55 protein-coding genes, 1 tRNA gene, 2 pseudogenes and 1 riboswitch (2 of these 59 only partly in view) are annotated in these 57,671 nt (G+C 47.3%); of the genes and pseudogenes, 49 read left to right on the top strand and 9 right to left on the bottom strand.

All coding sequences use genetic code 11. From position 1 onward, the window contains the following. The 5 genes from thiC to ssuD all read left to right on the top strand — a co-directional run. Positions 1-1,086, top strand: the 3' portion of a protein-coding gene (gene thiC, locus MHB78_RS18895; RefSeq protein WP_046132995.1) for a phosphomethylpyrimidine synthase ThiC. Its footprint begins 690 nt before the window's first position; the window shows 1,086 of its 1,776 coding nt (coding positions 691-1,776); its start codon lies off the left edge, out of view; its stop codon occupies positions 1,084-1,086. A gap of 203 nt (positions 1,087-1,289) precedes the next feature. After that, complete coding sequence (locus tag MHB78_RS18890) at positions 1,290-2,057, top strand: ABC transporter ATP-binding protein (RefSeq protein ID WP_046132962.1); 768 nt, start codon at positions 1,290-1,292, stop codon at positions 2,055-2,057. A 21-nt stretch (positions 2,058-2,078) separates the two neighbouring features. Next, positions 2,079-3,065 carry an aliphatic sulfonate ABC transporter substrate-binding protein gene (locus tag MHB78_RS18885; RefSeq protein ID WP_046132963.1) on the top strand — a complete coding sequence of 329 codons (987 nt, stop codon included), beginning with the start codon at positions 2,079-2,081 and terminating at the stop codon, positions 3,063-3,065. Beyond that, positions 3,062-3,898 (top strand): ABC transporter permease, encoded by an 837-nt coding sequence (locus tag MHB78_RS18880; protein WP_046132964.1) that lies wholly within the window; start codon positions 3,062-3,064, stop codon positions 3,896-3,898. The genes MHB78_RS18885 and MHB78_RS18880 overlap by 4 nt, the downstream gene beginning before the upstream one ends. A gap of 13 nt (positions 3,899-3,911) precedes the next feature. Beyond that, positions 3,912-5,042 (top strand): FMNH2-dependent alkanesulfonate monooxygenase, encoded by a 1,131-nt coding sequence (ssuD, locus tag MHB78_RS18875; RefSeq protein WP_046132965.1) that lies wholly within the window; start codon positions 3,912-3,914, stop codon positions 5,040-5,042. Positions 5,043-5,074: 32 nt separating this feature from the next. Here the strand turns inward: ssuD and MHB78_RS18870 are convergent, their stop codons facing one another. After that, the gene (locus tag MHB78_RS18870; RefSeq protein WP_046132966.1) at positions 5,075-5,533 is read right to left on the bottom strand and encodes a hypothetical protein; all 459 of its coding nucleotides are present in this window, start codon (positions 5,531-5,533) and stop codon (positions 5,075-5,077) included. Beyond that, positions 5,530-5,733, bottom strand: coding sequence for a helix-turn-helix transcriptional regulator (locus MHB78_RS18865; protein WP_046132967.1), 204 nt, complete (start codon positions 5,731-5,733; stop codon positions 5,530-5,532). Before MHB78_RS18865 ends, MHB78_RS18870 begins: the two co-directional genes overlap by 4 nt. A gap of 539 nt (positions 5,734-6,272) precedes the next feature. Between MHB78_RS18865 and MHB78_RS18860 the strand changes: the two genes are divergently transcribed. The 7 genes from MHB78_RS18860 (at position 6,273) to MHB78_RS18830 (ending at position 10,517) form a co-directional block, all read left to right on the top strand. Beyond that, a complete protein-coding gene (locus tag MHB78_RS18860) occupies positions 6,273-6,485 on the top strand; it encodes a hypothetical protein (RefSeq protein WP_046132968.1) in 213 nt (70 codons plus the stop codon). Between the two features lie 108 nt (positions 6,486-6,593). Next, a complete protein-coding gene (locus MHB78_RS18855; protein WP_046132969.1) occupies positions 6,594-7,340 on the top strand; it encodes an ABC transporter ATP-binding protein in 747 nt (248 codons plus the stop codon). Further along, on the top strand, positions 7,306-8,775 hold the full coding sequence (locus tag MHB78_RS18850; protein WP_052948588.1) for a hypothetical protein: 1,470 nt from the start codon (positions 7,306-7,308) through the stop codon (positions 8,773-8,775). The genes MHB78_RS18855 and MHB78_RS18850 overlap by 35 nt, the downstream gene beginning before the upstream one ends. After that, positions 8,765-9,655, top strand: a complete 891-nt coding sequence (locus tag MHB78_RS18845; protein ID WP_065894211.1) for a PqqD family protein — start codon at positions 8,765-8,767, stop codon at positions 9,653-9,655. Before MHB78_RS18850 ends, MHB78_RS18845 begins: the two co-directional genes overlap by 11 nt. Further along, a complete protein-coding gene (locus MHB78_RS18840; protein WP_046132970.1) occupies positions 9,652-9,930 on the top strand; it encodes a hypothetical protein in 279 nt (92 codons plus the stop codon). The genes MHB78_RS18845 and MHB78_RS18840 overlap by 4 nt, the downstream gene beginning before the upstream one ends. 106 nt (positions 9,931-10,036) lie before the next feature. Then, positions 10,037-10,306 carry a 30S ribosomal protein S14 gene (gene rpsN / locus MHB78_RS18835; RefSeq protein ID WP_046132971.1) on the top strand — a complete coding sequence of 90 codons (270 nt, stop codon included), beginning with the start codon at positions 10,037-10,039 and terminating at the stop codon, positions 10,304-10,306. Positions 10,307-10,443: 137 nt separating this feature from the next. Further along, positions 10,444-10,517: transfer RNA gene (locus tag MHB78_RS18830), tRNA-Gly, on the top strand. Positions 10,518-10,612: 95 nt separating this feature from the next. Here MHB78_RS18830 and MHB78_RS18825 read toward each other — a convergent pair. Then, positions 10,613-11,242 carry a hypothetical protein gene (locus MHB78_RS18825; protein WP_046132972.1) on the bottom strand — a complete coding sequence of 210 codons (630 nt, stop codon included), beginning with the start codon at positions 11,240-11,242 and terminating at the stop codon, positions 10,613-10,615. A gap of 85 nt (positions 11,243-11,327) precedes the next feature. On the opposite strand from MHB78_RS18825, the gene queG reads away from it, so the two are divergent. From queG to MHB78_RS18740, 17 genes are all read left to right on the top strand, one after another. Continuing rightward, positions 11,328-12,476 (top strand): tRNA epoxyqueuosine(34) reductase QueG, encoded by a 1,149-nt coding sequence (queG, locus tag MHB78_RS18820; protein ID WP_046132973.1) that lies wholly within the window; start codon positions 11,328-11,330, stop codon positions 12,474-12,476. A gap of 104 nt (positions 12,477-12,580) precedes the next feature. Beyond that, the gene (locus tag MHB78_RS18815) at positions 12,581-13,486 is read left to right on the top strand and encodes an amidase domain-containing protein (protein ID WP_046132974.1); all 906 of its coding nucleotides are present in this window, start codon (positions 12,581-12,583) and stop codon (positions 13,484-13,486) included. 38 nt (positions 13,487-13,524) lie between these two features. After that, entirely contained in the window at positions 13,525-14,007 is a 483-nt protein-coding gene (gene trmL / locus MHB78_RS18810; protein WP_099047098.1) for a tRNA (uridine(34)/cytosine(34)/5-carboxymethylaminomethyluridine(34)-2'-O)-methyltransferase TrmL, read from the top strand. A gap of 98 nt (positions 14,008-14,105) precedes the next feature. Next, complete coding sequence (locus MHB78_RS18805) at positions 14,106-14,720, top strand: YhbD family protein (RefSeq protein ID WP_046132976.1); 615 nt, start codon at positions 14,106-14,108, stop codon at positions 14,718-14,720. Positions 14,721-14,733: 13 nt separating this feature from the next. Further along, a complete protein-coding gene (locus tag MHB78_RS18800) occupies positions 14,734-15,444 on the top strand; it encodes a polymer-forming cytoskeletal protein (RefSeq protein ID WP_046132977.1) in 711 nt (236 codons plus the stop codon). Positions 15,445-15,459: 15 nt separating this feature from the next. Beyond that, positions 15,460-16,158 carry a hypothetical protein gene (locus MHB78_RS18795; RefSeq protein ID WP_046132978.1) on the top strand — a complete coding sequence of 233 codons (699 nt, stop codon included), beginning with the start codon at positions 15,460-15,462 and terminating at the stop codon, positions 16,156-16,158. 406 nt (positions 16,159-16,564) lie between these two features. After that, positions 16,565-18,460 (top strand): serine/threonine protein kinase PrkA, encoded by a 1,896-nt coding sequence (prkA, locus tag MHB78_RS18790; RefSeq protein ID WP_046132979.1) that lies wholly within the window; start codon positions 16,565-16,567, stop codon positions 18,458-18,460. 155 nt (positions 18,461-18,615) lie between these two features. Continuing rightward, entirely contained in the window at positions 18,616-19,785 is a 1,170-nt protein-coding gene (yhbH, locus tag MHB78_RS18785; RefSeq protein ID WP_046132980.1) for a sporulation protein YhbH, read from the top strand. Between the two features lie 341 nt (positions 19,786-20,126). Then, the gene (locus MHB78_RS18780) at positions 20,127-20,759 is read left to right on the top strand and encodes an efflux RND transporter periplasmic adaptor subunit (RefSeq protein WP_046132981.1); all 633 of its coding nucleotides are present in this window, start codon (positions 20,127-20,129) and stop codon (positions 20,757-20,759) included. 65 nt (positions 20,760-20,824) lie between these two features. Next, entirely contained in the window at positions 20,825-22,390 is a 1,566-nt protein-coding gene (locus tag MHB78_RS18775; RefSeq protein WP_099047099.1) for a DHA2 family efflux MFS transporter permease subunit, read from the top strand. Between the two features lie 16 nt (positions 22,391-22,406). After that, a complete protein-coding gene (locus MHB78_RS18770; RefSeq protein WP_046132983.1) occupies positions 22,407-22,937 on the top strand; it encodes an NAD(P)H-dependent oxidoreductase in 531 nt (176 codons plus the stop codon). A gap of 13 nt (positions 22,938-22,950) precedes the next feature. Then, positions 22,951-23,295: a hypothetical protein gene (locus MHB78_RS18765; protein WP_046132984.1), complete on the top strand. Its 345-nt coding sequence runs from the start codon at positions 22,951-22,953 to the stop codon at positions 23,293-23,295. Between the two features lie 104 nt (positions 23,296-23,399). Further along, a complete protein-coding gene (locus tag MHB78_RS18760; protein ID WP_052948589.1) occupies positions 23,400-24,167 on the top strand; it encodes a hypothetical protein in 768 nt (255 codons plus the stop codon). Positions 24,168-24,171: 4 nt separating this feature from the next. Continuing rightward, the gene (locus MHB78_RS18755) at positions 24,172-24,546 is read left to right on the top strand and encodes a GntR family transcriptional regulator (RefSeq protein WP_046132985.1); all 375 of its coding nucleotides are present in this window, start codon (positions 24,172-24,174) and stop codon (positions 24,544-24,546) included. Beyond that, positions 24,543-25,238: an ABC transporter ATP-binding protein gene (locus MHB78_RS18750; RefSeq protein ID WP_046132986.1), complete on the top strand. Its 696-nt coding sequence runs from the start codon at positions 24,543-24,545 to the stop codon at positions 25,236-25,238. Before MHB78_RS18755 ends, MHB78_RS18750 begins: the two co-directional genes overlap by 4 nt. 14 nt (positions 25,239-25,252) lie before the next feature. Further along, a complete protein-coding gene (locus tag MHB78_RS18745) occupies positions 25,253-26,176 on the top strand; it encodes an ABC transporter ATP-binding protein (protein ID WP_046132987.1) in 924 nt (307 codons plus the stop codon). Further along, complete coding sequence (locus tag MHB78_RS18740) at positions 26,169-27,113, top strand: ABC transporter permease (protein ID WP_046132988.1); 945 nt, start codon at positions 26,169-26,171, stop codon at positions 27,111-27,113. Before MHB78_RS18745 ends, MHB78_RS18740 begins: the two co-directional genes overlap by 8 nt. A 91-nt stretch (positions 27,114-27,204) precedes the next feature. Here MHB78_RS18740 and cspD read toward each other — a convergent pair whose 3' ends face one another. Next, a complete protein-coding gene (gene cspD, locus MHB78_RS18735) occupies positions 27,205-27,405 on the bottom strand; it encodes a cold-shock protein CspD (RefSeq protein ID WP_046132989.1) in 201 nt (66 codons plus the stop codon). 310 nt (positions 27,406-27,715) lie between these two features. After that, positions 27,716-27,830, top strand: a riboswitch (SAM riboswitch). Between the two features lie 99 nt (positions 27,831-27,929). Here cspD and MHB78_RS18730 point away from each other — a divergent pair. From MHB78_RS18730 to MHB78_RS18710, 5 genes are all read left to right on the top strand, one after another. Then, positions 27,930-28,934 carry a methionine ABC transporter ATP-binding protein gene (locus tag MHB78_RS18730; RefSeq protein ID WP_046132990.1) on the top strand — a complete coding sequence of 335 codons (1,005 nt, stop codon included), beginning with the start codon at positions 27,930-27,932 and terminating at the stop codon, positions 28,932-28,934. A 1-nt stretch (position 28,935) separates the two neighbouring features. Beyond that, positions 28,936-29,586 (top strand): methionine ABC transporter permease, encoded by a 651-nt coding sequence (locus MHB78_RS18725; RefSeq protein WP_046132991.1) that lies wholly within the window; start codon positions 28,936-28,938, stop codon positions 29,584-29,586. Positions 29,587-29,604: 18 nt separating this feature from the next. After that, positions 29,605-30,420 carry a MetQ/NlpA family ABC transporter substrate-binding protein gene (locus MHB78_RS18720; RefSeq protein WP_046132992.1) on the top strand — a complete coding sequence of 272 codons (816 nt, stop codon included), beginning with the start codon at positions 29,605-29,607 and terminating at the stop codon, positions 30,418-30,420. Between the two features lie 103 nt (positions 30,421-30,523). Next, on the top strand, positions 30,524-31,909 hold the full coding sequence (locus MHB78_RS18715) for an L-cystine transporter (protein ID WP_046132993.1): 1,386 nt from the start codon (positions 30,524-30,526) through the stop codon (positions 31,907-31,909). A gap of 87 nt (positions 31,910-31,996) precedes the next feature. Beyond that, positions 31,997-33,552 (top strand): IS3 family transposase gene (locus tag MHB78_RS18710; protein WP_231947364.1). Its coding sequence is split into 2 segments (ribosomal slippage): positions 31,997-32,654 and positions 32,654-33,552, totalling 1,557 coding nucleotides; the frame shifts between segments, so codons are not numbered across the junction. Between the two features lie 69 nt (positions 33,553-33,621). Here MHB78_RS18710 and MHB78_RS18705 read toward each other — a convergent pair. Further along, positions 33,622-33,966 (bottom strand): hypothetical protein, encoded by a 345-nt coding sequence (locus MHB78_RS18705; protein WP_231947434.1) that lies wholly within the window; start codon positions 33,964-33,966, stop codon positions 33,622-33,624. Positions 33,967-34,019: 53 nt separating this feature from the next. After that, entirely contained in the window at positions 34,020-35,810 is a 1,791-nt protein-coding gene (locus MHB78_RS18700) for a S9 family peptidase (RefSeq protein ID WP_065894724.1), read from the bottom strand. Positions 35,811-35,968: 158 nt separating this feature from the next. Between MHB78_RS18700 and MHB78_RS18695 the strand changes: the two genes are divergently transcribed. After that, complete coding sequence (locus tag MHB78_RS18695; RefSeq protein ID WP_046129685.1) at positions 35,969-36,541, top strand: YhcN/YlaJ family sporulation lipoprotein; 573 nt, start codon at positions 35,969-35,971, stop codon at positions 36,539-36,541. Positions 36,542-37,547: 1,006 nt separating this feature from the next. Here the strand turns inward: MHB78_RS18695 and MHB78_RS18690 are convergent. Next, positions 37,548-38,201: a spore coat protein gene (locus MHB78_RS18690; protein WP_082094046.1), complete on the bottom strand. Its 654-nt coding sequence runs from the start codon at positions 38,199-38,201 to the stop codon at positions 37,548-37,550. Between the two features lie 524 nt (positions 38,202-38,725). Here MHB78_RS18690 and MHB78_RS18685 point away from each other — a divergent pair. The 7 genes from MHB78_RS18685 to MHB78_RS18655 all read left to right on the top strand — a co-directional run bounded on the left by MHB78_RS18685 (position 38,726) and on the right by MHB78_RS18655 (position 48,703). Further along, a complete protein-coding gene (locus MHB78_RS18685; RefSeq protein WP_046129687.1) occupies positions 38,726-40,756 on the top strand; it encodes an ATP-binding protein in 2,031 nt (676 codons plus the stop codon). Between the two features lie 113 nt (positions 40,757-40,869). After that, complete coding sequence (locus MHB78_RS18680) at positions 40,870-44,460, top strand: 5'-nucleotidase C-terminal domain-containing protein (RefSeq protein WP_046129688.1); 3,591 nt, start codon at positions 40,870-40,872, stop codon at positions 44,458-44,460. Further along, complete coding sequence (locus MHB78_RS18675) at positions 44,457-45,029, top strand: class D sortase (protein WP_046129689.1); 573 nt, start codon at positions 44,457-44,459, stop codon at positions 45,027-45,029. The genes MHB78_RS18680 and MHB78_RS18675 overlap by 4 nt, the downstream gene beginning before the upstream one ends. 277 nt (positions 45,030-45,306) lie before the next feature. After that, positions 45,307-46,461, top strand: coding sequence for a betaine/proline/choline family ABC transporter ATP-binding protein (locus MHB78_RS18670; RefSeq protein WP_046129690.1), 1,155 nt, complete (start codon positions 45,307-45,309; stop codon positions 46,459-46,461). Beyond that, positions 46,454-47,107 (top strand): ABC transporter permease, encoded by a 654-nt coding sequence (locus MHB78_RS18665; protein ID WP_046129691.1) that lies wholly within the window; start codon positions 46,454-46,456, stop codon positions 47,105-47,107. The genes MHB78_RS18670 and MHB78_RS18665 overlap by 8 nt, the downstream gene beginning before the upstream one ends. Positions 47,108-47,121: 14 nt before the next feature. Continuing rightward, on the top strand, positions 47,122-48,033 hold the full coding sequence (locus MHB78_RS18660) for an osmoprotectant ABC transporter substrate-binding protein (RefSeq protein WP_046129692.1): 912 nt from the start codon (positions 47,122-47,124) through the stop codon (positions 48,031-48,033). 19 nt (positions 48,034-48,052) lie between these two features. Further along, entirely contained in the window at positions 48,053-48,703 is a 651-nt protein-coding gene (locus tag MHB78_RS18655; RefSeq protein ID WP_046129764.1) for an ABC transporter permease, read from the top strand. A 49-nt stretch (positions 48,704-48,752) separates the two neighbouring features. On the opposite strand, the gene MHB78_RS18650 is transcribed toward MHB78_RS18655, so the two are convergent. Next, positions 48,753-49,664, bottom strand: a complete 912-nt coding sequence (locus tag MHB78_RS18650) for an RluA family pseudouridine synthase (RefSeq protein ID WP_046129693.1) — start codon at positions 49,662-49,664, stop codon at positions 48,753-48,755. Positions 49,665-49,785: 121 nt separating this feature from the next. Here MHB78_RS18650 and MHB78_RS18645 point away from each other — a divergent pair, with 121 nt between their 5' ends. The 5 genes from MHB78_RS18645 to abc-f all read left to right on the top strand — a co-directional run bounded on the left by MHB78_RS18645 (position 49,786) and on the right by abc-f (position 55,059). Then, positions 49,786-50,148, top strand: a complete 363-nt coding sequence (locus MHB78_RS18645) for a DUF5365 family protein (protein ID WP_046129694.1) — start codon at positions 49,786-49,788, stop codon at positions 50,146-50,148. 142 nt (positions 50,149-50,290) lie between these two features. Further along, positions 50,291-50,716 (top strand): CBS domain-containing protein, encoded by a 426-nt coding sequence (locus MHB78_RS18640; RefSeq protein WP_046129695.1) that lies wholly within the window; start codon positions 50,291-50,293, stop codon positions 50,714-50,716. A 137-nt stretch (positions 50,717-50,853) separates the two neighbouring features. Then, positions 50,854-51,516, top strand: coding sequence for an HAD family hydrolase (locus MHB78_RS18635; protein ID WP_046129765.1), 663 nt, complete (start codon positions 50,854-50,856; stop codon positions 51,514-51,516). A gap of 22 nt (positions 51,517-51,538) precedes the next feature. Continuing rightward, positions 51,539-53,077, top strand: a complete 1,539-nt coding sequence (locus MHB78_RS18630; protein ID WP_046129696.1) for a carbon-nitrogen hydrolase family protein — start codon at positions 51,539-51,541, stop codon at positions 53,075-53,077. A 344-nt stretch (positions 53,078-53,421) separates the two neighbouring features. Further along, a complete protein-coding gene (gene abc-f, locus MHB78_RS18625; protein WP_046129697.1) occupies positions 53,422-55,059 on the top strand; it encodes an ABC-F type ribosomal protection protein in 1,638 nt (545 codons plus the stop codon). A gap of 54 nt (positions 55,060-55,113) precedes the next feature. On the opposite strand, the pseudogene MHB78_RS18620 reads toward abc-f, so the two are convergent. Beyond that, a pseudogene (locus tag MHB78_RS18620) lies at positions 55,114-55,659 on the bottom strand (GNAT family N-acetyltransferase). A 114-nt stretch (positions 55,660-55,773) separates the two neighbouring features. On the opposite strand from MHB78_RS18620, the pseudogene MHB78_RS18615 reads away from it, so the two are divergent. After that, a pseudogene (locus MHB78_RS18615) lies at positions 55,774-56,677 on the top strand (AEC family transporter). Between the two features lie 115 nt (positions 56,678-56,792). Continuing rightward, positions 56,793-57,671, top strand: the 5' portion of a protein-coding gene (locus MHB78_RS18610) for an aspartate aminotransferase family protein (RefSeq protein ID WP_046129698.1). The gene runs 465 nt beyond the window's last position; only the first 879 of its 1,344 coding nucleotides appear in the window; the start codon lies at positions 56,793-56,795; its stop codon lies off the right edge, out of view.

Raw genomic sequence — 57,671 nt, 5'->3', positions numbered from 1 at the left:
ACAGGAAAGGATATCCATACGACAAGGGAATGGATCATCCGCAACTGTCCCGTCCCCGTCGGCACTGTGCCGATTTACCAGGCGCTCGAAAAGGTCAACGGAGTGGCCGAAGATTTGACATGGGAGATTTACCGCGACACATTGATCGAACAGGCTGAACAAGGTGTCGATTATTTTACGATTCATGCCGGCGTCCTTCTCAGGTATGTGCCGTTAACGGCGAAGCGCGTCACCGGAATCGTATCCCGAGGCGGGGCAATCATGGCGCAGTGGTGTCTGGCGCACCATGAAGAAAGCTTTTTGTACACGCATTTTGAGGAGATTTGCGAGATTATGAAAACGTATGATATCGCATTTTCGCTGGGAGACGGCCTTCGTCCGGGCTCGATTGCGGATTCGAATGATGAAGCGCAATTTGCCGAATTGGAAACGCTTGGCGAGCTGACGGAGATCGCTTGGAAGCACGATGTTCAGGTGATGATCGAAGGGCCGGGGCATGTGCCGATGAATAAAATCAAAGAAAACGTCGACAGGCAAATGGAGATTTGCAAGGAAGCGCCGTTTTATACGCTGGGGCCGCTGACAACCGATATCGCGCCGGGCTATGACCATATTACGTCTGCGATCGGAGCGGCGATGATCGGCTGGTACGGCACGGCCATGCTTTGCTATGTGACGCCGAAAGAACATTTGGGACTGCCGAATAAAGACGATGTCCGCGAAGGCGTCATCACATACAAAATCGCGGCTCATGCGGCTGATCTCGCTAAAGGCCATCCCGGTGCGCAACTCCGCGATGATGCGCTGTCAAAGGCGCGCTTTGAATTCCGCTGGAGAGATCAGTTCAACCTGTCGCTTGATCCGGAAAGAGCGCTTGAATTCCATGATGAAACCTTGCCGGCTGAAGGCGCAAAAACGGCGCATTTTTGTTCGATGTGCGGGCCGAAGTTTTGCAGCATGAGAATTTCCCAGGATATTCGCGACTATGCCAAGGAAAACAACCTTGCTGAAGAAAAGGCTATTCAAAAAGGACTGAAAGAGAAGGCGAAGGAATTTAAAAAAGCAGGCGGTAACATTTACAATTAAAGACGGGCAATACAGATAGATGAAAGGGGAACCTTTCATCTGTTTTTTTATAATATAGGGTTGACAGGTCGGAATAATATGAATTAGTATGTTATTTAATATTTCGGAACATTCCATCAGCGCTGATCGGTCAACCGAAGGCTCTTATCTCAATTTGGGATAAGAGCTTTTTATTTTCATAATGGCAAAGAAAGGGGAACAAGATGTCTTTATCAATCCGTGTTAACGAAAAAGCGTTTGTATACGGCGGCCGTAAAACGAGCGTGCTTCGAGACGTGAAGCTAGCGGTCGAAAACGGTGAATTCCTGACTGTCATCGGACCAAGCGGGTGCGGAAAAAGCACGCTCTTAAAAATCGTTGCAGGGCTTGACGGGGATTATGAAGGGCGAATCAGCATGAACGGCAGAGAGATCAAAGGTCCGGGGATTCAGCAAGGCTTTATATTTCAAGAGCATCGGCTTTTTCCGTGGATGACGGTTGAGCAAAATATCGCCGCAGATTTAAGCCTGAAAGAACCATCGGTACGCAAAAAAGTCGATGAATTGATTGAAACGGTACGGCTGAAAGGCGCGGAGAAACTGTATCCGCGCGAGCTGTCCGGGGGAATGTCGCAAAGGGTCGCGATAGCCAGGGCACTCTTGCGGGAACCCGAGATTTTATTGCTTGATGAACCTTTCGGCGCCTTGGACGCCTTTACGAGAAAGCATCTGCAGGATGTGCTGGCAGACATTTGGAGAGAGAAGAAAATGACGATGATCCTTGTCACCCATGATCTCGACGAATCCGTTTATTTAGCCAACCGGATCGCGGTCTTCACCGCAAAGCCGGGGAGAATTCATAAACTGCTTCCGGTTGATCTGCCATTTCCGCGCAGCAGAACATCTCCTGTTTTTCAGTCAATCAGGCAAAAAGTGCTGAAAGAATTTGAGAAAACGGAAGAATTCAGCTTTCAAGAAGGCTCGGGGATTTAAAGCAGAAAGGAGCGGAAACGGATGAAAAAATGGGCGTTGTATGTACTGGGCTGCCTGCTGCTTGCAGGCTGTTCAGCAGCAGGATCAAACGGAAGCGGCAAGGATTTGGAAGTGATTAACATCGGGGTGCAGCAAAGCTTGAGCCCGCTGCTGCTTGCGAAAGAAAAAGGCTGGTTTGAAAAAGAGTTTGCCAGAGATGGAATCAAAGTGAAATGGACGGAGTTCCAAAGCGGTCCGCCGCAGTTTGAAGGAATCGCCGCGGACAAACTCGATTTTTCCCAGGTCGGCAATTCGCCGGTGATCGCAGGACAGGCGGCAGGCATCGATTTTAAGGAAATCGGCCTCTCACAAGACGGCTTAAAAGCGAACGGCATCCTTGTCAAAAAAGGGAGTGGCATCACTGACATCAAGGATTTGAAAGGAAAGAAGGTGGCTGTCGCAAAAGGAAGCAGCGGATTCGATTTTCTTTATAAAGTGATCGATAAGGCCGGTTTGAAGCCTTCCGACGTGAACATCATCCAGCTTCAGCCTGACGAGGCTATGCCTGCATTTGACAGCGGGGCGATTGACGCGTGGTCGATTTGGGAGCCGTTTTTGTCCCTTAAAACAATCAAAAGCGATGCTGAGATATTGGTAGACGGTGAACAAATTGACCGGTATTCCCCGGGTTTTACGCTTGTTCGGAGCGAATTTGCCGAACAGCATCCAGAAGAGGTCGTCCGTTTTCTGAAGGTGTACGACAAAGCCGTGAAGTGGCAGAAAGCCCATAAAAAAGAAGCGGTTGAAACCTATTCGAAAATCAAAGGCATCGACAAAGAGGTCGTAGAAAACGTGCTGAATAACACGGAACCGTTAAACGAACCGATCACAGACCGCATCATTCAAACGCAGCAGGAAACTGCCGATTTTCAATACGAGTTAAAAGCGATCAACAAACAGATTGATGTAAAAGAAGTGGTTGACAACTCGTTTATGAAAAAAATGCTCAAAGGAGGAGACGACGAATGAGGGCAGTTTCACCAAACACCGCCGCAGTCGGGCCGAAAACAGGCGCCAAACATAAGCCTGCCGCTTTTCGGCTTGCCTGGGGAAAAGGATTGGTATTGCCAGTCATCATCATTTTATTATGGCAGCTTGTCGGAGCATTGGAGCTCATCTCAAAGACCGTGCTTCCGGCGCCTTTTGACATATTGCTGACCTTCCGGGACCTTATCGCATCGGGAGAATTTTTTGCTCACTTAGGCATCAGCATTCAGCGCGCCGCGCTCGGTTTTTTCCTGGGGGCAGGACTCGGGCTCCTGTTCGGGCTGGTCACCGGATTCTCCAAAATAGCCGAGGATTATCTCGATCCGTCTCTGCAAATGCTGAGGACCGTTCCGCATCTCGCCGTCACGCCGCTGTTTATCTTATGGTTCGGCTTTGACGAGCTGTCAAAGGTGCTGCTGATCGCTCTTGGCGCCTTCTTCCCGGTGTATATCAATACATTTTCGGGGATCAGGGGCGTCGATTCAAAGCTGTTCGATGTGGCAAGGGTATTGGAGTTTCATTGGCTGAAGCAGGTGACAAAGCTCATTCTCCCTGCATCGCTTCCGAACATCCTTTTAGGAATCCGCCTGTCGCTCGGCGTATCGTGGCTCGGACTAGTCGTTGCCGAGCTGATGGGATCAAGCGCGGGAATCGGATATATGATCATGGATGCCAGACAGTTTTCGCAAACCGATAAGGTGTTTGTCGGGATTTTGATTTTTGCAGCCGTCGGAAAGTTGACGGATTCATTCGTCAGAGTGTTGGAAAGGAAGTGCCTGGGCTGGAGAAACAGCTATCAAGGAAATCAAAAGTAAAGGGGAGATCGGTTTGGAAATTTTATGGTTTATTCCAACTCATGGTGATGGACGTTATCTCGGCACAAACACAGGAGGCAGAGCGGCCGACCATACGTATTTCAAGCAGGTGGCTCAGGCGGCTGACAGGCTGGGATATACGGGGGTTCTTTTGCCGACGGGAAAATCGTGCGAAGACCCGTGGATTACGGCTGCCGCTTTAGCGGCGGTCACGAGAGACCTGAAATTTCTGGTCGCTGTCAGACCGGGTTTGATGCAGCCGTCGGTTGCCGCGCGAATGTCATCCACATTCGACCGTCTTGCTGACGGCAGGCTCCTTATTAATGTGGTCGCCGGCGGGGACCCGTATGAACTGGCGGGAGACGGTCTGTTTATCGGCCATGATGAACGGTATGAAGCGACAAATGAATTTCTCGACATCTGGCGTTCGCTTTTAAAAGGCGGGACTGTCAGCTACAGGGGAAAGCACTTGAAGACCGAAAACGGCAGACTCCTCTTCCCGCCGGTTCAAGAGCCGCATCCGCCGATCTATTTTGGCGGATCTTCAAAAGCGGGCCAGGAGACGGCCGCCAGACACGCGGATGTCTATTTAACGTGGGGAGAGCCGCCCTTTCTCGTCAAAGAAAAGATTGAATCCGTCAAAAGGCTGGCTGAAAAAGAAGGAAGAACCGTCCGTTTCGGTATCAGGCTGCATGTCATCGTCCGGGAAACGGAAAAAGAGGCGTGGCAGGCAGCAAATAAACTGATCAGCCATCTTGATGACGACACGATCACGGCGGCCCAAAATGCGATGAAGCGGATGGATTCATCAGGGCAAAAGAGAATGGTTGAGCTTCATCAAGGGAAGAGAAGCAAGCTGGAAATCAGCCCGAATCTTTGGGCCGGCATCGGACTTGTCAGAGGCGGAGCCGGCACGGCGCTTGTAGGCGATCCGGAAACGGTCGCCCGCCGGATAAAAGAATATGCCGATCTCGGGATCGAGTCATTTATCTTCTCGGGCTACCCCCATCTTGAAGAAGCGTATCATTTTGCCGAAAAGGTCTTTCCGCTCCTTCCGTTTCGGACGAAACTTGAAAGAGAAGCGTCAGGCGAAGTCATCGGAAATGACCACTTTCCGTCAACGCATAAGGAAAAAACGCTGTAAACGAAAAAAACTCCAGGCGTTCTGGAGTTTTTTTATTTGTGCTTATGAAAGGAAAGCATGTATGACAGATGCTGAATCGTAATTAATACAAAGATGACGATGATCGGGAAGTACGGCATTTTCGCCTGGAAAAACGGATAAAAGATCAATAAAAGCGCCGCGGCGGGCATCGCCACATACAGGACGATATAAGAGGTTCTGCAAGCTTTGGCGGTGATCATTTGTTCCCTTTCATCCTGCTCTTTAAATTCATCCGGTATGAGAAGAAGGCTATGCCTGCGGGAGTTCCCCCTTTTTTCCAAGTATGAATAAATCGCCAGTACGAAAACAAACAGCAGAATCGGAATAAGATTCAGCACAACATGCAAGTCTGCCCCGCCCGTTTTCAGAATGCCGGCAATCTGCTCCGCAGCATGAAAAAACGAAATAAACGTCCAGCAGGCAAGTCCGAACAGAAGGATGTGAAAAAAAGTTCTCGTTTTCATACTCATCTTATATCCTCCTCCAACCAAAAAACGTCTTCCATTTTTAATTGAAATACTTCGCAAATCTTTAATCCTAACAGGAGAGACGGTATGTAATTGCCTTTTTCGATAGCCGCAACGGTCTGCCTCGTCACTCCAACCGCTTTTGCGAGAGCTTCCTGTGAATACCCGTACCTCGCTCTCAGTTCCCTGACCTTGTTATTCATGGTACCACCTGCAATTCTTTGTTTATATAGTATATTTGATATATTGTTAAATCAACTTAACATAATGTTAATTTCTTTTTACAAAGCAATCAAGATCTTTTGGGCTAGAAACGACGATTTGTCCTCTACAACATTTTAATTTATACATAAAATTGACAAAAATGGAACAATCAAATTGGACTATTCCGTACTTCTAAAAAAGGGGCTTTATGGTTGTTTTAAGCTTTGCATTTCGAGGATAGATAAATCTTTTATCTTGGTTCTTTTGTCATAAAGGGCAAGTTTAACACTGTCGTTCAAAAAAAGCCGGAGAAATGGAGGGAATGGGAAAAAGTGATCAATTTCAGGGAAGGAATGAATGAAGGCGGAAGAAAAAGCCGATTCCATGCGAAAATGAGTGGGAAAATAGATAGAAGGATCTGAAAAAAAATTAAATAAATAGTTGGAATGTAATATTTGAAGAATAGTAAAATTCATAGATTTCAGTATGATTTTGGATATGTTACTCTGTGGGTACTTGATAGAAAGGAGGGGGAAAAATGACATACGCAGCACCGCAGGTTGATTATTCCGTAAGTCCTGCGATCGAAGATCAAGCATGGTTTCTAGTGTTTATTGCAGTATTGCTGGCACTGGGCGCAACGATTGTTCTCGGCGCAGCGGTATGGTGCGTGGCCAACGGAAACGGCAGCTTCACGGGAGCCGTCAAATGGGTCAACGGACTTGAGGTTAAAATTGAGTGTAAGAAATAGCTATACTTAGGGTCATCTGTATACATCGAGACATATCATAACAAGGGCTTAACCGTCTGTGGGGGGCGGTTAAGTCCTTCTACCATCTATCATTACCCTGGAGGCATTATGTTTACAATCGATCACCTGTCTAAAACATATAAAAACAATGTGACTGCCGTAAGCGGGTTTCATATAAAGATTGATAGAAATCAAATTGTCGCGATAGCAGGTCCGAACGGTTCCGGGAAAACGACTATCATCAATTCAATTTTGGGCATCATAAAGCCCAGTGAAGGAACCATTATTTTGGACGGTCTGTCGAACGAGACGGCAGAATTTAAGCAAAAGCTCGCCTATGTTCCCGATGACCTGCTGCTGCCGGAAGCCCTTTCCGCTGCCGAATATATGGATTTTGTTTCCTCAATGTATCATTGTACATCAAAGAAAAGGAGGAAACAATTAATTGAACTCTATGACATGGAGGAGGCTCTGCACGAGCCGATTGAAACGTATTCCCACGGAATGAAAAAAAAGACGCAGCTGATTTCGGCTTTTATGCTGGACAGCGAGTTTGTCATCATGGATGAACCGTTTCGGGGGCTTGATATTGAAGCGGTCATCAATACGAAAAAACTGATGAAGCGCTATACCGCAACCCGGGGATCGATTCTGCTATCGACGCACGACATGCTTTCAGCTGAAGAGCTGTGTGATAAAATCGCCATCCTTTCAAAAGGAGTCAAAATGGATGAAGGAAAGGTAGGCGAATTAAAGCTTAAATATAACAGCGATTCGCTTGAAGAAGTATTTTTAAAAGCTTCTATGCTGAGTGATAGGGGTGCGCATTTTGATCAAATCATTCGAAATTTCTAAGATGATGCTGAAAATGTGGCAAAAGGAAATAAACAAGCTGTTAAACACCGGTACGAAAAAAATGCTGGCCTTATCTTTTCTGCTTATGGCAATCGGAGTAGGGGGCTTGGTCGGATATAGCTTCACCGGGATGTTTTTAAGCTCGTTTTTAAACGGCGACGAGGGCCCGCTCGGATTGTTCGTCATTTCAATGCTGATGAACGTCTCGATTTTTACGTTTGTCTTCTTTATTTTGTTCAAGGTACGGACGCCTGAGCAGAACAGTTTCTCGATGCAGCTGAGCTGGTTTCCGCTGACGCCCTTTCAGAGAAGTCTCGGTTACTTTATTCCATTTGCCGGAGCAGTTGCGTGCCTGGTCTTATTTATCATGTTTATTTTGCTCGTGCCAAATTTTATTGCCAGCGGTGCAGGAATTCGATTTACGGCTGCGTTTTTTGCGGCGCTGTTTTTGCAAATCATTTTTTTCTTCTCGATTTTGCATCTTGTATACAACCTTGCGAACATCGTCATTTTAGCATTCGGTTTTCCGCTGCAAAAATTTTTTTCGCTGTTTGCGCTCATCGCGCTGGCCGTGTATTACGGTCTGTCCAGCTTTGATGTGGAAAGGATTCAAAACGCCTATCTGTCCTTTGATTACAACTTGGCGTATTTTGCAGTACCGTTGTTTCAGCTTATGAACGGTCAGGAAGCGGGCTTTGGTGCTGCAGCGATTTTGACTGTAATGGCAGCCGCCGTATCAGCCTCTTTTTTGTCGCTGAATCTTGTGCCGATTCTCACCGAAAAAAGATCGTCTAAGCTGTTTTCGTTTTTGAAAATGCCGTCGGCAAAACCGTTGGCGCTGGCGGTGAAAGAAATCAAATCACAAGCCAGGAACGAGGAAAACGTGCTGAACTTCATTTTTCTGCTTTTGGCGTTCTGCTTTTTAAAATACAAATTCCAGGTCGGGTTTACCGGGGAGAGCTACATCGTTCTTGGCGGCGTGACCGGAATCGCGGCGTTCAATTCCTTTGGCAATGATAAGCGGATGATGACGGTGTACAAGGCGCTTCATCTGAAAATGACAACGGTTTTATGGTCGAAATATCTCGGATTGTGTGCGCTGGGGCTTGTGCAGCTATGCATGTTTTCCCTGTTGACCTGGACCTTTCCGGACAGCTTCGCGGTCTTTTGGAAGACGATGGCCGTCCTTCTCAATTCGATTGCGGTCTTTTATCTAGCAGGCATCATGTTTCCGCTTGACCGAAATAATCCGTATATGGGAATCTTCTCGTTCGGGATGCTCCTTCTCTTTTTGATTCCGCTGTTTTTTATAGGAAATTACGTAATAGAGAAGATATTGGGGCAGGGCTTGTTGTTTTTCGTCCCGTTTCTGGAAATGTTGTTAATCCTGCTCATGCACGGCGGGTTTAAATGGAGGTACCATTATGATCATTAATATGCTGAAAACATATTTTGCGGTAAAAAAAATTCCCTATTTTCCGGAGCATGTGACGCTTAATGAAAAATACATTTCAGATCATGACCTTGGCGCCGATTTTCCGATCAATCCGACAGCCTACCGCATGCTGAAAGAAATCGACGGAAAAAAGGATGAAGCGGAGATTGCAGCCGGCCTTGCGGGTGTTTTTCGCATCAGCGAATCGGTACTGCAAAAAGATTTGCACGAATTGTTGACAGGACTTAACCGCCGGTATCTGATCAATTGGAAATATGGCGGGTTTTTTCAACAGTTTTTGAGTCAGTACCGCCCCGGCTACAGGGAAAGGTTTTCAGGCCGTTCTGATTCATTTTTGTTTCTTTACATAACATGTCTTCATATTATTTCAAGGAAAATTATTTTATTCTGGTTTCTCTTTTTGGTACTGTCGATTGCAGCTTATATTGCGGTTCCCGATCAGTCGATTGTCAACATCGCCGTTTATTTTTCTATCATCTATGCCGGATTAATTTCGGGAACGGTATTGCATGAGACGGTGCATGGAACCGTGCACAGGAGGTTCGTCGGAAAACAGGGGCCGGGGGGATTTTTGGCGGCTGACATGATGTCCGTAAAATTTGTCAGGCCGGCGGTTTCTCCGTACAGGAAAAAAATGATTTGGATAACGGTGCTCGGTCCGCTCGTTCCGGGGATTTTGGGAGTGGCCGGCGTGCTGTTTACGATCCTTTGCCTGCGGGAAAACATGGTGTCAGCGGGCATACTCCTGTTCTTTGCGACCTATGCTCTGCATATGATCTATCTGCTTCCGTTTATGGGGGATGGCAAATCGATAATGAAACAGCTGATGATCAGGGGAATTGGAGGGAAATCATCATGAATGCAAATTCTTTAAAGCAGGGACTCATATTTGCCAGTTTCTCAAGCTTCCTGGCATTTCCGATGGTTGCTGCTGCTCTTTTGTTCTACCACCTTTTTTCTAGTCAAACGAATACCGGTATTTTGTTTAACAGTCTGTCTATTGTGATGGAGAGCGAGTCGGCTTTTTCGCTGAAGGTGAAGCCGAATTTTTTCTTCATTATGATCGGACTATTTATCGGCATCTTTATCATAACGGCTGTCATATCCTCTTTTTATGGAAAAAAAAAGAAATAATATCTCATCAGGCTTGCTTTATGCAGGCTTTTTTATTTGCGGGCATCAGGAAATGTATGATATATTCAAAACGTAATAATTACGATTTATGACTGGAGGGTAAAGAGTGGCGAAAAAATCGAAAATCGCCAAGGAAAAGAAACGGCAACAACTTGTAGAGCGATACTCGGCCATCAGAAAAGAACTGAAAGAAAAAGGCGACTACAGAGCGCTCAGCCGGCTTCCGCGCGATTCAGCGCCGTCAAGGCTGCATAACCGCTGCGGGCTGACCGGAAGGCCGAGAGGATATATGAGAACATTCAACATGTCGCGGATTGCGTTTCGGGAATTGGCTCACAAAGGACAAATTCCGGGAGTGAAAAAATCGAGCTGGTAAAAAGCCCGATACTAAAAAAAAGGCGCCGATTTTTTCGGCGCTTTTTTTCGACAAATTTTTAATATCCCCTTGACGAAAATTTAATAAACGTGTAACATTATAAAAGTCAAAACGATGAACGGTTTTGAATAGATTGCGCGGGTGTAGTTTAGTGGTAAAACCTCAGCCTTCCAAGCTGATGTCGTGGGTTCGATTCCCATCACCCGCTCCATACATACTGTTTATAACGCAGTGTTTCGTTTCTCAGATTAAACGAAGCATTGCGTTTTTTCATGTATGAAAAAACCTGCTTCCGGAAAGCAGGTGTTAAGGAATGACAGCGGATATATGTTCTCCGCCGTGAATCTGTTCAAACATTTTTGTCAAAGCTTCTAGCAGCCGGATGGCTTCGTCTTTTGAGGTGGAAGGCCTGAAAAAAACGAGCTGAAGGGCATCCTTCGTCCCCGGCTTGACGGGGCAGCGGTTGATCTGATCTGAAAGGGATCCGAACGTACCGGATTCGCCGGAGACAAGAAGGATATCTTCTTTTCCGCCGATCCCGATACGGATCGGACCTTTTAGCATCCGGGCGTCATAAATATGAACCGGAACAGAATATTTAAGCGAGAAAAAACGGCTTAAATCCGATGCCGAATCGGCGGAGGGTATGTATTGCTGGTGCTTGATGTCCGTCAGCAGCCGTTCAAGGCTTGTTTGCCGGCCGGTATAAGACGGGTCAATTAAGGCAACGGTCTCCTGCCATTCTTTGATTGCAGGCTCATCGGAGAGATCCCTGTCGGCATAATCAAAAAACAGCGATTCCTGAAACAGGCGCAGCCGGCCTTTTAGCATTTGCGGCGAGTCTGCGATTTCAATTCCTTTATATAAAACAGCGCCGACCTTAAAGGAGGGGACGCGCTCTAAAACAGCGGGGGCGATTTGCAGGTTGATTTCCATATCGGACTTTAACTCCCTTCGTCATGGTACACTTGTATTATACAGCTACTGAAAATCAAAACAAAGGAAAGGAGGTTTATTCGTTATGAACGTGAAACAGCTTAAAGAAGATGTGATTGAATTCGCGCAGCAAATCGGAATCGATAAGATACGCTTTGCCAGCGCTGATACATTCGAAACGTTAAAAGAGCGTTTAATCGAAAACAGAAAGCTTGGATATGAGTCCGGATTTGAAGAGCCTGATCTTGAAAAGCGGACAAATCCGCAGCTCCTATTGCCGAAGGCGAAATCGATCATCGCAATTGCGCTCGCATACCCTTCAAAAATGAAAAATGCGCCAAGGAGCGTAAAAGGGGACCGGAGGGGCATTTTTTGCAGAGCTTCCTGGGGAAAAGACTACCACCACGTGCTGCGGGAAAAGCTTGATCAGCTCGAAGAATTTCTGCAGTCGCAGCATGAAGATGTCAGAACGAAATCGATGGTTGATACAGGTGAGCTTTCAGACCGGGCTGTCGCCGAACGGGCCGGCATCGGCTGGAGCGGAAAAAACTGCATGATCATCACCCCCGAGTTCGGCTCATACGTTTATTTGGCAGAGATGATCACCAATATACCGTTTGAACCTGATGAGAGAATAGAGGATCAATGCGGTTCATGCAACAAATGCATTGAAGCTTGCCCGACCGGTGCGCTTGTCAATCCCGGACAGCTCAACTCCCAGCGCTGCATCTCTTTCCAGACGCAGACGAAAGGTTTTCTGCCTGATGAGTTCCGCACGAAAATCGGCAACCGGATCTACGGGTGTGATACGTGCCAGATGGTTTGCCCGAAAAACAAAGGCGTGGACTTTCACCTTCACCCTGAAATGGAGCCCGATCCGGAGATTGCCAAGCCGCTTTTAAAGCCTCTGCTTACGATCTCGAACCGAGAGTTCAAAGAAAAATTCGGCCATATCGCAGGTTCCTGGAGGGGGAAAAAACCGATTCAGCGCAACGCGATCATCGCTCTTGCCCACTTTAAGGAAACGGGCGCACTTCCTGAGCTCGTTTCTCTTATGCATCAAGATCCGCGTCCCGTCATCAGGGGAACTGCGGCATGGGCAATCGGAAAGATCGGGGAAGCGGATATGCTTGAGGAGCTTGAAAAAGCGCTGTCCCGCGAAGAGGATGACGAAGCAAAAGCGGAAATCCAAAAAGGCATTCGGCTTTTAACAGAAACCGCCATGACTAAATGAGGGCTGTCCTGACATATGTTTTGTAGCAGGAACGAAAAACCGCTTGTTCTTCCGTTTTGGAAGGCGGGTATTTTTCGATCATCAAACATATGGTGGTGTAGCCTTTGAAAGAGATTATCGAACAGCTGTTGAAGGCAAGGCTGGACTATTTAATCAACGGCAATGATCATCGAAGCTGGCGTGACGCCGGTGAAGCCGAAGTCATTGAACGGAAAAAGAAGCTCTTTGAAAAGCGCGGAGTCAAAATCGTCAAAGCCAAGATGAAGACGGCGATCAAAGATCATTGGCTTGAAGATGACGGAACGGCGCATGTCAATTATCAATCCCATGCGGCATACTTGTGCAAAGATGGGGATGATATGTATATGGAAGAACAAATCGAAAAACGGACCGCTCTTTTATATGGCCAAATGGTGATCAAGGATACGGAAATTCCCCGTCCGTCCGTTCAGCCGGTTTCTGATAATGAGTCCTGCGCCGATTCCGAAGAACGCGAACTATTGGGGCGGGCGTTCACCTATGACAGGCTGTCTGCCGTCCGCTACGCCGAAACATATTGGAATAAGCGGAATCCGGCTTATAAAAATTTTGAAGACAATTGCACAAATTTTATCTCCCAATGCATCCGCGCCGGAGATGCGCCGATGCGCGGCTATCCGAACAGAGGCACAGGATGGTGGATGCAGAATCATTCGTGGAGCTACAGCTGGACCGTCGCCCATTCGCTCAGAACATTTTTGAAGCGGTCAAAGGCAGGTCTCCGCGCAATTCAAACGGGCGCAGCCGAAGAGCTGACGGAAGGCGATGTCATCTGCTACGATTTCAACGGTGACGGAAGGTTTGACCACGTGGCAATCGTGACCGCGAAGGATAAAGGCAACATGCCGCTTGTAAACGCCCAGACCCATGACTGCCGGATGAGATACTGGTCATACGAAGATTCCCCCGCGTACACTCCGTCGATCCGTTATGCGTTTTTTCATATTGCGGATGATACGACAAAAGCGTAATGAGTGGTATAATAAACATCGGATTCAGAAAAACAGAGGTGAACATTTTGGCATTGCATGTCGTATTATATCAACCCGAAATTCCTGCGAATACAGGAAATATCGCACGAACTTGTGTAGCAACAGACACAACTCTTCATTTGATCAGGCCGCTCGGCTTTTCAACAGATGATAAAATGCTTAAGCGAGCAGGGCTAGACTATTGGGAGTTCGTCAATATCGTCTATCATGACTCATTAGAAGAGCTGTTTGAGGCTCATCCTGAAGGGAAATTTTTCTTTATTACAAAGTTCGGCCAAAAACCGCACACATCATTCGACTATTCAGATCAAAACGAGGATTATTTTTTCGTATTCGGCAGAGAAACGAACGGTCTTCCGAAAGATCTGATCGAACAAAACATGGACCGCTGCCTGCGTCTGCCGATGACAGAGCACGTCAGATCATTGAATTTGTCAAATACAGCCGCAATCCTTGTGTATGAGGCGCTTAGGCAGCAAAACTACAGAGATTTAACATAATGGATGACATTTCCGTCCCCCATAAAAGAAGGGGGACGGTTTTTTTTGTTTGAAACGTAACAGTGTTATGTTACAATGAAGCGGAAGGAGTGAAGCAAATGGCCCGGGAAGATTTAATTTCAAAAAAAGAGCTGCTTGATGCAACATCGATTTCCTACGGGCAGCTGTACAGATGGAAACGGAAAAATTTAATACCCGAGGACTGGTTTATCCGAAAATCTACCTTTACCGGTCAGGAAACGTTTTTTCCAAAAGAAGACATACTGAAAAGAATCAAAAAAATTCAAAGCATGAAAGAGAATCTGTCTCTTGATGAAATGGCGGAAATGTTTTCTCCGAAGCTCGATCAACTGGAGATCAGCCGCAGCGAGCTGCTTGAAAAAGGGCTGATATCAGAGCCTGTCATGTCATTTTTTGAAGAGAATGCTGATAAACGAGATGACTCATTTCGATTGGAGGAAGTGCTTGCGCTATATGTGCTGGAAGGATTGCTTCAATCGGGAGACATCAGTCTTGAGGAAGGGAAAATGGTTCTTGAGGTGATGCTCTCCGGGGCGCGCCCTGAACGCGGCAGGCTGATCGTGCTGAGGAAGCTCGGCATTGCCACATGCTTGATTGCCGAGGGAGAAGCCGTCTTTGAACAGGCGGTGAAAGTGGTTGCTACTATCAGCCTCGCAGAAGCCGGGGAAGAATTGAAGACAAAATTGGTGTAATGGAGGAAAAGCGATGGAAAGCTTAACGATAAACGGATTTGGAAGCTCGGGGGGAGGCACATTTCAAACCGTCGAGCTAAACGGAAAAGGAACGATCAATGGAGATGTCGAGTGCAAACAGTTTTCCTGCAACGGAGCGGGGACGCTGAAAGGCCATGTGAAAGCAGAAACAGTGAAAATCAGCGGCCGCGCAAGCGTTCATGGCGGCATTGCTGCTTCATCCGTGCGGATCGACGGCTCAGCCAAGGTCGAAGGAGATGTAGATGCCGATAAAGTAAAGATCGCCGGACATGCGTCTTTATCAGGTCATGTAAAAGGCGACGACCTGATCATCCGGGGAAAAGCTTCAATCGGAAAAGACTGTGAAGTGGAACATTTTACGGCAGAAGGCTGTTTTACGATTGACGGCCTTTTGAACGCTGAACAGGTTGAGATCAAAATCCACGGGGGCGAAAGCAGGGCGAAGGAAATCGGCGGCCGGCGGATACGCTGCACGGCCCACCGGTCAAAGTTTCTTTCATTATTAAAGCCGTTTCTCCCCGGCCCGGCGCTGACTGCCGAATTGATTGAAGGGGATCATATTGAGCTCGCGAATACGACGGCGAAAATCGTCCGCGGCAATACGGTTATCATCGGCGAAAACTGCGACATCGGGCTTGTCGAATATAAAGAAGAGTTCCGGCAGGCGAAATCGGCAAAGGTCGGAGACAGTCAAAACATCTAGCGGAGGGTCTATGATATGGAGAGAAACAATTTAAAAATCAACGGGTCCGGGAGTGCGGCCGGAGGCACCTATCACAACGTCGTCATCAAAGGCGAAGGAACGATCGGGGCAGGTCTTGACTGTGCGAAGTTTCGCTGCTACGGCACAAGCGTCCTTTCCGGAGATGCGAAAGTGCAGTCATTGCATATATACGGCGAGGCGGAAGTTACCGGGCGGCTGAAAGCAGATAAAGCGAAAATTTACGGTACGGCTGAGATTTCCGGCAATGCCGACATCAGCGAAACTGCCGTGAAGGGCATTCTTACGATCGGGGGAAACTTAACGGGAGATGAGTGCGACATTAAAGGGACCGCTGCCGTTAAAGGCGATTGTGAAGCAGAGCGTTTTACATTAAACGGGAACCTTGAAATAAACGGCCTCCTTAACGCAGGCGAGGTTGACGTCGCCCTGCGGTTCGGGCAGAGTTCGGTTGGAGAAATCGGCGGCACGGCCATCAAGGTGAGAAACAAGCGGGGGCTGTTTAAAAAAAACAGCGGCTTTCTATCAGCAAAAGTCATCGAGGGAGACGATATTTATCTGGAGAATACTTCGGCCGGGATCGTCAGAGGAAACCGTGTGCGCATAGGACCAGGCTGCCGGATTGAAACCGTTGAATACAACAGCGATTATCACGTTTCCGATAAGGCTGAAGTAAAAGAGAATCGACAAATATAATGAAACATTGTTATGTTACAATAAAGAAAAAGGATGGCCGGGTACCCGAACCATCCTTTTTCTTTTTAGTGTTTCTTTCCGGGTTTGCTTTCATACCCGGCGGTGAAAATGGATACGAGAAACGTGAGGATGACCCCCATCATAATCAGCGTTTTCATCAAATCCCCCTCTCCATCCGTTTGTCCCTTGTTGTCTGTTCGCATGCGGTGTATCAGCCGGTCCGCGTGCAGCCTGCGGTCCGGGCTTATCTGCTTTTATTATGACCGGTTTGTTCCGTCCTTGTCAATTAGAGGAAGTGCATTTCAAATTCAACCTAAAAAAGCATCGAAAGGGACATCTCCGCATAGATTGAATGTAACAGTGATTCACTTTTCACCTTGCATCAATCATCATATAGGAGGTTCTTATGGATATATTAAAAAAGATTGAACAGTATAGAGAGGAAGAGCAGCGTCTGAAATGGGAAGGAACCTTCGCTGATTACTTGGAAATCGTCAAAGAAAATCCGATTGTCGCTCAATCTGCTCATTCCCGTGTTTACAATATGATAAAAAACAGCGGCATAGAAGAAAAAGACGGAAAAAAAGTATACCGCTTTTTTGACAAAGAGCTGTTTGGACTTGGGGAGCCTTTGGAACGTCTTGTTGAAGAATATTTTCATCCGGCCGCAAAACGGCTTGATGTCAGAAAGAGAATATTGCTTTTGATGGGGCCTGTAAGCGGCGGGAAATCGACGCTTGTAACGATGCTGAAAAGAGGGCTTGAAGCCTATTCATTGACGGATGAAGGAGCCGTCTACGCGATTAAAGGCTGCCCGATGCATGAAGATCCGCTTCACCTCATTCCGCAGCATTTGCGAGAGGATTTTTACCAGGAATACGGCATTCGTATCCAAGGAAACCTTTCGCCGCTGAACATGATGCGCCTTGAGCAGGATTACGGCGGAAGAATCGAAGATGTAAAGATTGAAAGAATCTTTTTTTCCGAAGATAAACGGACAGGAATCGGAACGTTCAGCCCTTCTGATCCGAAGTCGCAGGATATTGCCGATTTGACCGGAAGCATCGATTTTTCGACGATTGCCGAATACGGATCAGAATCCGACCCGCGCGCATACCGGTTTGACGGGGAATTGAACAAGGCGAACAGGGGAATGATGGAATTTCAGGAAATGCTGAAATGCGATGAGAAATTTCTCTGGCATCTGCTGTCCCTGACGCAGGAAGGGAATTTTAAAGCCGGCCGGTTTGCCTTGATTTCGGCCGATGAATTGATCGTCGCCCATACAAATGAAACCGAGTACCGCTCATTTATCGCCAATAAGAAAAATGAAGCTCTCCATTCGCGCATTATCGTCATGCCGATCCCTTATAACCTCAAGGTATCTGAAGAAGAGCGGATCTACGAGAAAATGATCGCAGAAAGCGATGTATCAGATGTGCACATCGCCCCGCATACGTTGAAAGTGGCTGCGATGTTTTCGATTTTAACACGGCTGAAAGAACCGAAGCGGTCTGATATCGATCTCGTCAAAAAAATGAGGCTGTATGACGGGGAAAGCGTTGAAGGCTATAATTCGTCCGATGTCGAGGATTTGAAAAAAGAATACAATGACGAAGGGATGAGCGGCATTGATCCGCGGTATGTCATCAACAGAATCTCCTCGACGATCATCCGCAAAAACATGGAATCGATCAACGCACTTGATGTGCTTCGTTCTTTAAAGGAAGGGCTTGATCAGCATCCTTCGATCTCTTCTGAAAACCGCGAGCGCTATTTGAACTTTATTTCGGCAGCGAGAAAAGAGTACGACGAGATGGCGAAAAAAGAAGTGCAAAAAGCGTTTGTCTATTCGTATGAGGAGTCGGCTAAAACCCTTATGGACAATTATCTCGACAATGTGGAGGCTTACTGCAATAAAATCAAGCTGCGCGACCCGCTGACAGGCGAGGAAATGAATCCTGACGAAAAGCTGATGAGATCGATCGAAGAACAGATCGGAATCAGCGAAAATGCCAAAAAAGCATTCCGCGAAGAAATCCTCATCCGGATTTCCGCCTATGCGAGAAAAGGGAAGCGGTTTGACTACAATTCGCACGAACGCCTGCGGGAGGCCATTCAGAAAAAGCTGTTTGCAGACTTGAAGGACGTTGTTAAAATCACGACGTCGACAAAAACGCCTGATGAACAGCAGCTCAAAAAGATCAATGAGGTTGTCGCGCGGCTCATCGATGAACACGGCTATAACTCGACGAGCGCCAACGAGCTGCTGAAATATGTAGGAAGCTTGTTAAACCGGTAAATCAAGACCCGTCCGGAAAGGGCGGGCTCTTTTGTCCCATTTTCGCAAATGTTTGTCAAGCGTCATCAGCATCCTGCATAGGATAAAAATAAATATTTTTTAAGACTTGTTTACAGCGATTGGCTTTTCGGATTTATCAATAAGGAGGGGAATTCATGTCCCATAAAGACAACGGCCATTTTATTATTTCTCAGGAAGACTGGTCCCTCCATCGAAAAGGGTATGATGACCAACAGCGCCATCAGAAAAAGGTGCAGGATGCGATAAAAAACAATCTGCCTGACTTGATCACAGAAGAAAGCATCATCATGTCCAATGGCAAGGATGTCGTCAAAATTCCGATTCGGTCATTAGATGAGTACAAAATCCGCTACAACTACGACAAAAATAAACATGCCGGACAGGGAGACGGGGACAGTCAAGTCGGAGATATCGTGGCGAGAGACGGCCCCGATAAAAGGAGCGGCGCCGGAAAAGGACGGGGAGCGGGCGATCAGGCCGGCGAGGATTATTATGAAGCGGAAGTGTCGCTCATGGATCTGGAAGAGGCGCTTTTCAGCGAGATGGAGCTGCCGAATTTAGAGCGGAAAGAGCGCGATGACATCGTCGTTGAAGACATTGAATTTAACGATATCCGCAAAACCGGACTGACCGGCAACATCGATAAAAAAAGGACGATGCTTTCGGCGTTCAAGCGCAACGCGATGACCGGAAAACCGTCGTTTTATCCGATCTTTCCAGAGGATTTGAAATTCAAAACATGGAATGATTCCGTAAAGCCGGAATCGAAGGCCGTCGTGCTGGCGATGATGGATACGAGCGGCTCGATGGGCGTCTGGGAAAAATATATGGCCCGAAGCTTTTTCTTTTGGATGACACGCTTTTTGCGGACAAAGTATGAAACGGTCGAAATCGAATTTATCGCCCATCATACGGAAGCGAAAGTCGTTTCTGAAGAAGATTTCTTTTCAAAAGGAGAAAGCGGGGGAACGATCTGTTCATCCGTCTACAGAAAGTCGCTTGAGCTGATCGAAGAAAAATACCATCCGACCCGCTATAATATTTATCCGTTTCATTTTTCCGACGGGGACAATTTAACGTCTGACAATGCACGCTGCGTCAAGCTCGTCGGCGAAATCATGGAAAAAGCGAATTTGTTTTGCTATGGCGAAGTCAATCAGTACAACAGGCATTCAACATTGATGTCTGCCTATAAAAATATAAAAAATGAAAAATTCAAGTATTATATTTTAAAGCAAAAAGCGGATGTGTTTCAAGCGCTGAAGAGCTTTTTCAGCAATGAAGAACAGCATCAATATACGTAACAGAAACATGTCAGGCCTCTGTTTTCAGAGGCTTTTTTGCCGTGGAAAATATTTATATGAATTTTTTTGAACAATTTCATTGACATTTTTGATTACATTAACTAATATTTAATCTTGTTAACTATTTTATTTTGTTGTGTAGGGGTAAACTGCGTGTTGCGGTTTCCGGTTTTTCTTGCTCAGTTTTGAGCAACTTTTACATAAGTAGCTCATGTACACGTCCGTAATGTTCTGGGCGGAAATTGGGAAACGTAATATGCAGGCATGTGTAAATCGCTGATTAATAAACGATCTGCGGTTATATGAAAAAATAGAAGGAACACGAAAGGAGAAAATAAAAAATGAGCAAAGGACGCTTAATTTTAACAAACATTATCGGACTTATCGTCGTGCTTGCCATTATAGCAGGAGGCGCGTATTACTACTATAACAGTGTGAGCTACGTGACAACAGACGAAGCGCACGTTGCAGGAGACATGGCGGAAATCACCGCACCGGCTTCTGGAAAGCTGTCAGGATGGGATATTGATGAAGGAACAAAAGTGACGAAAGACGAAAAAACAGCAAAAATCAAAGGTGAACAAACGGTTGATGTGAAGTCTATCATGGACGGAACGATCGTTAAAAATGAAGCAAAAGACGGACAAATGGTACAAGCTGGACAAACGCTTGCCCAAACGATTGACATGGACCACCTCTACATTACAGCAAACATTAAGGAAACAGATGTGAAGGACATTGAAAAAGGGGATAAAGTGGATATCGTCGTCGACGGTGATCCGGGCGCGACATTTGAAGGAAACGTTGAAGAAATCGGATATGCGACAAACTCAACATTCGATCTGCTGCCGCAACAAAATACAAGCGGAAACTACACGAAAGTAACGCAAAAAGTACCTGTGAAAATTTCAATTAAAAACCCTTCTGACAAAGTGCTTCCGGGAATGAACGCATCCGTGAAAATTTCGAAATAACCTGAGGGGATAAAAAACAGGAAAGGAGGATGTCTTAAGTGGCTTCCCAAAACAAACAAAGTAATATGTCACTGCTTGTCATATTAATGGCCGGGTTATTTCTGGCCATTTTGAACCAGACGCTGCTTAATGTGGCGATGCCGCACTTGATGACGGAGTTTAACGTGAGCGCCACGACCATTCAATGGCTGACAACAGGATATATGCTTGTCAACGGCGTTTTGATTCCGCTATCGGCTTTTCTGATCTTGCGATTTGGCGGACGCAGTTTATTTTTGACAGCCATGGCGCTGTTTACGATCGGAACGTTCGTATGCGGAATCGCGCCCAACTTCTCAACGATGCTGATCGGCCGCCTCATCCAGGCTGCCGGCGGAGGAATCCTTCAGCCGCTCGTGATGACTACGATTCTGTTCATCTTCCCTCCGGAGAGCCGCGGGAAAGGGATGGGAATCTTCGGCTTGGCGATGATGTTCGCACCGGCGGTCGGACCGACTTTATCCGGCTGGATCATCGAAAATTACAGCTGGCGGATCATGTTTTACGGACTCGTTCCGATCGGAGTGATCGTCATTATTTTCGGATTCCTCCTGTTTAAAAATATGACAGAGCCTAAAAAGGTGAAGCTTGACGTCGCGGGCGCGATCCTGTCCATCGTCGGTTTTGCATCATTGCTTTACGGTGTAAGTGAAGCGGGCTCTGATGGCTGGGATGATCCGATCGTTCTTACGACCGTTATAGTCGGTGCAATCGGCATCATTGCCTTTATCGTTCAGCAATTGAAATCAAAAGACCCGATGCTCGATTTCAGGGTGTTTAAATACGATATGTTTTCACTATCAAGCGTGATCAATGCGATTATTACGGTCGCGATGTTTGCCGGGATGTTCCTGCTCCCGATTTATCTGCAGAACCTTGTCGGCTTTACGGCGCTTCAGTCAGGGCTGTTATTGCTCCCGGGCGCTATCGTGATGCTTATTATGTCGCCGATTTCGGGAATCTTGTTCGACAAAGTCGGACCGAGACCTCTGGCGATCGTCGGCTTATTGATCACCGCCGTTACAACTTACGAATTTACGACGCTTACCCTTGATACGCCGTATATGCACATTGTCGTGATTTATGCGATCCGCGCGTTCGGTATGTCGCTCTTGATGATGCCGATTATGACGGCCGGAATGAACCAGCTTCCGAAACAATTGAACAGCCACGGAACGGCGATGGCGAATACATTGCGCCAAATCAGCGGTTCAATTGGAACGAGCTTGATTACGACGATTTATACGAACCGTACGACATTCCATTACGCTGCAATGGCCGATCAAACCAATACGGCCGATCCGACGTTTATGCACACATTGCAGTCAACGATCCAGTCAGTCGCGCAATCTATGCATATATCTGCCGAACAAGCACAACAATATGTGATGAAATACCTGGCAGGTCAGTCGCAGCTTAACTCTAACGTCATGGGCATTAATGACGCCTTTATGTGGGCGGCTGGACTCTGTATTGTCGGACTGGTATTAAGCCTGTTCTTAAGAGACGTAAGGAAAGACAAAGAACGCAAGAAATACAAAGAGAAAGAGCTGACTTTGCTGCCGGCTCCGAAGGAAGCGAAAGAGTCTTAAACCAGGAGGTTTTAACATGAAAATCTATGTTGTTTATGACAGTGAAGGCGAGCATACGAAAAAATTAGCTCAATCAATTGCCGAAGGCGCACGGGAATCAGAATCTGCAGAAGTGCTGATCGACCATGTCAGCGAGGCGGACATTAGAAAGCTTGAGGATATGGATGCCATCGTTTGGGGTTGTCCGGGCCATTTCGGCACGATCAGTTCAGGCTTAAAAACCTGGATCGACAGATTGGGGTACCTTTGGGCGGAAGGAAAGCTGATCAATAAGGTCGGCGCGGTTTTCTGCACAACGGCTACGACGCACGGCGGACTTGAAGCGACAATGCTCAACTTGATCACCCCGATGCTGCATCAGGGCATGGTGGTCGTCGGTTTGCCGGGAAACGTGCCCGAAAATGCGTTATACGGTTCTTACTACGGAGTCGGCGTCACTTGTCCGGTAGACAGCGACGAATTGATTTCCGAAGAAGGGCTTCAGCTGGGACGGGCTCTGGGCAGACGCGTCGCACAGGTTACCGGCCGTTTCGTCAGCGGGCAGTAAAGGAGCGATTGCCATGGCCATAATCGTGACCGTTATCGCTGCAATTATCGTCATTATCGGACTCGTTGTGTTTAATGTACGATCCGCATCTCCGGACAAAGACGAGGCTGTTGTGGAGGACCGTACGGAAGACATAGAAGCCCCTGAAGAAGTACAGCGGGAAGAACACCGGCTCAGGCTGCCGGAAGGCTCTTCCGAACCGGATGATCCATACGCCATGAATGATGAGACATACCGGAAAACGCTGAAAAAACTTCATCAGCCTAAAGAACAGAATAAGGTTGAAGAAAAAACGCAAATGGATGATATGGACTATCGGAATGCGTTAAAGTCCATGCAAAAACGCAAGCAGGATTAAGAGCAAATTCGCTGGGTATCAGCGGATTTGCTTTTTTTTTATTGTCATTATCTCTGTATTAGTGTACTATATGAATAGCACACTAATACAGAGGAGGATATCGTTTGAAATCTTTCGGCGGTTTATTTAGAAAAGATTTGCTCATCTCAAGATTTTGGTCCGTCGTTTGGGTGCTGTTTATGCTGTTTGCGATCGCTGCCTGCTGTACGTTTGCCTATTACACAGGCGAACCGATGGCGATGTTTGGGGGATTTGTCGCCATCTTATTGTTTCATAGTCTGTTTTGCCCTTTCATGATGATCAGCCAGCTCCGTTTGGAAGGGAAGACCCAGCTGTGGCTGCACAATCCGAACAAGGGTGCGGTTTTGCTGCTGTCAAAACTGGCTTCAGCCGCTGTTTATCAATTCGTTTCCCAAGCGATTCTGTTTATGTTCGGATTGGTTGTTAGAGGCATCCTCCAATCCGCAACCGACAGTATGTTTTCTGTTTGGGATCTATTTCTGGTCAGCTTTGCCGTCTTTTTAGGGTCTGTGCTCCTTGCCGTGTGGGTCATGTTTCTGTGGACGGTATATGAAGCACTCAGAAAATATCCGGCGCTCAAGAATATCCGCTGGCTTGTTCCTTTGTTAATCTATAATGCTTACACCTTGCTGGAGGGCAGGTACATAATAAGCGTTTTGTTTGAGAATGTGCAGAAACTCTGGAGCATTTCGTTAAAAACGAATTTCAAATTTCACTATCAAGATGCAAGATGGACTGTTGTATTTTCAAAAATTGATATTCCGATTGTTCTCATCGTGTATTACGCCGTTTTAGCCGCCTGCCTTTTCTATGCCTCCGGCAAGCTGCTTGATAAAAAAGTCGAGGTGTGATCATATGGCAGATAACTTTTCATCATCAAAGCCGATATACCGGCAAATTGCCGAACAGCTTTTGAAAAGAATGATCCGGAACGAGATCAGCCCGGGAGATAAGCTGCCTTCGGTCCGCGAGCTGGCTGTCGAGACGCAGGTCAATCCGAATACGATTCAAAGAACTTACAATGAACTGGAAAGGATGGGAATCGTGGAAACGAGACGGGGACAGGGGACGTTTGTTGTTGAAGAGCCGGAGGTCATCGATCGTTTTAATCGGGAAATGCGGGCGGAGGTCACGGAGCAGTTTGTCCGGAGCATGGAAGAGCTCGGCTTGTCGAAGAAGGAAATACGTTCCGAACTTGACCGCTATTTGCAGGAAGGTGATTCTAAGTGATTGAGCTAAAGAATGTGACGAAAAAATACGGTAAACAATTCGCTTTAAAGGATGCTTCGCTGTCGCTGTCTCCGGGCAAAATCTACGGAATGACCGGTCCGAACGGCAGCGGCAAATCCACGTTGTTAAAGCTGATCGCAGGACTTGTATATCCCGATTCGGGGACGGTTTCAGTCGGCAATGATCCGGCCGCAAGAAGCATGAGCAAAAGCATCGCTTACTTGACAGAGCTTGACATGTTTTATGAGCCTTTCTACGTAAAGGATGCCGTCTATTTTTATGAAAGCCAGTTCGCCGATTTTCAGCTTGATCAAGCGTTTGACCTTTTGAAAGAAATGAAAATCGACGGGGAACAAAAAATCAGTAAGCTCTCCAAAGGGAACCGCGGCAGATTGAAGCTGGCGCTGACTTTAGCCCGCAACGCCCCGGTCGTTCTGCTTGACGAGCCTTTGTCAGGCCTTGATCCTCTTGTGAGGGAGTCGATCGTAAAGGGCTTGATTTCGTATCTTGACCTTGAAAAACAGACGGTGATCATCGCGACGCATGAGATTAACGAAATCGAACAGATTTTGGATGAAGTCATTGTCGTCTTAAACGGGCGGATCGAAGAGAAGAGGAACGTCGAAGAGCTGCGCGAAGAATTCGGGGTGTCGCTTTTGCAATGGTTTAAAACGTTTCTCAAAGACAAATAAGGGAGGAGAAATCAGTGGAAACGCTGCTTCAGTTAAAAAACGTTTCAAAAACGATCAGAGGAAAGAAAATTATCGACGGCTTGAGCTTTGATGTGCGCGCCGGAGAGGTATTCGGCTTTCTGGGCCCGAACGGCGCGGGAAAGACGACGACGATCAGGATGATCGTCGGCCATATGGGCATATCATCGGGCGACATTATCGTATGCGGCGTCAACGTAAAAGAGAACTTTGAAAAAGCCGCCCGGCATATCGGGGCGATTGTCGAAAACCCTGAACTGTATAAATTTTTAACGGGCTACCAAAACCTTCAGCAATACGCGCGCATGTCAAAAGGGGTAACGAAAAGCAAAATCGATGAAGTCATTGAGCTTGTCGGCTTGAAGAGCCGGATTCACGATAAGGTGAAAACGTATTCGCTCGGAATGAGGCAAAGGCTCGGTCTTGCCCAAAGCCTTCTGCACGATCCGAAGCTGCTTATCCTTGATGAGCCTACAAACGGCCTTGATCCGGCCGGAATCAGGGAAATCCGCGATTATTTAAGAAGGCTGACAAAGGAAAAGGGCCTGGCCGTCATCGTGTCAAGCCACCTCCTGTCAGAGATGGAAATCATGTGCGACAGAATTGCGATTATCCAAAACGGAACGCTCCGCGATATTCAACATGTCCATGAACCTGCTGCAGATGAGAAGAAGCGGTACTTTCTTCAGGCCGATGACAGAGATGCGCTGCTTCGTCATGCGTCAGCTTTTGGAGAGCGGAGCATTGAACAAGTGAAGGACGGAATCGAACTCAGCCTTTTAAAAGAAGAAGTGCCTGAACTTATTAAACATCTGACCGACAACGGCGTCCGTTTATATGAAGCGAAAGCCGTCACCAAATCGTTGGAAGACAGATTCCTGGAAATCACCGAGGAACGGGAGGGGACAAAGCTTGCTTAATCTGATTTGGAACGAATGGATCAAAATTTTCAACCGCAAAGGAACCTATGTCATGATCGGAATCCTGCTGATCGTCGTTATCGGGATGGGCATTCTAACCAAGACGATCGGAGAAACAGACCCGAGTACGCACTGGAAAAAGGAACTGGCTCAGGAAAATGCCGATATGAAGAAAGAGCTGAAAAGTGTCAATAGCCCGACGCTTGAAAACAACTATAAAGAGTCGATTGCCATTAATGAATATCGAATTAAACACGATTTGCCGCCGGAAGACGGGACGTATTCGGCAATGTCGTTCATTAGTGATGCCGGGGATATGATTTCTTTGATCGGGTTGTTTGTGATTACGGTTGCGGCGGGAATCGTCGCAAACGAATTCAGCTGGGGAACGGTGAAGCTGCTCGTCATTCGGCCGATCAGCCGCTTTAAGATTCTGTTATCCAAATACATTACCGTTTTGCTTTTGGCGTTGGCCTTGATTGCGATTTTGTTTGCAAGCGCAGGTATTACGGGTCTCGTTTTGTTCGGAGCGGGAGACGGGAGCCAGGTCCATTTGGCATATGCAAATGGAAATGTTAAAGAACAAAGCCTGATCTTGCACCTGGCCGGGAGCTATCTGCTTCATTCGATTTCTCTCTTGATGATGTCGACGATGGCATTTATGATTTCGGCGGTATTCAGAAACAGCTCGCTGGCCGTCGGGATATCGATCTTTCTGCTCGTCATGGGCGGCACGGTAACCAATCTTATTGCGATGAAATTCGACTGGGCGAAATACATTTTATTTGCCAACACTGATTTAACGCAGTATGTCGACGGAACGCCACTTGTGTCAGGCATGACGATGGGGTTCTCGATTGCAGTCTTGGCGGTCTATTTTATCATTTTTCAAGTGCTTGCATTCGGCGTGTTTACAAAAAGGGACATCGCTTCATAAGCAGAAAAAGCACGGCACCGTTTAGGCGCCGTGCTTTTTTATAAAAATAAAAAGACTGCTGACAAAGTCAGCAGTCCCGAAGAAAAGCTTATTACGCTTTTACTACGTTAGAAGCTTGTGGTCCGCGGTTTCCTTCAACGATTTCGAAAGTTACGGATTGGCCTTCTTCCAAAGTTTTGAAGCCTTCGCCTTGAATAGCAGAGAAGTGAACGAATACATCGTCTTGTCCTTCAACTTCGATGAATCCGAAACCTTTTTCAGAGTTAAACCATTTTACTTTACCTTCTAGCATGAAATTTCCTCCTAAAGCGATAACGCTTAAATTCACTATTCTTGCTCTGAAACAAACTTCCAAGACGAAAACTCTTACAAAACTTTCTTCTTAAAGATAGTTCGAACAAAAATAATTACCTTTACTTTACCAGTGTTTAAGGGAAATTACAACTGTTTGAACGCAATTTTTTTAAAAAAGTAAAAAGCCGCTCTCAGCGCCGGAAATTGGGCTTTTTTTGAAGCGCATATGAGCCCGAAAATGTTAAAAATGCGATTGACAACATTCCGAAGAAGCTGTAAAGTTAGGTAAAACTTCACACTTTCATTACTTCTTATTAAGAGAGGCGGAGGGAATTGGCCCTATGAAGCCTCGGCAGCGGGTTCTGCATGATGCAGAATACTGTGCCAACTCCAACAAGCCGAAAAAGGCTTGGAAGATAAGAAGGTCGGATGCACTCTTTATTGCTAATGAGTCTAAAGGCTTCTTCTTATTTTCTAAGAGGAAGCCTTTTTTGTTATCCAAAAAACAGCGGAGGGATCAACATGATTACATTCGAGGGCGTGGAAAAGGTCTATGACAGAAACGGGCAGAAAATCCGGGCGCTTGACGGCATTGACCTTCATGTCGAAAAAGGGGACATCTACGGGGTCATCGGATTTAGCGGAGCGGGAAAAAGTACGCTGATCCGCTGCGTCAATTTTCTTGAAAAACCGACGGCGGGAAAGGTTTTCGTCGGCGGACGGGACTTGACGTCCTTGCCAAAAAACGAAATCCGCTCGGTTAAACGGAAAATCGGAATGGTTTTTCAGCATTTTAATCTATTAAATTCGAAGACGATTTTTGCGAATGTGGCGGCTCCGCTCACGCTCGTCAAAACACCGAAAGCCAAAATCAAGAAAAAGGTGACGGAGCTGCTCCGCTTTGTCGGTCTTGAGGATAAGGCTGACGCCTATCCGGATCAGCTTTCAGGGGGGCAAAAACAGCGCGTCGGCATTGCGCGCGCGCTTGCGACAAACCCGGAGGTTCTGCTTTGCGATGAAGCGACATCAGCCCTTGATCCGCAGACGACGAGCGATATTCTCAAGCTGTTAAAGCAAGTCAATGAACAATATAATATTACGATTCTTTTAATTACCCACGAAATGAATGTCGCAAGGGAAATCTGCGACAAAGTCGCGGTGATCGAAAAAGGGAAAATCATCGAATCGGGCAGCGTGTTTGACGTCTTTTCCGCCCCAAAAACCGAAACGGCGAAAAACTTTATCCGTTCGGAGATCGATTTTGAACTTCCGGAATCGATCAAAACATTGAATATCAAGCACCTTTACCGATTTCAATTTGTCGGGGAATCGTCAGGAAGGCCGTTTCTCTCCCAAGTATCAAAACGCTTTGACGTGGACGTCAATATTCTTCACGGCACGATAACAGAGCTGCAGGGAATTCCGTTTGGAAGCATTACGGTCGAACTCGCGGGCCAAGACGAAGAAATTGCCAAGGCGCTCGATTTTATCAGGCAAGCAAACATTCAAGTTAAGGAGGTAAAGTGACATGCTTGTAACATATGACCAAATCATTGATGCCTTGATCGAAACGATTCAAATGACGGTGTTTTCGCTTTTGTTTTCAAGCGTGATCGGCGTTCCGCTCGGGATTCTCCTCGTGGTCACGAGAAAGGGGCACCTTCTCGAAAATACGGCACTGTTTACGGTTGTCAATGTTATCATCAACATTTTCCGGTCTGTTCCGTTTATCATTTTGATGGTTGCCCTTATACCGCTGACACGGCTGATTGTGGGGACGTCGATCGGCACGTGGGCCGCGGTTGTTCCGCTTACGTTTTATGCAGGGCCATATATCGCAAGGCTTGTTGAAAATTCGCTTTTGGAAGTCGATCCGGGGGTGATTGAAGCGGCTGAAGCAATGGGGGCGACTCCGCGGCAGATCATTTTCAGGTTTTTGATTCCCGAAGCGCTCGGTTCTTTAGTGCTAAGCTTTACGGTAGCGACAGTCGGCCTGGTCGGCGCTTCGGCGATGGCAGGTGCGATAGGCGCCGGAGGACTGGGAGATTTGGCGATTACATACGGCTATCAGAGATTTGATACTGTGACGATGATCGTGACGGTTGCGATTCTGGTCATCGTTGTCCAGGGATTGCAGTCATCCGGTAATGTGCTAAGCAAAAAAATAAGAAGACGATAAAAAGAGAGGTAACCAGCTATGAAAAAATTTGCTTTCATCACGATTGTTCTTTTCATCTTAAGCGTGTTTGCAGGCTGTTCAAATTCCGAAAGCGGGTCGATTAAAATCGGTGTCAGCGGAACGGATACGAGGGTGTGGGATTTTGTAAAGAAAAAAGCCGAAAAGGAAGGCTTAAAAATCGAAATCGTCAAATATTCGGACTATGTACAGCCGAATATGGCCCTGTCGAGCGGGGACATCGACGCAAACGCCTTCCAGACGATATCGTATTTCAATTCATTTAAAAAAGAGCGCAACCTTGATTTATCGCCGATCGGAACGACGATCATCGCGCCGATGGGCATTTATTCGGATCATTACAAGTCGGTTAAAGAGATTCCGGACGGAGCAAAAATCGCTGTGCCGAATGAAGCGACAAACATGGGAAGAGCGCTTCTCCTATTGCAGCAGGCGGGTTTAATTAAGCTGAAGGACGGCTTTGACGGGAACGGATCGCTTGACGTGATCAAGGAAAATCCGAAGAAGCTTCAGATCACGACAGTGGCTGCCGAACAAACGCCGCGGGTGCTCCAGGATGTCGCAGCCTCTGTCATCAACAACGGAATCGCCGTTGATGCCGGACTGAATCCCGTCAAAGACTCGATAGAGCTTGAAGACGAAACGGCAACGCCTTACATCAATATCATCGCGGCCAGAACCGAAGACAAAAACCGCGAAGACTTAAAAAAGATCGTCAAGCTTTATCAGTCTGACGATACGGCTGAATTCATCAAAAAAGAATTTAACGGAGCCCAGATTCCGGCATTTGTACCGCTTGAAAAAATCGGAGAATAAACTTTTTGAGAGAATGGCGAATATCGTTAATTCCTACTTGACCAATAAGGTTTATTGTACTATAGTTTTCTAATGTAAAAAAATTCTGGGGGGCATGTGTTTTATGGCATTTTTGGTTATTTTAAATATTTTCATCCTGCTTTGCTTGATGGCGCTCCTCTATATCATGCAAAAAAAGCACGTTTCGTTTTCGAAGAGGGTGTTTACTGCGCTCGGAATTGGAATCGTCTTTGGGTTTGCTTTGCATTTTATATATGGTTCGTCTTCAGAAACGATCACTCAGACATCAGATTGGTTTAATATAGCCGGCAGCGGCTATGTCAAGTTTTTGCAGATGGTTGTCATGCCGCTTGTGTTCATTTCGATCTTAGGGGCATTTACAAAGCTTAAACTGACAAATAATATCGGAAAAATCAGCAGTCTTATCATCGGGATTCTGATTGCAACGACCGCTGTCGCTGCGGCGGTGGGGATCGCATCAGCGCTCGCTTTCGATCTTCAGGCCGTTCAGGTGGACCACGGCAGCGCAGAGGCTTCAAGAGGCGCGGAGCTTGAACAGAAGTCTCAGGATATGGAAGCCAAAACGCTTCCGCAGCAAATCGTCGAGCTGCTGCCGGGCAATCCGTTTTTAGACTTTACGGGAGCAAGACCGACGTCAACCATCGCAGTCGTTATTTTTGCCGCTATTCTCGGGATGGCATACCTTGGCGTCAAGAAAAAACAGCCGGAGCAAGCCGAGCTCTTCAAAAAGTTGGTTGATGCCGTCTATGCAATCATCATGCGTGTCGTCACGCTGATTTTAAGGCTGACGCCTTACGGGGTATTGGCGATTATGACAAATACGATCGCAACAAGCGATCTCGACAGCATCGTCAAGCTCGGTAAATTTGTGATCGCTTCTTATGCGGCGTTGATCGTTATGTTCATCATTCATTTGCTGCTGATTACGTTCAGCGGACTGAACCCGGTGACTTACGTGAAAAAAGTATTCCCTGTCCTGATCTTTGCATTTACGTCAAGATCAAGCGCTGGGGCTTTGCCTTTGAACATTAAAACGCAAAGAAGCCTCGGGGTTCCTGAAGGAATTGCGAACTTTGCCGGATCATTCGGGCTGTCGATCGGCCAAAACGGCTGTGCGGGAATATATCCTGCAATGCTGGCGATTATGATCGCGCCGACTATCGGACAAAATCCGCTTGATCCGTCATTTTTGGTCACCGTTGTTGCCGTTGTTGCGATCAGCTCCTTTGGCGTAGCCGGTGTCGGCGGCGGTGCAACGTTTGCGGCGCTTCTCGTGCTGTCTGCTTTAAATATGCCTGTTGCTCTTGCAGGCTTATTGATTTCGATCGAACCGCTCATTGACATGGGACGTACGGCCCTTAACGTCAGCGGCAGCATGACGTCCGGCCTGATCACAAGCAAAGTGACGAAGGAGCTTGAAACAGACACGTATCAAGACCGAACTAACATCATCGAAGCTGAAGTATAAAAAAAAGAGCCCGCACCGCTTTGATATGCTCCCCTAAAGGTAGACAGATGAAATAAAAAAATCTGTTTGCCTTGGGGGAGTTTTTTCATGGCTGGAAAATGGTTTTCAAAAGAAGAAAAATTGAATATTCTATCAGAATGTGATCAGGGCAATAATTCGGTGAAGGAGATCGCAGAAAAATATGGCATTCATGCCGAAACGATTCGTGAATGGAGAACATCGCATGATATGGCGGGTGTGGAGAGTTTGGAACGTTCAAAGCGCCATAAGTTCTATCCCGCAGAATTAAAATACAATGCCGTGAAAGACTTCTTATCCGGACGCTACTCTCAAAGAGAAATCTCGAGAAAATATAAGATTTCCAGTAAATCCGTACTCATGAAGTGGGTTGAGCTTTATAATGGTCATAAAACGTTAAAAGACAGCGGGAGAGGAAGGAATCGTTTGATGACCAAACGGAAGAACGTTTCATTGGAAGAACGGATTGAGATTGCGAAGGATTGTCTAGCTCATGGAAAGGACTACGCCAGATCAATGGAGATTCATCAAGTCTCCTACCAACAGGTGTATCAATGGGTGAAAAAGTATCAAGAAGGCGGAGAAGAGGCCTTAAAAGACAACCGAGGGAAACGCAAAACCGAAGAAGAACTGACACCTGAAGAAAAAATTCAACGGGAAAACAAACGGCTGGAACAGGAAAATGAGCGTTTGCGCGCAGAGAATGCGTTCTTAAAAAAGTTGGAAGAGATCAAAAGGAGGCGGTTCTAAGTCAGGTTCGGTACGAAGATCGATATCTCGCCATTTTAGAGCTGAATCGAAAAGAAGGCTTTTCTGTCCAAATGTTATGTGAGATTGCCGAAGTTTCGCGCCAGGGGTATTACAAATGGAGGAGCCGAGTACCTTCAGCGAGAGAAAAACAGAATGAAAAGATTATCGCCAAAATGGCGCTACTTCACGAACAAATTGGCGGTATCTACGGATACCGCAGAATGACCTTAAACATGAACCGCCGCTTTAAAGAGCGCCTCAATCATAAGCGCATCTATCGGCTGATGAAAATTGCCAAGCTGGAGTGTGTCATTCGGCGGAAGAAAAAACGTTACGGCAAAGCGACGCCTCAACATGTGTCCGAAAATATCCTGAATCGAGAGTTTAAAGCGGACAAACCAAATCAAAAATGGGTGACTGATGTGACAGAGCTAAAATACGGCCATCGGAAAGCGTACCTCAGTGCCATTTTAGATCTTCATGAGGGAATGGTCGTGTCTTATGTGCTGGGGAAATCCAATAATAACGCCCTTGTGTTTAAAACCTTGAACCAAGCGCTTGAGGCAGCCCCAAACGCACGTCCTCTCCTTCACAGCGACAGAGGTTTTCAATACACGTCCCACCAGTTTAGAAGGATGATTGAAAACGCAAATATGACACAGAGTATGTCCCGCGTCGGCCGCTGTATTGATAACGGCCCCATTGAGTCGTTTTGGGGGAAATTAAAATGCGAGAAATACAGACGGAATTCGTACGAGACATTTGAGGCACTTCAAAGCGCAATTGATGAATATATCCACTTTTACAACCACGATCGTCTACAAGAAAAACTAAACGGCCTCAGCCCAGTGGAATACAGGGCTAAAGCCGTCTAGTGTGTTTTAGTTATTTCCACTGTCTACTTGACAGGGTGCAGATCACTTTTTAAGCGCGTGCGGGTTTTTTTAATGCATATGGTTCGTATGGCTCTGCGCCTGTCCGTGCTGATGTGCGGCGTTGTGACTTTCCGCCATCTGTCCGGAAGCCTCCTGGCCGTTTGCTGCGCCGTACTGGTGCTGGGTGCTGTTCTGATTGCTTTGCATTTGGTTTCCTTGAGTGAACGCCTGTTTAATGAAATCGGCCGGGTTCATCATCATGTTTTTCGCGGAGCTGTTATGACGCTGTCCGCCCATTCGGCCTGCAAACATGCCGGTAACTCTCTTGCGAAGCTCCGGGGAAAAAGCGAGGGTAAGAGCAGCAGATCCGAAAACTAAAACAGCCGGGTGAATGCCTGTTTTTCTTCTGAACAAAGGGATTACCTCCTTTTTATGTATACCATCCCCTTAACGTCTTTGTTTTATTCTCAAGTCCCGGCGGCTGCGCGTAACCGGTGTTTTTCAAAAAAGCTGAAAATCGCGGTAAATACCATATCTCTGTTTTCCTTTTTTGAAAAACCGTGCCCCTCATTTTCCATGACGATGTATTCAGGCGTCCTCCCCAAACGCTTGAGCTGTTCGACGATCTGATCGGATTCTTCCTTTACGACGCGGGGATCGTTAGCTCCTTGAATGATCAGCATTGGCTTTGTCATTTGCTCCAAGTAGGTGATCGGCGAGTCGGCCGTCATTTTTTCCTCATCACGCTCCGGATGACCGACCCACTTTTCCATAAGGGGACGCCAAAAGTCAGGCACCGACTCGACGAACGTAAACAGGTTGCTGACACCGAAAATATCGACGACGGCGCGGAAATACCCGGGATGCCTCCCGTGCAGGAGAAGTACCATATATCCCCCGTAGCTTCCGCCCATCAAAAACAGCTTGTCCCTGTCTGCGAGCTTATTGTCAATCAGCCAGTCGATCCCTGATACCATATCGAGACGCGGCCCTTCCCCCCAATCCTGCTCCACCATTTGATAAAACGTGTAGCCGTAGTTCGCCGAGCCCCGGAAATTCGGCGCGAATAACTGGTAGCCCATTTTGGCCGCAATTTGAAAGATATTGAAAAACCTGAATCGTTCGGAGTCTTGCGGTCCGCCGTGAGGCCAAATAATGGTATAGCCGTTTGCCTCTTGTGGAACAGGTTTAAACAGCAAGCCTTCAATCGGCAGCCCGTCAAAAGACGGATAAGTGACGATTTCCGGATAGGAGAGCTCGTCTTCAGAAAACCCGGGAACCTGGTTCTTTGTTAATTGTCGCCATTCGGTGTCATTTTTCGCCTTCATATAAATGTTGGCGGGCTTCGTCGGAGTCGACCCGAGAACATAGAGCGATCCGGACTTTGCACAGACGACTTTGGTAATCGATGTGCACGGGCAATCGATGGCGCGGCTTTCTCCGATTGCTGTGTCATACTGATACAGCAGATCTAGGACGCCTTTTTTTCCGGTGACATAAAGGTTTGTTCCTTCCGGGTCTGCATAGATCGATGTGATTTCTGTTTTGTCGAGCGAAAGAAGCGGGGTGAATGTATTGGTTGAGATGGTGTATGACGCAAGATAGGAAAACTCGGAATCGTAATTCGTTGTCACATACAGTATGTCATCTGAGTGAAAATATGATGAATGGACCATGTGCGGCTTTTTTTCATCGGGAACGACCGCTTTCGCGTGTCCGTCCCTGGTTTGAAGCATACAGACGGAATGGCTGTTGACAAATGACACATGGATGCTGACGGCTTTCTCGCCCGGACTTACATCGCTGAGCAGCGATGGACCGTCTTTTCCTTCAAAAACGAGCCGTTCTTCACCTGTCTGCAAATCGTACTTGTATGTATTCAAAAATGTCGGGTTGCTGCTTTCAGATGAATAATAAACAGCATGTTTTACAGGGATCGGCGAAAAATGGCGGTCGAGCTGGTTTCCGTTTAAAAGCCGCATTTCACCGCCTTTGGATGGGAAGCGGTATAAACAGCTTTGTTCATCTCCGTCGTTGTCAAACCCGGCAAAGAGCTCTGAACCGTCTTTGCTGTAGGCGATTCCGCTTGAATCCTGATTCAAAAAGGTGAGCTGATAAGGATAGAGATGAGGAAGATCCATCGCCCACAGGTTTGATTTTCCGTTGATATTGGTATCAAAGACAAGCTGCGTTTCCTCAGGATGGACGGCAAAATTGGTAATGCGCAAAACGTCAAATATTTGTTTCGCCTTCTTCAATGCATCGGTATGCTGCACTTCTCGAAGCACCTCCAATTTTTGTATGTCTTCAAAGATCATCATAACAGATTTGCGGGTATAAAAATCGTGCTTTGTACGAATAAATAACACGAAAAAGAAAAACCTATAGGTAAATCATTAAAGGAGGCACTTTGTTCATGTTCAACAAGAAAAAAAGCGCAATTGCCGCTTTTCTTCTCCCGTTATTATTTGTCACCGGATGCGGAATGGCGAATCAGGGGGAGAATGGCCGCAACAACGATAATTTTAGAAACGTCACATACAGGGATAACCGCGATGCTAATGACCGTACCCCAGTGGACAATGTCGCAGATAGAAACAATGTCAGAGACGTCAATGATGTCAACAATGTAAATGATGATAACCGCAATGGAAACAATATGAGAGAGGCTGACGATATCGCCGACAAAATCACTGACATGAAGGAAGTTAACAATGCGACTGTCATCGTGACAGACAACAATGCTTATGTGGCGGTTGTATTGACGGGAAATAAGCAAGGAGATGTTACGCAAAGTTTGAAAAAGAAAATTTCCGACAAGGTCAAAGCAACAGACAAAAGCATTAATAATGTCTATGTTTCGGCTAATCCGGACTTTGTTGACCGGATGACCGATTATGGAAGAAGAATTCAAAAGGGCGAACCAATCAAAGGTTTGTTTGATGAATTTGGCCAAATGACCCGCAGGGTGTTCCCTGAGCAAAAATAACACCAGGTTGAAAAAGGCAGACGATTTAAAAATCGCCGGCCTTTTTTATTTTGGCCGAAAGCACACATTTAGAGTTCCCTGCATAAAGTAAGAGACACACTCTTAAAATGGGGGTGCAGCGGTGGGGAAACGTGTGAAAGCGGCCCTCGTTCTATTGGCGGCGGGCATATTGTTTGCAGCCGTTTTTCATCAAGAAAAGGCGGGCGATATCCCCGTTTCCGGAGGCCCGGAAACGCAGGGACTGCTCAAGGCGAAGGAGATGACTCATTTTCGCCAGGTCACTATGTATTATTCAGATCAGGAAAAGCCTCTGCTGAATCTGACGAAACAGACGCTGAACGATGCCGAAGACCTCAGCCGGACGCTGTTTCAAAACCTGCGTTTATACGGGATTGATCTCGTCTTTTTTTCAAGCCGAAAGGAAATCGAAGCATTTTCAAGGCTGTCAAAAAGGCTGTCAAATATCACAGGCTTTTATTCGGACGAAGCGCGAATGATCGGACTGCTTCCCGAGGAACGGGAGCGCCTTCTCAAAGGAGAGGGATTTGCCGTTTTTCTTTATGAGCGGGTGCTGATTCATGAATATACCCATTATGCCTTTCATGAAAAGCTCAGGGAGCTCGGATCTGAGCCGGGAGATTATCCGCTTTGGTTTCATGAGGGCGTCGCGGAATGGGCTGCCGCTCATGATACGGCATATGTGCGGGCGCTGCCGGCCGTCGTTCCGTTTGCCAAACTAGAGACGGACCGGCAATGGAAAAAAATGCGCGAGGAGTATGAAGCGGACATTTATTTGCAGAGCTATTACATGATTGATGAGCTTGTCAGAAAAAAAGGCAAAAGCGTCATCCTCGATATCATGAAAGAAACGGCGGAGGGCAAAACCTTCGAACAAGGCTTCAAAGCGGCCGTCAACGAGGATATATCACAGTTTGAAGAGGAGTTTAGACGAAAATATGATCACGAAGAAAAAACGGCATTGGGCCTTCCAATGCCGTTTTCTTTGTTAATGAATGGGTCCCTGCTGCCCTGCGCCTTTGGTTGGCATCTGCATTTGGCCTTGGACCGGGGCGTAAAGGGAAAGCATTTTTTGCATGTCCTGGGGAGCGAGCTGCGGAACCTGATAATAGCCGTGCTTGTTTTGATAAACAAAAACTTCGTAGGCCATTTCAATATAATGCGGAATTTGGTCTGCCAGCACCCTTCTGCAAACCGGGTTTGTCACTTCCGGAGCAGCCATCGCCAAAGCCGAAGTGCCTGATTTAAGCAAGCCGAGCATGAAGCTGCTGATGCACGCATCATCAATTTGCTGAGGAGACATCTTCGGCTTTTTCGGCTGGGTTTCCTTTAAGCCGTATACGAATTGACGGTTCTCTTTCATCATATAAGTAGCGGTTTCCTGGCTTGGCTTTTGTCCCGTCCGGAAGCACTCCGCCGTAAGATTGTACTGTGACAAAATAAATTGATGCTGTCTGTCTAAAATGTCCATCAGCTCACGATCCTGGACATGCTGTCTGAACATCATGTACTGCTCAAGGATGCCGATCATACCGGACAGCACTTCGTGCATGTCAAAAACCTCGTGGCCTCCGTGATTCATGTGCTGCATTCCTTCGTTGCCCTGGTTGATTTGCATTTGATCCTGGTTTTGCTGATCCATTGTGGTATCCTCCTTCAATTTAGTACAGGAGTTATTTTTTGTCTGAACCTGCATTTTTATTCAAAAAAGGAGTATTCGCTGGAATGGATTTAAAGGGATTTTGTGCGAACCGTCGAATAAAGTAGTTCAGATGAACAAATAAAAAAGGGTTCATTAGCCGAATCCTCCTTAGGGTTTAGCCCGCGAACAATGGCGGTCTCCGGATCTAAGGACAGATCCATGTCAGATCCCCCGTTTGTTTACGGACGAAAGGCCGGCGAAAGTAAAAAATGATCGTGCCCAAATCAGAAGGCTCCCCCAAATTTCGGAGCTTATGAAGCGGGCCGGTTTTTCGTCATGAAAGCTTGTTGAAGGAAAGGAAGTGTACTCTCTAACATCCCTTACCGCCTCTCCGCGTTAATCTGTAAGGATTCTCCCTCCGGAAAAACCGTATCAGCTGCCAAAGCATTTATTTTCATCATGATTCTTGAGAAAAAAAGGTTTGTTTCCTTTTTTATTTTGCGCTTAGAAAAGGAGGATTTTATATGCTGGGCTCAAGTGAAACAATCGGAAAACTATCAGGTTTATTTTCTGATGCTGAAACTGTGTATCCAAAGGTGCAAACGGACGTATATAAAAAAATCCATGAACTAAGTGAATTCCACAAACTGGATGACATCTATCTGTCATTGATCGATCAGTATGTAAATCCGTGCCTGATCCTCAACGACAGGGGAGAAATCGTGGCGTCTTCGGTCAGTGCAGATCAATTTTTAAAATGTTCAAAAGGAAACAGCTGCCGCGTTTTTCCCGCCGGCCTCTCCGTTCCTGTCAGCTCAGCTTTGCAAAAGGCAAGAAAAGAAAAAAGGGAAGTCGAGTTCAATCATGTTCCGGTTTATTTGAACGGAAAGCTTTCTTTCGTCACCTTGAAGCTGAAGCGTTTCCCCCGCCAATACCATACGCTTTACGTGCTGTTTATGAAAGAAGAAAAAACGGGGACAAACAAGCAGCCGCCTATTGAAGATGACGAAGACCAGACCCATCCCGACATTCGGCATTTGTACCGGATGATAAAGGATCTTGAGGCTTCTAATGAAGCATTGACCGCCGCCAATCAAAAGCTTATGACCGCAAACAGGGAATTGATCACGATCAATCAGACATTTGAAAGGAAAATTGAAGAGCTGTCTTCCCTCAATGACCATTTGGACCATCTGCTGATCAACACGAACATAGCCGCGCTTTTTTTGGACGGGAATTTGAACGTGAAATGGTTCACTCCTGAAGCGGCAAAGACGCTCAAATTGAAGCAGAGTGACACAGGCAGACCGATAGGCGATCTCAGTGGTCTGTTCAAATATGCCGATTATACGGAAGACTTAAAAAGGACGCTGGTTGAGAAAAAAACGATTCAAAAGGAAATAAAAGCGGGGAACGGCGACTGGTACGCCGTTAAAATGATCCCTTCCTATTCGGGCGAAAATGCGAAGGGGATCGTGATGACGTTTTCAAATATTACCGAGCTGAAAATGACGAATGAGGCGCTGCATATCAGCGCTCAGGCGATTGAACGAAGCCCGGCCAATATTTTGATCGCTTCTGTCGACGGAACCGTCCAATATGCGAATAGACGGTTTTGTCAGCTGATCGAAAAAGAACAGGTCGAGATCATCGGCGAACAGGTTCAAGCTTTGTACGAACAGCATTTTATGTGTGATGAACTTTCTGCCCGTTGGAAACTGGCCGCTGAAAAGCAGCCCTGGTCCGGCGAGATTCATTATCAAGATAAGAAAGGCCGAGACAGGTGGGAGCAGTTTTCGCTCGTTCCCGTGGAGGACAGGATGGGGAATGTGCAGCAGATTCTGCAGATTTCCGAAGATATCACGAATGAGAAGCAGTCTGAAAAAATGCTTATCAAATCGGAAATGCTTTCAGCAGTCGGACAGCTTGCAGCAGGCATCGCCCATGAAATCCGCAACCCTCTTACATCGCTGAGAGGATTCCTCCAATTGATGATTCAGACGAAAACATACGAGAAGGAATACGCCGAAGTGATGATGTCGGAATTCATCAGGCTTGAGTCGATCATCAACGAGTTTCTCGTATTGGCGAAAACAAAATCGGCGACATTTGATCAGGTTCAGGTGAACACGCTCCTCAACGATGTCTGCATGATTTTGGAATCGCAAGCCGTTTTGAACAATGTGCGGATCGAGAAGGAGCTGAGCGAGGAGCTTCCTGAGATTCTCGCAGTTTCAAACGAACTGAAACAGGTGTTTCTTAACATTCTTAAAAACGCGATCGAAGCGATGGAACATGCCGAAGGAGCGATTTCCATCCGCTCATACAGGGAAAAAGACAGCGTCTTCATTACCTTTGAAGATCAAGGCAAAGGCATTTCGAAAGAAGCGCTGGAAAAGCTCGGCGAGCCTTTTTACACGACGAAAGAAAAAGGTACGGGCCTCGGGCTCATGGTTACGTTTAAAATCATCGAAAATCACGGGGGAAGCATTCATTTTGAAAGTGAAGAAGGCAAGGGAACGAAGGTGACATTGAAACTTCCGGCTAAAGAATGAGAATAAGGTCAGCCCTGTTCTCATTCTTTTTTAAAATGTTTACAAAATCCTTATATGGATTTTATAAACCTCAGGTACATTTGACAGGAAGCAACAAAAAAGGGGGCGGTTATATGGTCAAAATGTTAAAGAAGCGTTTTGCGCCTTTGGCGGTGATCGCAATGTTTATGGCGTCATCGTTCCTCGCGCCGTATACGCAGGTCTCTCGAGGAGAGGAGCAGCCGATAACGGTAAAGGAAGCGATCCGCAATAACTCGGGAAGCGCTAATGTTGAAGGGTATGTCGTCGGCCACACCGTTTCGAAAGGAAACTACAGATTCACGGGCCCATTTGCGAATGATTACAACATGGCAATCGCTGATCAAAAAGATGAAACATCGCCTGAGAATATACTTCCCGTTCAAATTCCCGCAGCATTCAGGAGCCAATTCGGCTTAAAAACGAATCCGCACCTTATCGGAAAAAAACTGATCGTCAAAGGAGAACGTTCCTCATATTTTCATTCCCCGGGTTTAAAATCTGTTCAATCCATCAAGCTGACGGAGGGCAGCGGAGAACCTTCCCGCCCGGACGTAACGTCGATAGCGAAAGCACGCAAGCGCATGAATGAAACCGTCACAATCAAAGGGACCGTCACGGCGAACCAGTCTGCGATAGGCGGCGGGAAACTGTCAACCTACATGCAGGATGATACGGGGGGAATCAACATTTTTTCTCCTTCCCAAGCTGATTTTCCGGAGCTGAAGGAAGGGATGAACGTTTCGGTCACTGGAAAAGTCGCGTCATATAAAGGGCTGACAGAAATCATTCCCGCTCCCGGCGGAATCGATGTAACAGGTGAAGGTGCGACTCTGCCGAATCCGTACTTGCTGACCATAGAAGAACTGAAACACGCAGAAATCGGAGAGCAATATGAAGGGCGCCTCGTGAAAATAAAAGGATTTATTGAAACAATGCCTGATTCCCCGGCTGGGGGAGGCTGCAACATCACGATGATCGATGCAAGCTACAACCCGCTGACGCTCCGGGTAATGGAAGACACGAATGCCGTTCATTTGATTGAACAAGGCAAATGGTTTGAGGTTACTGGGATTTTAAGCCGTTATGATACGCTTCAGCTGCTGCCGAGAAAGCGGGAGGACATCAAAAAGCTGGACGGGATCGATAATCCGCCTCCCGTTTCGGAAGGGGAGTATGAAGGCGTTGTGGACCGCGTCGTTGACGGGGATACGATCCACTTGAAGGAACCGGTGCTCGGGACGACAAAGGTGCGATTGATGAATATGGATACGCCTGAAACGTATCATACACCAAAAAACGAGCTGGATGAAAACCAGCTGAAACACGGAAACCGTGCGAAACAATACTTGCAGTCGATGTTGTCAAGCGGAGACAAGGTAACCGTAAAAGTCGGCAAAGAAGCGAAGGACAGCTACGGCAGGCTGCTCGCCCAGGTCATGACAGAAGATGGCGTAAACACGAATTTGGAACTCGTCAAAAAAGGGCTGGCTGTGACATATTTTATTTGGCCTGTCAGCAGCTGGACGGACTACAGGCTGTTCCAACAGGCGGTCAAAAAAGCGAAAGACGAGCGGCTTGGCATGTGGGACCCGGATGACCCGCTTCTTGAACTGCCGTTTGAATTCCGTGCAAGAGAACAGGGGAAAGGGCTGACAAGGTATGTCGGCGACTCGGAGGACAAAACGTATGTAGCGCCTGACAAATGGCGCGAGGTTCCGGTTGAAAGGAGAATCTTCTTCGCATCTTCAGAGGAAGCGGAAAGAGCCGGCTATACGAAGAAGGAAAACAGCGGAAATATCTCTTTGCGCCTTTTAAGCATGAACGACCTGCACGGCAAAATCGATCAGCAGTATAAGCTTGATCTCAACGGTGACGGACAAACGGACGGAACCTTCGGCAGAATGGACTATGCGGCAGCTTTAATAAAAGAGCGGAAAGCCGAGCGGAAAAACACGCTCCTCGTTCACGCGGGAGATATGATTGGCGGAAGCTCGCCTGTATCCTCTTTGCTTCAAGACGAACCGACGGTCGAACTCATGGAGGAAATCGGCTTTGATGTGGGCACGGTCGGAAACCATGAATTTGACGAAGGGACAGATGAGCTTCTTCGAATCCTGCGCGGCGGAGAGCATCCGGAAGGCAAAGGGACGAAAGGCTACGACGGGCAGAATTTTCCTCTCGTCTGCGCCAACTGCAAGCTGAAAAACAGCGGTGCCGCCTTTTTGCCTCCGTATGAGATTTTTGACGTGGAGGGCGTTCCGGTTGCTTTCATTGGAGTGGTTACAAGGTCTGCCGCCGATATGGTAATGCCTGACGGTATCAAGGACATCGAATTCACCGATGAGACAAAAGCTGTCAATCAGGCCGTTAGTGAATTAAAGAAAAAAGGCGTACGCTCAATCGCCGTGCTTGCTCATATGACGGCTTCGCAACATGGCACCGGCGTAACGGGTGAGTCAGCCGAGCTTGCAAAAAAGGCGGATCCTGAAGTAGATGTGATTTTTGCCGGGCATAATCATGAAGAAGTAAACGGCGAGGCAGGCGGGGCTTTAATCGTTCAAGCCTCCGAATACGGCAAAGCGATTGGTGTTGTTGATTTGGAAATCGACAGGGACACGAAGGATATCGTCCGAAAAAAGGCGGAAGTGGAATACGTCAACCAGGAAGCGATCAGTCCCGATCCGGCTGCAGCCGGCATATTAAAAAAATATGAGCAGATGGTCGGCCCGATCATCGGAGAAAAAATCGGTGAGGCGGCTCATGATATGGCCGGCGGATATTCAAACGACGGGGATACCCCGCTCGGAAATTTAATCGCCGATGGAATGAAGCATGCGATGAGCTCTGACTTTGCCTTAATGAACGGCGGCGGAATCCGCCAAGACTTAAAAAAAGGCACGATTACATGGGGAGATGCTTTCAATATCCAGCCATTCGGAAACGTCCTGGTCCAGCTTGAGATTAAAGGAAGGGATTTGTATGACATCATCGATGCGCAAATTTCTCCGGTATACGGTCCTGACTACAGCATCAGCGGCTTTACATACACCTGGGATCCAAAAACAAACAAAACGGCCGAAATCCTCTTAGAGGACGGCTCACCGATTGACAAAGACCGAACCTATACGGTAACCGTCAATCATTTTATGGCATCTGCATCAGGCAGCAAATATCAGCCGATTTCCCGGCTTGGAAAAAACCCGGTGACAGGGCCAGAAGATATCGAGGCAACGGTGCAATTTATCAAAAGCTTTAAAGAACCGATATCGTATACCTCCGAAGGGAGAATTAAAAAGCTCGGGGCAGACGGAGGCGCGGGAGAGAAACCGGGAAACGGCGGCAGTGAACCGCCTGATGATGATCCGAACGGTTCCTTGCCCGGAGAAGATGAAAAACCTGATGATGCAGCCGGCTTTTTGCCGGGTCCGACAAATGGTGCAAATAGATTTTTGCCCGGGCGGGGCGGAGACATACTAAGCGGCAGACAAACGCCTTCTCAAGGCAGCCATACAGCAAAACATTCGGACGGAATATTTCCGGGGAAAAGAAGCGATGACGAACAAAACCGGCATTTCCTTCCGGATACCGCTGCGTATTTGTACAGGCCGTTATTTTTAGGGATTCTGCTCCTTTTCTCCGGTATAATGGTTTATATGCGGAAAAAGGGGTCATCCAATCTATGAAAATGAAGGTCTTTTCCTTGCTGCTTATTGCAGCCGGTTTATTGATTATCGTTTACGGCGGCTGGAAAATATACGACACGAACAGACAAACGGAAGATTCATTGACAGAGGCCAAAAAGTCGGTCGCCGCGGGAGGCTCCCTTGACGGATCGTCTGCCGGATCGTTCAAACCTGCAACAGGAGAAGCTGTCGGCATTTTATACATTCCGAGATTAAAAGCCGAATTGCCGATCGTGGAAGGTACGAGCGCCGAAGATTTAGAAAAAGGCGTCGGCCATTATAAAGGCAGCTACTACCCGAAGCAGAACGGCCAAATTGTTCTTTCCGGGCACAGGGACACGGTTTTTCGCAGAACGGGGGAGCTTGAACTCGGAGACCGGCTGGAAGTAGAAGCGCCGTATGGCCGTTATGCATACGAAATCATCAAAACAAAAATCGTTGATCAAGACGATACTTCGATCATTACGCTGCAAAACAAAAAAGAGGAATTGGTGTTGACGACGTGTTATCCGTTTTCTTACATCGGAAACGCGCCGCAGCGCTATATTATATACGCGAAGCCGCTTTAAGAAAGCAACGGCTGTCACATGGCTGACAGCCGTTTTCTTATTCGTGACAAATTGCTTATTTCACGAGGATTCCAAAGGAATATGGAGCAAACTTGAGGATACGGCAGTTGAACAGAGGACACTTGCATTCACAAATATTTCACATCTAATATGGCTGCTTCATCAGCTTTAGGTTTTTCAGATGATCATTTATAATATAAATGTTAAATTTTTCTGAAAAAACAAAAATAAATTTAACGATTTTAATGTTTTTAACGAAATTGTGGAGGTGCAGTTGTTGCTGAAACTGGAAAACGTCTCAAAGGTGTATAAAGGAGGCAAAAAAGCTGTAAACGGCATTCATTTGGATATCGCAAAAGGCGAATTTATCTGTTTCATCGGCCCGAGCGGCTGCGGAAAAACGACGACGATGAAAATGATCAACCGCCTGATCGAACCGACGTCAGGCAGCATCTATATTGACGGTGAAAATATCATGACTCAGGACGCCGTCAAGCTTCGCCGAAAGATCGGCTATGTTATTCAGCAAATCGGGCTTTTTCCGCACATGACGATTCAAGAGAACATTTCGCTCGTTCCGAAGCTGCTAAAATGGCCTCAGGATAAACGGAAAGAACGGGCGCGCGATCTGTTAAAACTCGTTGATATGGGTCCGGAATATTTGGAGCGCTACCCTCACGAACTGAGCGGGGGACAGCAGCAGAGAATCGGCGTTTTGCGGGCGCTTGCCGCCGGGCCGCCGTTAATTTTAATGGATGAACCGTTCGGCGCGCTCGACCCGATTACCCGTGACACGCTCCAGGAAGAGTTTAAAAAATTGCAGAAAACATTAAACAAAACGATCGTTTTTGTGACCCATGATATGGATGAAGCGATCAAGCTTGCGGACCGGATTGTCATTTTAAAAGACGGCGAGATCGTCCAGGTCGGCACTCCCAATGACATCTTGCGGTACCCTGCAAACGATTTTGTCGAAGATTTTATCGGAAAAGACAGGCTCATTCAATCGACCCCCGAAATCGAACGTGTGGAACAGATCATGAATGCCGATCCCGTCACGGTAACGGCTGATAAAACGTTGTCAGAGGCGATTCAGATCATGAGGCGGCACCGCGTCGACTCGCTGCTTGTCGTCGATGAAAAGCGGCGGTTTCGCGGATATGTCGATGTTGAAATCATCGATCAGATGCGCAGAAAAGCAAAGCTTGTCGGCGAGGTTGTCCATACCGACATTTATACGGTGAAAAAACACGAGCTTCTTCGCGATGCCGTAAGGAAAATTTTAAAACGGGGCATCAAATTTGTGCCTGTCGTCGATGAGCACAACCGCCTCACAGGCATCGTCACAAGAGCGAGCCTCGTCGAAATCGTATACGAATCGATTTGGGGAGAAGAAAATCTGTTGAGTGCAGGAGGTGCTTCGTTTGGCTGAAGCTCTTCATTTTTTGCAGACAAACGGCTCAGAACTGCTTTATAAAACATGGGAGCATTTTTATATTTCGTTCATCGCTCTATTCCTCGGAATCATTGCGGCGGTTCCTCTCGGCGTGCTGTTGACGAGAATGAAAAGGGGAGCGGGTGCTGTCATCGCGGTTGTGAATGTCATTCAGACGCTGCCGAGCCTTGCGATTTTGGCATTTTTTATTCCGCTTTTAGGAGTTGGAAAGGTGCCGGCGATCGCAGCTTTATTTTTCTATTCAGTCCTACCGATTTTACGAAACACATATACAGGGATAAAAAGTGTGAACGGCAATTTATTGGAGTCGGGAAAAGGAATCGGTATGACTGCATGGGAACAGATCCGCCTCGTGGAGCTGCCGCTGTCGGTTCCGGTGATTATGGCAGGAATCAGGACATCGGCGATTTATTTGATCGGCTGGGCGACTTTGGCATCTTTCATCGGCGGCGGCGGTCTTGGCGACTATATTTTCATCGGGCTTAATTTGTACCAGCCGGAATATATCATCGCAGGCGCCGTACCGGTTACGCTTCTCGCCATGATAACCGACGCTGTATTATCACGGACGGAACGAAAAGTGACGCCGAATGGGCTAAAAGGGCTGAAAGAAGTTTCATAAGGAGTTGGAAGAATATGATCATGACATATGTCAGGAGAATACTGATCGCCGCGTCTTTCATCATGCTCAGCGCCTGCGCGCTCCCAGGACTAAAAGGAGACGCCGGACAAACGATAAAGATCGGGGCGCAAAGCATGAGTGAATCGGAAATCATCGCAAGCATACTCGCTCAGCTGATCGAACACAACACAGGTTTACAAACGGAAACGATCAAAAACCTCGGGTCCAATGCGGTGCAGCAGCAGGCTTTACAAAAGGGCGAAATCGATGTGGCGGCAACCCGCTACACAGGGGATGCCTTAACGGGAACGCTGAGGATGAAGCCTGAAAAGGATCCGGAAAAGGCGCTCAAGCTGACGCAAAAGGAATTTGAAAAACGGTATCAAATGAAATGGTTTGATTCGTACGGGTTTGATAACACCTATACGTTCACCGTGACACGGGAATTGGCGGAAAAACATCACCTTGAAACGATATCCGATTTGAAAAGGGACGCATCCCATTATAAGCTTGGCGTCGACAACTACTGGATGAAAAGAGAGGGAGACGGATACAACGCTTTTATGAACGATTATCGCATCGCATTCGGCTCCACGTATCCGATGCAGATCGGCCTTGTCTATGACGCGGTAAAAAACGGGAAGATGGACGTCGTTCTCGCGTATTCGACAGACGGGCGGATTAAAGCGTACAATTTGAAAATGTTAAAAGACGATAAACGGTTTTTCCCGCCGTATGACTGCTCTCCCGTCGTTCCCGAGAACGTGCTGAAGGAGCACCCGGAGCTTGAAGGCGTTATCGATAAGCTGATCGGAAAAATCGACACGGAGACGATGCAGGAACTGAACTATGAGGTTGACGGAAAGCTCAAGGAGCCGTCTGTTGTCGCCAAGCAGTTTTTAGAAAAACATCACTATTTTGAGTGAAACGGAGGGATCGATGGCAATGGATGTCTTGCAGCAGCTTGGCATGTATTATGCGCATAACGGCGGCTATGTTCTTGAAGAATGTTACAGGCATTTTCTGATGTCAGCCTACGGCGTGCTGATTGCGGCAATTGCCGGCATTCCGGCGGGAATTTTCATCGCCCGCTATCAAACATTGAGCGGCTGGATTTTTACCGTAACGAATGTGATTCAAACGATTCCGGCACTGGCGATGCTCGCCGTTTTGATGCTTGTGCTTGGCCTCGGAGCGAATACGGTGATCGTCTCGCTGTTTCTCTATTCGCTTTTACCGATTATCAGGAACACTTATACTGGGATCAAAAGCATTGACCACGCCTATTTAGAAGCCGCAAAAGCGATGGGCATGACGAAATTGCAGGTGCTTCGGATGGTGGAGCTTCCGCTTGCCTTGTCCGTCATCATGGCAGGTTTGAGAACCGCGCTTGTCATCGCGATCGGAATAACGGCAATCGGAACATTCGTCGGGGCGGGCGGTCTTGGCGATATCATCATCAGGGGATCGAATGCAACAAACGGAACGGCGATTATTTTGGCGGGGGCGATCCCGACCGCCCTCATGGCGGTTATCGCCGATCTTCTCATGAGCTGGCTGGAACGGACACTTTCCCCGCTTAAAGGAAAACATTAAATGCAAAAGGATGATCTTAATACCTTCACAGGATCATCCTTTTGCGTGATCATAGCAGCTCCGCTATTGCGGCAGCGGTTTTCAAATCATCGGGAAGCGGGGCTTTGACGGTCAGACGTTCACCGCTGATCGGATGGGTGACGCTGATTTCTGCGGCGTGCAGCGCCTGCCTTTTCAGGAGGCCGGTTGAGCCGCCGTACAGCGCGTCTCCTGAAATGGGATGGCCGATATGGGAAAGGTGAACCCGGATTTGATGGGTTCTGCCCGTTTCGAGCCGCAGCTCGCACAATGAGACATCGTATTTTGGCCGGTAGCCTTTTACTTCATAATGGGTAACGGCCGGCTGTCCTGTCGGGGATACCCTTCTTCTGACAGGATGGTATCTGTCCCTTCCGATCGGGTTTGCAATGGTTCCTTTTTTGTTTTTGAAGGCGCCTTCCGCTATGGCGATATATGTTCTTGCCAGCTCTTTCCTTTGCAGCTGTTCGTCCAATAGTGCGTGGGCAAGGCGGTGCTTGGCGAATACGACCGCCCCGCTCGTATCTTTATCAAGGCGATGGACATGGCGGATTTTTCGTTCCGCACCGTATGTTTGATCGTAGAATGCGACAAGATTGCTGAGCGTTCCTGTCTGCCCCTTTTCGTTAGGATGCGTCGCCATGCCAGGGGGCTTATTCACGATCAGCATATGTTCATCCTCGAATAAAACGGACAGTTCGCCGTACTCGGGAATAACGCCGCTGTCTTCTTCTTCTCTAAGATCGATGTCGATTCTGTCCCCCTTTTTCAGCCGCACGTTGTCAGATACCGCTTTATGATTGATTTTTATTTTTTGATTGACGGTCCAATATTGAATGACCGGCTTGGAAGCTTTCGTTTCCCGCTTCAAAAACGTAAACAAATGGACGCCGTCGTGGCGGCTGTCTGCAAGGAAAGTCAAGCCGCGATATTGTTGGTTCATTTTTACTCTCCTTTCTGTCTAAAGCCTTTCAGCCGTCAGGAAACACTTACCTTCACAGCCCCGGGTTTTTGTATGCTATTCTGTTTGAAGAGATTTCAACAAGGGATGAAGGGTGATACATATGCGCATTGTGAAAGCAGCAACAGAAGAACAGGAAATCTATATTGAAGAACTTGTCTCAGAGCTTTATCAAGTATTTCCGATTTACTTTAGCAAACAACAATTGAAAGAGCTGAAACAGCAGGGTGTGCTCGATTTTAAGGAGCATGTATACAAGGGGACGCTCGATGAAGCATTTCAGATCATCACCAGCCTGCAGCTGATCCACACATTGCTTACAAAATCGAAACGACAATGGGTATTAAAAGACCGCGAGCTTTTTGATAAAAACAGCCGGAAGCTCAATACTTGCGGCCTGCACTTTCCGTTAACATCGTCCGACTTCCATATCCCGCACAGTGAAAAACAGGAATTGCTGATGTAATGAGCTTTCCCCCAGGGGAGAGCTCTTCTTTTTTATGAAAAGACTATAAAGGAAAAATACGAAAAACACAAGGATGGTTTCAACTTCCTTTGTAGCCTGTTCGTTGTCTGTGCATACTAACAACCGAAAGGGGTGCAGTCTATTGAATAAAGTCAGCAATGCGATGTCAAAGCAGGTGGTGACGGTTTCATCGAATCAGACGGTAAAAGAAGCGGCGGAACTGATGAGCCGGCATAATGTCGGAGCGATTCCGGTCGTTGACCAGGGTGTATTGAAAGGGATGATCACTGATCGCGACATTACGCTCAGAACCACGGCTCAAGGCCAGGACGGCCAGACACCGGTCTCTGATGTCATGACGACGGATGTTGTATCAGGCAATCCGAACATGAGCCTTGAAGAAGCGTCACACCTTATGGCACAGAGTCAAATCCGGCGTCTGCCGATTGTGGATAACAATCATTTAGTCGGCATTGTCGCGCTTGGGGACCTCGCGGTAAACGAGTTGTCAAACGAGTCTGCGGGACAGGCGCTCACGAACATTTCCACTCCGACTCAAACGCAATAAAGCAAAAAGAGCTTGCCGAAATGAGCAGGCTCTTCTTGTGTTTAACATAACATTTTTGAATGCTCCGGGCTTTTCAAGGGAAAGTAAGAAGGATACAATTAGTGTGCAAACAGGCAAAAGGAGTTGGACAAAGCACGATGATAAAAGCAGTGATCTTTGATTTTGACGGCCTTATTTTAGATACAGAAACACACGATTATGAAGTGCTTCAAGAAATTTTTGAAGAGCACGGCTCAGCTCTTCCGATGTCGGTATGGGGGAAGGTGATCGGAACGGCTGCAGGCTTTCAGCCTTTTGTTTACCTGGAAGAACAGGTGCAAAAGAAGCTTGATCAGGAAAGGCTGGAAAGCTTGCGGAAAGAACGCTTTTTGAAACGGCTTGAAAGCGAAAAAGCGCGCCCCGGAGTCGAGGCCTACTTGACGGCGGCAAAAGAACTCGGACTAAAAATCGGCCTTGCGTCAAGCTCTGATTATAAATGGGTATCACAGCATTTGAAGCAGATCGGCCTGTACGACGATTTTGAATGCATCAGAACGGCCGATGACGTTGAGGAGGTCAAGCCGAATCCGGAGCTGTACTTGCAGACAGCCGAGTGCCTCGGCGTACAGCCTGGGGAATGCCTCGCTTTCGAGGATTCCGTCAACGGATCGATGGCGGCAAAGCGCGCTGGAATGAAGTGTGTCATCGTGCCGAATAAAGTGACGAAAAGCCTGCTGTTCGAGCATTATGATCACCGCCTTGAATCGATGGCGGAAATGGAGTTGGAACAGCTTATCAAAAAAGTGTCTGATCAAGCTTAGCCAAGCGAGAGGAGGAAGAGACGTGTCTGAAAAATTGGATCTTTCCCGTTTTGAAAAAAAGATCGTCATCCGCAATATCGAAGAAAAAGACATTGAAAGCATCATTGAGCTTCAGGAGCTTTGTTTTCCGGGGATGGTTCCTTGGAAGCGGGAGCATCTGGAAAGCCATCTTCAGTATTTTCCGGAAGGGCAGTTCTGTGCGGAGCTTGAAGGGGAAGTGATCGGCTCCTGCTCCAGCCTCTTGATCAATTTTGACGAATATGACGACCGTCATACATGGCAGGATATCACAGATGACGGCTATATTACGAATCACAACCCCGACGGCCTGAACATGTACGGCATTGAAGTGATGGTTCATCCCGAATACAGAAGAATGAAAATCGGCCACCGCCTTTATGAAGCGCGAAAGGATCTGGCGAGGCGGCTCAACTTAAAGAGCATCATCATCGGCGGCCGGATTCCGAACTATCACAAATACGCCTCTGAGATGACGCCGAGGCAGTACGTCGAACAGGTCATTCACCATCAGATTTATGATCCGGTGCTGTCGTTTCAGCTGCTGAACGGCTTTACGATGATGAGGATCAATCCGAACTATCTGCCGGATGACAAGGCATCGAGCAAATATGCGACATTGATGGAGTGGAATAATGTCGACTATATGCCGCAAAGCAAACGCTACTACAAATCGGCCTTCCCGGTAAGGATTTGCGTGATTCAATACGAAATGAAGCAGATTCATTCGTTTGAAGAGTTCGCCAACCAAGTCGAGTACTATGCAGATGTCGCATCAGACGCGGGAGCCGATTTTGCTGTTTATCCGGAAATTTTCACGACGCAGCTGATGTCTTTTCTTGAGGAGCGTTCCCCGAGCCTTGCCGTTCAGCGGATTACCGAATATACGGAGGATTACATCAGCTTGTTCACAGACCTTGCCGTCAAATACAACGTCAATATTATCGGCGGCTCCCATTTTGTCGAAGAGGAAGGGAAAATCTACAACATTGCTTATCTATTCAGAAGAGACGGCACGATTGAAAAGCAATATAAGCTTCATATCACGCCGAATGAACGGAAATGGTGGGGGATCAGCAGGGGAGACGAGGTGCGTGTGTTTGACACAGATTGCGGAAAGATCGCGATTCAGATTTGCTATGACATCGAGTTCCCCGAGCTTGCCAGAATCGCAACGGAAAAAGGCGCGAAGATCATCTTCACGCCCTTCTGTACAGAAGACCGCCAAGGGTATTTGCGCGTCAGATACTGCGCTCAGGCGAGAGCTGTGGAAAACCAAGTGTACACCGTCATTTCCGGGACGGTCGGAAACCTGCCGCAAACAGAAAACATGGATATTCAATATGCGCAATCGGCGATTTTTGCGCCTTCCGATTTTGAATTTGCAAGGGACGGAATCGTCGGCGAATGCAATCCGAACATTGAAATGGTCGTCATCGGCGACGTCGATCTGGAAATTCTCAGAAGGCAGCGCCAAGACGGTACGGTCCGTCAGCTGAAAGACAGACGCCACGACATTTACCGGATTCATTATAAAAAATAACGTGTGAACAGCCGGCACCCTAGTGGCCGGCTTTTTGCGATTGACTTTCTGTTTTGTTTTTCATATATTGGATGTATGTAAAGGAGGTGGAAAAGATGAATCAAACTGGTAAGCGCATGACAGACGTGCAAGCCCACTTGTATATTTGTCGCGCAATTTTTTCCGGAGAATGCGTATTACGGGATCAGTCTGCCCTTTTTTACACATTCATGAGGAAAAAATACCAGTGAGAGACATCTGCCCACAATCGGATTTTAACTGCTTTTTGATCTTGACGGCAGCATGTTAGCTCTGCCGTTTTTTTTATGGCCGGATGTCTCTTCGCGAAACGGAGGAAGAGATTCATGGCAGTATGCAGTGTACAAAACGTGACACAGTCATATGGAGGACATGCGGTTCTCAGCGGAGTGTCATGCGAAATAAAACAAGGCGAACGAATCGGTCTGATCGGCCGCAATGGGGAAGGGAAAACGACGCTGTTGAGGCTGATGAGCGGGCAAGTGAAGCCTGATGAAGGACTTGTCACATGGAAGAAGGGAATATCGGCCGGTTTGCTGAAGCAGTCGGCGGCGCATGCCGGGGAACAAACGGTAAAAGAGCTGCTGTTTGATGTGTTTGCTTCATTATGGAATATACAGAACCAGCTGTCTGCCATCGAACGGCGGCTGGCAGAGGAACAAGACGCGGAAACACTCGAACGGCTGCTTGAACGCTATGGTGCGCTGCAGGACGAATTTCAGCAAAAAGGCGGTTACGAGATCAGCTCGCAAATCGAACGCGTCGCCGCCGGCTTGAAGATCAGCCGTCTGCTTGATGCAAAATGGCGGGATGTAAGCGGAGGAGAGCGGACGAAAGTCGGCTTGGCGAGGCTTTTGCTGTCGTCTCCCGATCTGCTTTTATTGGATGAGCCGACAAACCATTTGGATCTGGATGCGGTCGAATGGCTCACAACATTTGTCAAACAGTACAAAGGGACGGCGGTCATCGTTTCTCATGACCGGTATTTTTTGGATGATGTCGCAACGTCCATTTTTGAAATCGACCAGGGAGAGCTTCACGTATACCAGGGGGATTATTCCGGGTATACGATTGAGCGCGAAGAACGCCTGATCAGAGAGTTCCAGCATTATCAGGACCAGCAAAAAAAGATCAAAAAAATGAAGGAAACGATCAAGCGTCTGAAGGAATGGGCAAACAGGGCCAATCCTCCAAACGAGGGACTGCACCGCCGCGCCAAAAGCATGGAAAAGGCATTGGCGCGCATCGATGTTCTAAAAAAGCCCGCACTCGACCGAAAGAAAATCGATCTCGCCTTCAAAATGAACGACCGAAGCGGAAAAGACGTCGTCAAGCTTGAAAATGTGAAAAAGCGCTTTGGAAAACGGGAGCTGTTCAGCGGGTTGCACATGCATGTCCGCTTTCAGGACCGCGTTGCCATCGTCGGCGAAAACGGAAGCGGCAAAACGACGCTCCTTTCGATCATCAGCGGTACTGCGCCGGCTGACAGCGGCGAGGTGCAGCTTGGGAGCAGTTTGTCTGTCGCTCATCTGACCCAGCATGTCTCGGAAATGAATGAAGAGCACTCCGTCCTGGCTGAGTTTCGCGATCAAGTCACTGCGACCGAAGGCGAAGCCCGAATGATGCTGGCGAAGTTTTTGTTTTACGGACACTCCGTGTTTAAAAAAGTGAAGGACTTAAGCGGAGGAGAGCGCATGCGCCTTCGCCTGGCCCAGCTTGTCCATCAGCATCATAACGTGCTGATCCTCGATGAACCGACAAACCATTTGGACATCGAATCAAAAGAAGTGCTCGAAGAGGCGCTCGCCCGATTTCAAGGGACGATTATCGCGGTTTCCCATGATAGATATTTTCTGGACAGGATGTTCAATGTCACGTATTGGCTCAGCGGCGGCCGTCTGACGCGATATGAAGGCAATTATACGTTTGCGAGGGAGAAGCGGCGGAATGAAGGCGAAGATTGAGGAGAGAATGGCGGAGCCTGAATCGGCTCCGCACTTTCCATTGGCTGTTTTTGGTCATTCGTTCCATCTTCCCATTATGATCGTATTGTGGTATTTGCCGTCAGAAAACATTTTGTCATTTTTTAGGATGTCTTCTATCTCAAAACCGTATGTTTGATAGAGTTTAATCGCTTTCTCATTTGTTTCTAACACTTGAAGAGCTATTTTTTTGATTCCACTCGCGTCTGCCCAAAAAATAGATTGCTGCAATAGATTTTTCCCGATGCCGTATCCCCAAAAATCCTTTAACACGCATACCCCGAATTCGGTCTTGTGCGAGAATCTTTTCAAATCTGTTCCTTCGCACCTTGAAAAACCAACGGTCCGGCCTTGAACTTCCGCTACCAAAAATAAATTCCGGGCTTTTTTGCATCGGTTTGTATGATTTGTTCAAACCGCGGCGCATCGATGAACGCTTCTCCTTTTTCCCTGTCCAAATTTTCGGTTTCCCCGTCGATTCGCATCCTTAATTCTGATAATGCTCCTGCGTCTTTTTTTGGCGGCTGACCGAATCGTATAATGCATTCCTTTAACATAAAAATCCCGTTCGCTCATGACCATGGCGGGCTCCCTTCCATTTGATACGCTTATTCTGCTATATTGAAAATAGAGAGAATATTCTTTATCATTAAACATATCACTGAAAGCGGTTTATACATAAAAAGAAGGTGCATCATGGAATTTCTACTCGTTTTGCTCCCTGTTTTCGGAGTATTTGCCATCGGATATGCCGGGCAGAAGCTGCTTGGCTTTGACATTCAAAACCTGTCTAAAATGTCCCTTTATTTAATGTCTCCTTTTTTGGCGTTTGATACGTTTTATGAAAACAAGCTGACCATGGATTATTTGTATATGTCCGTTTTTGCCCTGGGCCTTTGCATCGCTTTGATTCTATTGGTCTATCTCATCTCCTATATGTACAAGTATTCCAATCAGGAACGCTGCGCCCTTATTTTGTCGTCAGCCTTCATGAATTTATGGGACGCCCGTCGTTTTGCTCGTCTACGGTGCAGCCGGACTTGACATTGCCGTTGTGCTGATGGTAATCCAGCAGCTCGTCATGAGTACGATCGGACTCTATTATGCGGCAAAAGGGAGCTCTGAACAAGACGGCTTTAAAACGGTGATGAGCAGGGTGACGCGGATGCCTGTCGCCTATGGGGCGCTGCTCGGAATCGCACTGCAGCTGAGTCATATTTCGATTCCCGAACAGTTCATGACGGCAATTAAATTGGTCGGGGACGCCGCGATTCCGACGATCATGATTATTCTCGGGATGCAGCTCGCGGCGATTTCGTTTAAACATATCGAATATCGAAAAATCTCTTACTCGCTTTTGCTCAAGCTCATCGCATCGCCGCTTATTGCTTTGGGATTTGCCCTTATCCTTCCTGTCAGCGATTTGGTCAAACAGATCATGATCCTGTCGGCGGCCATGCCGACTGCTGCGAATACAACGCTGATGGCCGTTCAATTTGGAACAAAACCGGAAATCGTATCAAGCGCGACCTTTATCAGCACGCTGCTCAGCATCGGCACGCTGCCTGTCGTACTGTGGATGCTTTCCGTATGGGTCTGACCTGAATGTTTCAGGCGGCCCTTTTTATCTTTGAAAAAGGAACTGCATTTCCGATGAAGAAATGAAATACATATAAAATGGTATGGTTTTTTAGATCATGAAATGGGGTGGACAAATGACGGTACAGGAAAATCGCGCGGATCTCAAAGCGAAGGATCAAAAATACCTTTGGCACGCCATGAGCGGGACGGCTTCCGATCCTGCCCGGCTTGTCGTGAAGAAAGCCGAAGGCGCCTGGATTACGGACATTGACGGCCGCCGTTATTTGGACGGAATGGCCGGGCTGTGGTGCGTCAATGCCGGCTACGGCAGAAAAGAGCTTGCAGATGCGGCGTATGAACAGCTGCTTGAGATGCCTTACGCCCCGTTGACGAACACTCATGTTCCCGCCGTCCGGCTGGCTGAAAAGCTGAATGAATGGCTTGGCGGAGATTATGTGATCTTTTTTTCCAACAGCGGTTCTGAAGCAAATGAAACGGCTTTTAAAATTGCGCGCCAATATCATCAGCAAAAAGGGGAACACGCGAGATATAAGTTCATTTCCCGCTACAGAGCCTATCACGGAAACACGATGGGAGCGCTCGGTGCAACCGGACAGGCGCAAAGAAAGTATAAATACGAACCGCTCGGCCAAGGATTCATCCATGTACAGCCTCCTGATCTGTACCGCAACCCTGCTGATCGCGATACGCTTGAAAGCGCTGAAGACATTGACAAGGTAATGATGTGGGAGCTTCCTGAAACAGTCGCCGGCGTAATCATGGAGCCGATCATTACCGGAGGAGGCATATTGATGCCGCCTGACGGGTATATGGCAAAAGTCAAAGATATATGCGAAAAGAACGGCGCGCTCTTGATCTGTGATGAAGTTATTTGCGGATTCGGGCGGACGGGCGAGCGGTTCGGCTTTATGAATTACGGCGTAAAACCCGATATCATCACAATGGCCAAGGGGATGACGAGCGGCTATCTTCCGCTTGCGGCAACGGCCGTC

The sequence above is a fragment of the Bacillus sp. FSL K6-0138 genome (genome assembly GCF_037982765.1).
Lineage (GTDB): Bacteria > Bacillota > Bacilli > Bacillales > Bacillaceae > Bacillus > Bacillus glycinifermentans.
The sequence above is the reverse complement of the archived record's forward strand: the minus strand, read 5'-3'. Positions and strand labels throughout refer to the sequence as shown.

Coding starts and splice junctions, on each gene's coding strand:
- MHB78_RS18675 (WP_046129689.1), top strand. CDS start 44,457: ATGAAAATGAAGGTCTTTTCCTTGCTGCTTATTGCAGCCGGTTTATTG.
- MHB78_RS18725 (WP_046132991.1), top strand. CDS start 28,936: ATGCTTGTAACATATGACCAAATCATTGATGCCTTGATCGAAACGATT.
- MHB78_RS18770 (WP_046132983.1), top strand. CDS start 22,407: ATGAAAATCTATGTTGTTTATGACAGTGAAGGCGAGCATACGAAAAAA.
- MHB78_RS18685 (WP_046129687.1), top strand. CDS start 38,726: ATGCTGGGCTCAAGTGAAACAATCGGAAAACTATCAGGTTTATTTTCT.
- MHB78_RS18730 (WP_046132990.1), top strand. CDS start 27,930: ATGATTACATTCGAGGGCGTGGAAAAGGTCTATGACAGAAACGGGCAG.
- MHB78_RS18680 (WP_046129688.1), top strand. CDS start 40,870: ATGGTCAAAATGTTAAAGAAGCGTTTTGCGCCTTTGGCGGTGATCGCA.
- MHB78_RS18825 (WP_046132972.1), bottom strand. CDS start 11,242: ATGGAAATCAACCTGCAAATCGCCCCCGCTGTTTTAGAGCGCGTCCCC.
- yhbH (WP_046132980.1), top strand. CDS start 18,616: ATGTCCCATAAAGACAACGGCCATTTTATTATTTCTCAGGAAGACTGG.
- MHB78_RS18720 (WP_046132992.1), top strand. CDS start 29,605: ATGAAAAAATTTGCTTTCATCACGATTGTTCTTTTCATCTTAAGCGTG.
- MHB78_RS18890 (WP_046132962.1), top strand. CDS start 1,290: ATGTCTTTATCAATCCGTGTTAACGAAAAAGCGTTTGTATACGGCGGC.
- MHB78_RS18690 (WP_082094046.1), bottom strand. CDS start 38,201: ATGGATCAGCAAAACCAGGATCAAATGCAAATCAACCAGGGCAACGAA.
- MHB78_RS18660 (WP_046129692.1), top strand. CDS start 47,122: ATGATCATGACATATGTCAGGAGAATACTGATCGCCGCGTCTTTCATC.
- MHB78_RS18880 (WP_046132964.1), top strand. CDS start 3,062: ATGAGGGCAGTTTCACCAAACACCGCCGCAGTCGGGCCGAAAACAGGC.
- MHB78_RS18860 (WP_046132968.1), top strand. CDS start 6,273: ATGACATACGCAGCACCGCAGGTTGATTATTCCGTAAGTCCTGCGATC.
- MHB78_RS18845 (WP_065894211.1), top strand. CDS start 8,765: ATGATCATTAATATGCTGAAAACATATTTTGCGGTAAAAAAAATTCCC.
- MHB78_RS18635 (WP_046129765.1), top strand. CDS start 50,854: ATGATAAAAGCAGTGATCTTTGATTTTGACGGCCTTATTTTAGATACA.
- MHB78_RS18870 (WP_046132966.1), bottom strand. CDS start 5,533: ATGAGTATGAAAACGAGAACTTTTTTTCACATCCTTCTGTTCGGACTT.
- MHB78_RS18840 (WP_046132970.1), top strand. CDS start 9,652: ATGAATGCAAATTCTTTAAAGCAGGGACTCATATTTGCCAGTTTCTCA.
- MHB78_RS18885 (WP_046132963.1), top strand. CDS start 2,079: ATGAAAAAATGGGCGTTGTATGTACTGGGCTGCCTGCTGCTTGCAGGC.
- MHB78_RS18805 (WP_046132976.1), top strand. CDS start 14,106: ATGGCCCGGGAAGATTTAATTTCAAAAAAAGAGCTGCTTGATGCAACA.
- MHB78_RS18645 (WP_046129694.1), top strand. CDS start 49,786: ATGCGCATTGTGAAAGCAGCAACAGAAGAACAGGAAATCTATATTGAA.
- MHB78_RS18650 (WP_046129693.1), bottom strand. CDS start 49,664: ATGAACCAACAATATCGCGGCTTGACTTTCCTTGCAGACAGCCGCCAC.
- MHB78_RS18715 (WP_046132993.1), top strand. CDS start 30,524: ATGGCATTTTTGGTTATTTTAAATATTTTCATCCTGCTTTGCTTGATG.
- abc-f (WP_046129697.1), top strand. CDS start 53,422: ATGGCAGTATGCAGTGTACAAAACGTGACACAGTCATATGGAGGACAT.
- MHB78_RS18755 (WP_046132985.1), top strand. CDS start 24,172: ATGGCAGATAACTTTTCATCATCAAAGCCGATATACCGGCAAATTGCC.
- queG (WP_046132973.1), top strand. CDS start 11,328: ATGAACGTGAAACAGCTTAAAGAAGATGTGATTGAATTCGCGCAGCAA.
- MHB78_RS18695 (WP_046129685.1), top strand. CDS start 35,969: ATGTTCAACAAGAAAAAAAGCGCAATTGCCGCTTTTCTTCTCCCGTTA.
- MHB78_RS18855 (WP_046132969.1), top strand. CDS start 6,594: ATGTTTACAATCGATCACCTGTCTAAAACATATAAAAACAATGTGACT.
- MHB78_RS18795 (WP_046132978.1), top strand. CDS start 15,460: ATGGAGAGAAACAATTTAAAAATCAACGGGTCCGGGAGTGCGGCCGGA.
- MHB78_RS18775 (WP_099047099.1), top strand. CDS start 20,825: ATGTCACTGCTTGTCATATTAATGGCCGGGTTATTTCTGGCCATTTTG.
- MHB78_RS18780 (WP_046132981.1), top strand. CDS start 20,127: ATGAGCAAAGGACGCTTAATTTTAACAAACATTATCGGACTTATCGTC.
- prkA (WP_046132979.1), top strand. CDS start 16,565: ATGGATATATTAAAAAAGATTGAACAGTATAGAGAGGAAGAGCAGCGT.
- cspD (WP_046132989.1), bottom strand. CDS start 27,405: ATGCTAGAAGGTAAAGTAAAATGGTTTAACTCTGAAAAAGGTTTCGGA.
- MHB78_RS18765 (WP_046132984.1), top strand. CDS start 22,951: ATGGCCATAATCGTGACCGTTATCGCTGCAATTATCGTCATTATCGGA.
- MHB78_RS18865 (WP_046132967.1), bottom strand. CDS start 5,733: ATGAATAACAAGGTCAGGGAACTGAGAGCGAGGTACGGGTATTCACAG.
- MHB78_RS18800 (WP_046132977.1), top strand. CDS start 14,734: ATGGAAAGCTTAACGATAAACGGATTTGGAAGCTCGGGGGGAGGCACA.
- MHB78_RS18655 (WP_046129764.1), top strand. CDS start 48,053: ATGGATGTCTTGCAGCAGCTTGGCATGTATTATGCGCATAACGGCGGC.